The following is a 57,671-nucleotide window of genomic DNA, read 5'->3' as shown; positions in this document are numbered from 1 at the left end:
TGGATTAAAAAGGGTAAGATTACCGGTATTAAAAATAATGCTAAGGTAATCAGCCAAAGACCAGAACTGCCAACAGGTTGCGAGATGACCGCGGTAACGATGATGTTGAACTTTGCTGGTGTCAAGGTTTCTAAATTTACGGTTGCCAAGAAAACCCCGCGCAGTAGTAATCCAGATAAAGGCTTCATTGGTTCTCCTTATAAGGAATATCCAGGTGGCTATTGGGTAACACCGAAGGGCATTAAGGGTGTCGTTAAGCATTACTTGGGTAAAGCCAAGATCATGACTGGTGATAGTTTAGCGGCAGTTAAAAATAAATTGCTACATTCGCATTTGGTGGTTGCTTGGGTTAAGGATGTCGACGGCTTTTCTAATCATGCATTGGCACTGACTGGCTATCATAATGGGCAAATTTTTTACAATGATCCTTGGACAGGTAAAAAGGCCGCAATGAGTGAGAGTAGCTTTCTTAATCACTGGCGTGGAGATGGCTTAAGAGCATTAAGTTACTAAAATATTCAAATTAGTGTTTTCTTATTTTAAAATTAATGCTATTATTTTTTTAGTTAGTTTAAATTTTTATTTTGGAGGGAAAATGATGAAATATAGCCAACGGTTATTTGCTGGTGTTGCAGCAGTAATGTTATTAGGCGGTTTAACAACAGGAACAGTCGTTGAAGCTGATAGTGTTAGCTCAACTGGCGTAACAAGTAATTCGGGTCAAGACAGTACTAATAATACTCAACCTGCAACTACTCCAGCCGATAACAATAGTAGTGCTTCGCAACCTAGCAAAACAGTGACTGCTATTAGTGGGGTAAGTACTAAATATAAGTGGACTGCTGGAGATAAGATTGAAGACCAAATTTCTTTAAACAGTAAGGAAGTTCGGCCAGTATATTTACAAAAGTGGAACGGCAAGAAGTATGTTGATGAAAAGAAATTTACTACTACTGCCGATGGTAAAGTTACTGTAACTTATCCTGCAGTTTGGTATCACCACTCACATACAACTTGGCGTTTGTATGCTCCTGAAACTGATAATGCAACTTCAGCTAAGAGTGACAAGATCGGCATTTCAACAGTGCGTCGTTACCAAATTCCTAAGAAATATCGGCAATTGCACATGAAGAGTTTGCATTTAAAGGGCTACTATACTAGTCCATTTGATAAGAGTTTGACCTATGCATCAACTAGAAGTGACTATGTTAAGGCGTTTATCAAGCGCGGGTATCAATATAAAAATGCCGGCACTGCTTGGATTGACTTCACTTCTAAGAAGCCAGGAACTTCAGTTGACTGTTCTGGTTTAATTATGCAATGTATGTATGCAACTGGAATTGACCCAACACCGGCCAACCCAAAGTGGCATGCAACTCATGAATGGGGCTGCCGTTCATTTGTTCAAAGCAGTACTTTGCAAACAGTAAGTCTTAACCATTTGAAGCGTGGCGACATTATTTTCTATGGTCGACCAAAGCCAGATGTTTATCACGTTGGTATTTACTTAGGTAATAACAAGGTCTTGCATTCATGGCCTAATTGGGGTGTTACAGTAAGTAATGCTAACTTCCAACAATATTATTATGCTAAACGAATTTTCCCAGTGACTCATTCTAAGACAGTTCACGACAGAAATTAATAATCAACAAAAGTACTTCAAATTGAAGTGCTTTTTGCTTTTAAATAGCGCTAATTAACAGAGCGGTCAAGAAGTACTTGTTTTTAATTGACATATTGAAATCCTTTCTTAAAAATACGATACATAGTTAGTATTTTATACTATAATGAATTACATGAATTTGTTTTTTAAAATAAATATTAATAGATAGTCGTGAGATAGTCGTGGAGGAGGAATTTAATCTTGAAAACTAGGCGCTGCTCTTTTGGAATAGCTGTAATATTTTGTCTATTAATTTCCATAGTTATTCTTGTTAAGGCTACTAGTACAGGGTTAACTGATGAAAATAATCCACAACTATATAGTCATCATCAGGCTGCAACAGTTGGTCAAAGTGATGAGCAAATAACTGCTAAAAAACCGAAGACTAAAGCAAAGGCATATATTGTGCTTAATCGCAAAACCGGTGCGATTTTATTGCAAAAAAATGCCAATAAACAACAGTTAATCGCATCAACAGGAAAACTAATGACGATTTATTTAGCCAGACGTAAGTTGGCTAGCTACCCTCAAGATTGGAATCAGCGGCTGAGCTTTTCCAAGTCATTAATTAAAATGGGCGCTGACCCTGGTTTTAATGGCTTTCATGTCAAGAAAGGACGCAAATATACGGTCAAGCAGCTGCTTGAATCGGCGATTATTGACTCTGACGATAATTCAGCAATTCGCTTGGGGCAGTGGGTTGCTGGGTCAAACCGCAAATTTATCACGATGATGAACAAGCAGGCCAAGTTGTGGCAGATTAAGGCTCGCTTTGTCTCATCATCAGGGCTTGAAAATGATGACCTAGCTCGCTACGGTTATTACGTCAAGGGTGGCAAGACTTCGGGCAATTTGTTATCAGCTAAAAGTTTAGCAATTGTGGCTTACCACGTCGCTCATGATTATCCCAGTTTGATGAAGTATTTTGCTACTGGGTCGATGAAGGTTGCGGGTCAATGGCTGGTCAACGAGAACCGGATGTTGCCGGGGCACAAGTACTATCATAAATCTTTTAAGCTTGACGGAATGAAGACTGGCTGGACGCCACGTTCTGGCTACTGCTTTGTTGGCAGTTGTTGTAAAGGTGACGGCTTGATTACAGTCGTGCTAAATGATGAAAATGAATTTTCCGATACAGTTAAGTTAATGCGTTTTGCTTATCGGAATGTAAATAATTAGGAAAGAAAAATTCATGATTAAAAAAGTTTGGTTGCTAGGCGTCAGCTTGGTAATTGGCGGTCTTGCATTGAGTCGACCAGTACCAGTCACTGCTAGTGATGAGGTGCCACAAGCAGATATGCGCGAGTCGATTAGCTACACAAAATCATCTGAAGTTAAGCCATATCCCAAGCATTTAAGCGCCAAAAAGGACCGCATTATTGTGTCTCTTAAGAAACAGCGGGCATACTTGAAGCGAGGTAAAAAGACGCGCTATGAGTTTTATGTTTCTACTGGTGCGCATCACCAAACGCCGCGGGGCCATTACAAGATAAATACTTATCGTGCGCCGTGGTTTTATTCAGCTAGTGAAAGAATGGGCGCCAGATATGCGGTTGGCTGGCTGCAAGGCGGGTTGTACTTATTTCATGAGAACCCGCGCACTTTGCACCGCAAGACGATTAAGTCGGTTGCCAAAAGTCTAGGTAAAAAGCCAACGTCGCATGGCTGCATTCATTTAAGCACTAGTGACGCGCGGTGGTTTTATCACCATGCGCCAACGGGGATGCGCGTGATTATTAAGTAAATATTACTGCAAGGGATTGCCTAAATTACAAATTATAACTATGATATTTGTTATATTGTGTATTTAAAAAGGATGGAGAAAAATGAAAATTAATTATCGCAAAATTATGATTGCAACAGTTGCTCTTGGGTGTACTTGGGGAAGCTTGGCTCTGAGCAATGCTGCTGTGAATGCCGATACGGCAACCGCAAAAACCACATTGAACGTTCCAGCATTAACTAAGAAGGCTAAGCTCAAGAAAAATGCGCGCGTCTACAATAAAAAGGGTCATCGTGTTGGTAAAAAAGTTCTGAAAAAGGGCAAGAAAGTTACAATTTATGGCACGAAAAAGATCCGGGGGAAGAAGTATTATGCAATTGGTCACGGCAGATATGTCTTAATTAGTAAGGTTAAGTTGTTGAAAGCAAAGCCAGCAGCACCAGTTAATAATAATTCGACTAATTCAGGTTCAAGTACCTCATCAATTGAAAATTCTACTCCAACTAATATAACGAAGCCAGAACTTCCAAAGCCAGGTGAAACTAAGCCAGCTGGTGCAACAAAACCTGAACCAGCCAAGCCAAGTGAAACTAAACCAACTGATACAACAAAACCTGAACCAGTCAAGCCAGCAAAAAAGCCCAAGAAACATACAATTGATGATTTTTCAATTAGTGAATTCCGGGCAGAATTTTTAAAGGATCTGAATGCCGAACGTGCGAAGCGAAACCTATCACCAGTAACAGAAGATCCCCATTATGACGAAGTTGTACAGCAACGGTCTGCATTATTGCCAAGTAATTTTGACCATGTAGACGCAGCTGGTAACTTTATTTTGGAAAATTGCTTTGATAATGCAGGTATTAGCTATCATAGTATTGCCGAATGTATCGCAATGGACCCGTGGGGCTGGATTGTAAATCATAATAATAATGAGCTAGAACCATCACCAAATGGTGGTACGTCAGCAGAAATTGCCGATGTTGCAATCTATGAATACATTTATAATGATGCCGATTCTAACTGGGGTCACCGGGATATTTTGCTTAACGCAAATGACAAGACAATTGGTGTTGGTGCAGCAACTGAAGCCGATTATGTTTATTCATCTGTTGGGGTAACATATTAATTAAAATTACGACAGATTTAGTCTAGTAAATTAATACTATTAAGTTTGACCTAAGACTAGGACTAGTTTCCGATATTTAATCGGAAACTAGTCCTTTTTTACTTATTATTTGTATATAAAAGTAATAAGCATAAATGATTAATGATGTTCTTTTTTAGCTTAATTTATTCTAAAAATATAAGTCTATAATAAACTCAATGTATTGAAAGATATAAATTTGTTTGAAGGGAAACATAAAATGCTTATGCCATTAGAGTGGTGGACATGGTTTAAAAAAATATAAATATTTTTCTAAATTGGAAAGGGAGTGATTAATTATGAAGAAGACTGAAATGAAAAAAGTTTCGTTTAAGGTTATTAAAACAGAAGCGAAAGTTCCTGTAGTTAGACAGGCTATAAGCATACATATGCACCACCTAGAGTTCAATAAGGTATTGCAATATGATTCAATATGATTTGATTAAAAAGGGAGATAGGGTAACCAGATCTCTCTTTTTAATTGGGAGATTTATATAATGATTAATAAAGAAATAGTTGTTGTTCAAAAAGGAAAAAGACAATTGGTATGGAAAACGAAACCTTGCTATGAACAACTGCAAAAGAGATTTTTGAATACTTTAAAGTACATATCTTGCTTAATAATTTATTAAATAGAATTCTTCTTGAAAGTATTAGAGTGATTGATAATAAATCCCCGAATGAATTATTGAAAATAGCAAAAAAACTTGGACGCACCAATGATTCTTATTTAATTAATACATTAGGATATTTAGTTTATTTACCTGAAAAAGAAAATGCTTGCTTATATTGTATGTTAAAAAGACTATTTTTCTCGAAATTCAGAATATATAGTTATAGAGATTTATGGGATGCAAAACCTCTAAGTATTTATAAAAAATTTAATATCAAAAATGTATTGGACAAGCTGGAAACTAAAAAAGCCTCTAAATACATTTATATTATAAATAAAACAAATTTTTTGTTTGTAAAGAGTAATTTGATTTCATTTTCCGATTGTCCTATTTGTTATCCGAATCAGATACATAATACTAGTAATATAGCTTTAACTTCTAGGCCCTCTATAAAAAATGAAAATGGTACAAGATCTTTAGAATTGAATAGTTCATTGAACAAATTAAAAGAATTGGTTGGAGTGTTAAAACCGGTTATAAGTTTTGAATCAAAACAAAAAGTAGATTTTTTAAATTTGCCAGTCTATGAATCATGCATAAACATAGATCCTGTTGAAAATAGTTTGGAATATCGCTTTCATGGTGGCAAAGGACAAACTGATAAACAGGCTATATGTAGTGATATTGGAGAAGCAATAGAAAGATATAATGCTCAATATTTTAATAATGAAAAAAACAATAGTAAGTAGCTTTAATAAAATACAAAAGGGGAAAATACCGTGTCTAAGTCCTATGGATTTTTGTATGAATAAGAAGTCGTTTGCTTATTCTGAAGACATGGATATAGAAAAAATAAAATTAATTCCATGGGCAGCAAACAAACGTAATAAGTTCAATATGGAACTGTTACAACAACTTATTTTGAATGACACATTTAATATATCTGATTTTTATTATTTAATTGCGAGATTAGCTGAAGTAGTTGATAATAAGGCCTTTTTTCAAAATATTTAAGAAAAGAAAGTGCAATCAATGATCTCGAATTACTTTTGAAAGAATTGCAGAAAAAATGAAAAAATATGAAACAATCTACTATATAGTAAATTCTTTATATAATCTTGGAGTTGCGGTATGGAATGGTACAATTTACATTTTTATGCATTATGTTGGCTATTCATACGGTGAAATCAATCTATTTCTATCTATTTTTTGGTTGGTAACTTTTTTCTCTGAAATACCTTTTGGCTATATTGCAGATCATTTTGGCTATTTAAGAACTGTCCAAATTAGCGGAGCTATCAGAGCAGCTGGATTAATAATTTTAGCTTGTAGTTCCCAAAGTTTATTAACATTATTTGGAAGTGGTATTTTAACGGCATTAGGAGATTCATTAATGTCAGGTACTATGGATTCGTGGATTGCTAATAAAGCAAAAAAATATAAGCAAAAAAGTAATTTAGGTAAAATTTACTCTACATACAATTTTATTTATACGCCATTAAATATTTTAGCCGGTTTTATTGGTGCTAGTTATTTAGCGAACATAGATTTAAAGTTGCCTTTATTAGTTGGTGCTGTTTTTTTAACTGCTACTAGCCTATTGCTATTTCTTTTAATGAAATATGATAGTGTAAATGTAGTAACTCACAAAATAGAAAAAATTGATTTTATTAATGATATTAAAGTGACAGTAACGCAGGAGCTATCAACTTTTAAGTTAATGATTTTATTTTTGCCAATTGGTTTTATTACTTATGGACCTATTGATCAATGGCAACTTTACTTTCAACATGGTAAGCAGGTTAAAATTGGATCAATTTTAATAGCAATAAATTGTATTGGCATATTATCAGCATTACTATATCGAATATATAATAATAAAAAAGATAATCAATTGAGTTTGATTGTTATTAGTTCAATTTTATCTTGTTTTTCAATTCTAGCTACGGTTTTATTAAGCCATATCTGGCTTTTGTCTGTTATTCTATTTTTAATGCATACTTTATTTTGCCAAATAGGTCAAATGGCCCAGCAAACATTGTTGCAACAAAGTATTATGTCTGAATCAAGACGTGCAACAATTATTTCTGTTGGCAATGCCTTAGATGCTGTAATTTCTGTTATAATTTTGACAATTAATGGCTTTATTTCAGATCATATGGGTATAGGTTCCGCTTGGTTTATATTAGCTATTGTTGGAGGAGCATTACTAATTTTAACTTATACTGTTTATTTAAAAAGTGATTTTAAAAGTTAGCTTTAAAGTTTTCAATCTCACAATTCAGGCTATAACTAAGTTCGTCTTCTCCGATTTCTTTTAATAAATGTTTATAGTGTAGCGCACTAATTTTATCTCCCACGCAAATTGCATATCTGCCTTTTGCAAACAGTAATTTGTCATGCTGTGACGTTTCTTTACATAATTTGATTACATTATTGAGACTCTCTTTCGCAGCTATAAATTTTCTTTTTCTCATTTGCAAATAAGACTTGTTAATGAGAAAACTAGATTCCAGTCTTTTTAGAAAAGGATATTTTTCTTTAATTTCTTGAATTGCAATTTTGGTAATGTAATTCATCATCTCATCATTGAAGACAAAAAATATTGTATCTAAAACATATAAATCCAAAATTGACCAAGTTTCTATTTTAGATAAATAATTATTCCATATTGGTAAAATTATTTTTTTAGCTTTTTCAAGACCATTTGGGGTATTTAGAACTCTAAATGCAAGTAAGATATTATATATTAATTTTATATCTGGTTCATTTTTTATGGGCTCACATTGTTTAATTAAGATGTTAATTTTATCTTTTTGAAAATTAGAAGAAATATTTAGAAAATTATATATAATGCTGGATTTTAGCGATAGTGAGTAATTATTTGCTATATATTCAAATTCACTTAATGACATGCCAAAAGAATTACAAAAGAGTATAGCATCTTCATAAGCTAATTTTTGTTTAGAATTTTCTATTTTGGAAATAGCAGACCTGCTAATGCCATTGTTTGCTATGTCGCTTTGCCTAATTAAGCGAGAATTTCTAATTTTTTTAATAGTTTCACCTGTGTTTTTCATATGCTATATATTAACATAAAATTAAAGCTTGAATTAGTTTTTATTATTTAAAAAAGTAATTAATATAAAATGCTTCATAATTATTGACTTAACATCTAACAATTATGAAGCACTTTTTATAGTTTTAAGTAATATTTATTTTTGATAGCTAAAATATTGATAATGCTTGTTCTTTAAGGCTTTAGCCAATTCTGGTGTGCGGTATGCATGATGGTCGACCCAGATTTTAGCGCCGCTAGCACTAGTCAGCACGTCATTATCGTCAAAGGTGGCTACGTTATAGTATTCGCCGTCGCCCATTCCCTGATTCCAACCACGGATGTTAAGCCAAATGATACCATTCACGGTGAGCGTGTCGTCAGCGTATGTCCAGTGAGCCGTCTTTTTTAAGGTAGCTTTATCATTGGTATATGGGTCATGCTTGGTATAAGCGTGCAATTTGGTATAGCCGACCTTCTTTTTACCAACGTAAAACTTCGCGGTTTTTTTAGTGAAAACTTCCTTATCAAGCTTTTTCGTGTAAGTATCATAGTAATACCACGTGCCCCGCATATTTTTAGGATAAGATTTAATTTTCTTAGCTTTGACAGTGGTTGCTGCAGCAGGCTGTGGGGCAATTGCCGAGCTGGTGCCCAATGTAATCAAAGCCGTTACGATTAATAAAGTGTGTTTTAATTTCATTTTCTATCTCCAATATTCAGTTAACCCCATTATAAGCTCAACTTTTGTCACTGAAAAGAGATAAAATGGTAAAACACCTGTTTATCAGTTTTGTTAAACTTGAATAACAGGAACAAAAACATTATTGTTATCTGAGTATACGTTTGGCAATAAAAGTTTAAAAAGAATGGATTGGAATATTAACGAAGAACTGTGAAGAAGCAAAATATTTTTAAAATTGGCATAATTGGATTAGTGATGCTGTTTAATGCTGGCGTCTTGGGCTTTCAGCCAGTACAGCTAATTCAGGTGCAGGCGGCAACGTCTAAGAAGCAGGCACTGCGCAAGTTTGTTAGAAAAACAATGTCTAAGCACCATGTGCGCGGGTCAATTGTCGTGATTAAAGATGGCGTGCCCCAAAAGATTAGCTATGGCTATGCCTTGAGCAGTCGCAAAATTGGCAACGGCAACCGTAAAGTCGTGTATCCAACGGGTTCATTGCAAAAAGTGGTCACGGGTGCAATGATTGTGCAAATTATGGATGAGAAAAAGGAAACCAATCAGGAGTTTGACCAAAACACAAAAATTGACCGTTGGTTTCCTGATCTAAAGAATGCTCAGAAAATTTCGGTGGGCAATCTATTGACTCACACTTCGGGAATCAAACCGGCAAATACTGAAGTGTGGCGGCACCACAATTATTCCGAAAGTGCTGCAATTAAGATGACGATCGCAAACGCCAATCAATTTTCATTTGCGAAGGTTGGTAAATATCATTATAATAACGCGAATTATATCTTGCTGGCTGGAATTATCCGGCAGGAGACTGGGCAATCTTACCAAACAAATTTGCATAAGCGAATTGTTAAGCCGCTCGGCCTCACAAGTACATTTACGGCAGCATCTTTGCCTAAATCCAAGTTGATTGTGGGATCGTACTATTCTAATGGTGGTGCTAATTATCGCAGTCCTGTTTACTTGACGAAGGCATTCGCTTCACAAATGCTGGGTGCTGGCAATCTGTTAACGACGCCAATGGAATATTACCAAATTCAATGCGGTTTAACTGACGGCACGATTTTGACGCAGAAGCAGTTTCAATATTTAACTAATCTGGCCAGCAAGACAACGGCGTATTCCGGTGGCCTGCATATTAAAAAGTCTGGTAAGCTGAAGATTGCTTATGGTAATCTGCACGGCACACACTTTGGCATGTGGGTGCAATTAACTTCTGATAATCAAAATGGGATTGTCATGTTTTTGAACCAAACTAGCAATAGTGCAGCCAAAGAAAAGAAAGTTGGGTATACTATTTTGCAACATATTGCACCGGGGACATTTTTGCCAGAGTAACATTTTAACTATGGGTTTTATGGTAGTAAAATGATTAGTAAAGAGTTTAATTTAGAAATGAGCGAGTAATGGCTAACGAAAAAAATCAAATGTATTTTGCGGCTAATCCAACGGCCAAGCATGATGAGCATGTTGTTGACTATCATGTCGGCGGCGTGGATTTAAAGTTCAACACCGACGCCGGTGTTTTTTCAAAAATGCGGGTTGACTATGGGTCCGGTGTTTTAATTAAGGCAATGGCAGATGTGACCTTCCCAGCAAGCAATATTTTAGATGTTGGTGCAGGCTATGGTCCATTGGGCTTATTTGCGGCGAAATTTTGGCCAGAGCAAACCGTTGACCTAGTTGATGTTAACGAGCGTGGGTTAGAATTGGCCCGTAAAAATGCGGAGCTGAATCATATTAGCAATGTCACGATTTATCAGTCTGATATTTATCAAAATGTTCCTGACGAAAAGAAGTTCGGCCTTATTCTAACTAATCCGCCAATTCGTGCCGGTAAGAAGGTGGTTTCTGGCATTTTAGCTGGTGCTAAGGATCACTTGGTAGCTAATGGCGTCTTGCTGGTTGTTATTCAGAAGAAGCAGGGGGAGCCAAGTACCCGCAAGCTGCTCAATGCCACTTTTGGCAATTGCACCGTTGTAACGCGGGACAAGGGATACTATATTTTGCAGGCAGTGAACAGCTAATGGATTTTTCTAGTGAAGATAAGAAGAAGTATATGCAGCTGGCCTTTGACCAAGCGAAAAGGGCGCAAGCTTTAGGTGAAGTGCCGATTGGTGCAGTGGTAATTGATCCTGATGGTCAAGTGATTGGCGTTGGTTATAATCGGCGTGAACTTGACCAAGATGGCACGCAGCATGCTGAGATGATGGCGATTAGGCAGGCTTGTCAGAAGCTGAACAGCTGGCGGCTGATTGACTGCAGCCTGTTTGTGACCCTGGAGCCATGTTCAATGTGTGCCGGAGCAATCATCAACTCGCGCATTAAGAATGTGTTTTATGGTGCGCTTGATCCCAAGGCGGGTGCTGCAGGCAGTGTAGTTGATTTGTTTAGCGTAGAGAAGTTTAACCATCATCCGAATGTCGTGCGCGGCTTGTATCGCGAGGAGGCCAGCAGGATGCTGAAGGACTTTTTTCAAGAAATTCGGTGCCAGCAAAAATTAGCAAAAAATTCGGCAAAGTAGTGGAAAATTCACACTAAATACGGTATCATATCTATTGGGCAATGTTTGACTTCTGAAGCGTGTCAGGACCGGAAGGTAGCAGCACTAAGGTTGCTCAGGCATGTGCCTTTTATTAGATATCAATAAACTCTTAACTCTTTAAAAGAGTTAAGAGTTTTTTACTAGAGAAAGATGAACATGGCTTATCAAGCGTTATACCGCAAATGGCGGCCACGCACTTTTGATAGTGTTGTTGGCCAAGAAGATATTACGAATACTTTGAAAAATGCGATTAAGCGCGGTACGATTTCGCACGCTTTTTTGTTTGCCGGTCCCCGGGGAACTGGTAAAACTTCGTGTGCCAAAATTTTTGCCAAAGCTCTGAACTGTACTAATCTGCAAGACGGCGAGCCCTGCAATGAATGTGCTAATTGTTTAGCTGCCGATAAGGGTGCAATGCCCGACATTATGGAGATTGATGCCGCTTCGAATAACGGTGTCGATGAGATTCGTGAAATTCGCGATAAGGTTAAATATGCACCAACTCAAGGCAAGTACAAGGTCTACATTATCGACGAGGTTCATATGTTGTCGATGGGAGCGTTTAATGCTTTGCTTAAGACCTTGGAGGAACCGCCGGAGCATGTTGTCTTCATTTTAGCGACAACCGAATTGCAGAAGGTACCAGCCACAATTATTTCGCGGACGCAACGCTATAATTTTAAGCGAATTGCTCAAGCTGATCTTGAGCAGCGGATGAAGTATATTTTGGACCAAGAGCAGATTAAGTATGAGGACAAGGCATTAGCTGTCATTGCGCAGGTCGCTGACGGCGGGATGCGGGATGCGTTGAGCATTTTGGACCAACTGCTTAGCTATGAAAAAGATACCGTTAATTACGATGATGCACTGCAGATTACCGGTTTTGCTGCTAAAGAAAAAATCGAAGAGATTTTGCTAGCATTATTAGAAAAAGATGCGGCTAAGGCGCTGACTTTGGCTCAAGCAGAATTACAAAGTGGTGCCACTTCCAAAAACATTTTGGACGAACTGATTGATATGGCAACTAATGCCTTGCTAGTAGTCAAGGCTGATGGACAAAACAAGAGTAACTTTTTAAGTGCTGATTTTGCGCAAAAGATTGCGGCCATTCCTGCGCAGCGTTATTTTCAATTGATTGCGGCGGCGAATGATGCATTAAATGATTTGCGTTATACCAACCAGCAGCAGATTCCTTTGGAAGTGTTTTTGGTTGCAAGTACTAACGAGCAGCAGGCAAGTGCTGCTTTGCCGACTGCTTCAAGTCCTGCTGTAACTACTGGTAAGGATGCTGATTTACAGGCTGAAATTACTGCTTTAAAAAAGCAAGTGGTGGATTTAACCGAAAAATTTTCTAAATTATCTAATCAGCCGCGCAGCAACAATCGTGATCAGTTTTACCATATTGACTCGGCATCAGCACCCGTCAAGAAAGCAGCACAGGCTAATTCGACAGTTGACAAGCCTAAGAAAAAGCCACGCGTGCGGAATACTGAACGTGCTAATGAGCAAAATCGTAAGCAAGTGTATCATGTGCTAGAAAATGCCACTAAGCAGGACTTAATTGCGTTGAGAGATATTTGGCCGGACTTACAATCAGTCTTGTCAGTCTCTCAAAGGGCGTTACTTGATGTTTTGCAGCCAGTCGCAGCTAGTCCCGACCAAGTGGTGATGAAGTGCAAGTATACTTTGTGGTTTGAAAATGCGAGCGCGGATGATGACTTTTTGACCAAGTTAACCAGTGAAATTGCGAAGTTCACCAAGCATGACTATGAGATTGTCTTGGTACCAGATGAGGATTGGCTCAAGGTGCGCAAGGACTTTTTACAAACGCATGGTAAAGAGTTACTGGCTAAGAAAAAAGAGGGCGCGAGCCACGAGCCAGCTGACGGAAATGAAACTGCAAATGATGAAGTTGTTCAGAAGGCCAAAGACCTGTTTGGCGATGCAGTTAATATTAAAGATTAAATTAAGGAGAATAAGATGAGTAAGAGACCTAACTTTGGTGCAATGGGCGGCATGGGTGGAATGAACATGCAGCAAATGATGAAGCAAGCCAAGAAAATGCAAGAGCAGATGATGCAGGAACAACAAACAATTACTGCTCAAGAATTTGTGGGTAAGTCTGCCGATGACTTGGTTGTTGCAACTTTTAGCGGTGATCGCAAGTTAAAAGAAATTACAATTAATAAGGAAGCAATTGATCCTGATGATCCAGATATGTTGCAGGATTTAGTCATTGATGCTGTTAATAAGGGCTTGTCAGCAATTGACCAAGCCACCCAAGCGAGTTTAGGTAAGTACACGAAGGGCATGATTTAATTGCAATATCCAACACCGATTGCGCATTTGATTGATTCATATATGAAATTACCGGGTATTGGTGAAAAAACAGCAACTCGGTTGGCTTTTTATACTTTAGATATGCCAGATGATGATGTTTATGATTTTGGTGCAGCCCTGAAAGACGTCAAGGAAAAATTACGGCGTTGTTCAATCTGCGGCAATATTACTGAGCAAGATCCGTGCTCAATCTGTTCTAATTCCGAGCGTGACCAGTCAACAATTATGGTTGTTGAGCAGCCTAAAGATGTGATGGCTTTTGAAGAAATGGGCGAGTATAATGGCCTTTATCACGTGCTGCATGGTGTCTTGTCGCCAATGGATGGAATTGGCCCAGAAGAAGTTAATATTAAGTCGCTAATTGTCCGCTTGCAAAAGCAGGATAGTGTTAAAGAAGTAATTTTAGCATTAAACTCAACTCCAGAAGGTGAGTCAACGGCGATGTACATTAGCAAGTTGATTAAACCAGCGGGGATTAAGGTAACACGGCTAGCAGCTGGATTGGCAGTCGGCAGCGACATTGAGTACGCTAATTCAATTACCTTAAAACGAGCAGTCCAAGGGAGAACATCAATCTAATGGCACGAACTAAAGTTAAACAAATGGGCGACGATAAGTTAGTTGACGTGATTGAAAAGTTGCAGGATGAAATGGCCGTGCAGAAAAGCTTGGATCCGACAACGCTTGATATGTCGGACGACAATATTATTGCTAACAAAATTTTGCAGGCTAAGTATTCCTTTTTGTATAATGAGGCACGCCACAGACATACAAGATTTAGTGGTTACACGAATGCCATTTCTGAATAAAAAGTCTACCAGTGTAGGCTTTTTTATTTTTGTGAAAATTAAAAGTACGTTGGGGTGTTAATATAGGAAGAACTTCTGTAAAATAGAGACATGGAGAGTTTTATGAAAAGTTTTTTTATTAGTTTTGAGGGGCCAGATGGGTCCGGAAAAAGTACCGTTTTAGAACAAGTTGTTGGGCAAATCGTTCCTAAGCTAGCGGCACAATATCTTGTGACTCGTGAACCCGGTGGATCGAAAATAGCGGAACAAATTCGCCAGTTTATTTTGGATCCGGCCAATACCGCGATGAGCGCCAAGACTGAAGCCTTACTTTATGCAGCTTCACGAAGTCAACATATGGCAGAAACAATTATCCCTGCGTTAAAAAGGGGCGAGGTTGTCTTTTCTGATCGTTTTGTTGATAGTTCATTAGCTTATCAAGGTGTCGGACGAGATTTGGGAATTGCAGCTGTTAAGGCAATTAATGATTTTGCAACGAGCGGCATTGAACCCGACCTGACAATTTTCTTAGATGTGAAGCCTGAGGTGGGCTTAGCGCGAATTGCCAAAGACCACGGCGGACAAGAAGACCGCTTGGAACAAGAAAAACTAACTTTTCACCAAAAAGTTTATCAGGGTTATCAGTGGGTTAATGAGCAGTATTCTGACCGAATTACGGTTGTTAATGCTGATAGACCTCTTAGTCAAGTAGTATCAGATTGTGTTAAAATTATTGCAAACCGTTTACCAAAAGAATTGCTAAAGGACTGATTTTGATGAAGTTAATAATCGCAATTGTGCAAAAAGAAGATGCTAATCGACTGCAGCACACTTTTGTTAAAGAAAATATCCGTGCGACTAAATTAGCTACAACTGGTGGCTTTTTAAGCCAAGGAAATACCACGTTCCTTATTGGGATTGATGATGACCATGTAAAAGAAGTTTTGCAGATCATTAAAGAAGAATCCAAGGCACGCGAGGAATATATGAACTCCAATATGGTAGTGACTGGCTTTGACATGAACAGCCAGCCAATTAAGATTACTGTTGGCGGCGCAACCTGTTTCGTTTTGCCAGTAGAAGCGTTTAAGCAGTTTTAATGGTTATTGATCTTACCCAGAAGGGTGCTAGCGAGGCAGCCTTTTTAAGACGCGCCTTTGAGCAGAAGCAGTTAGCGCATAGTTATTTGTTTGTTGACCGTGATGAAGATGAGGCCGTAAATACGGCATATTGGCTTGCTTGCTTGTTTAATTGTACTGGCCAAAGTGAACAGCGACCTGATGGAACTTGCCAAAATTGCCGGCAGATTATTTCGGGGAACCATCCTGATGTCTTGCTGGTAACAACGGCTGGTAAGCAAAGTTTAGGCATTGACCAAATCCGGCCATTAAAGGAAGAATTAGCCAAAAGTCCGGTTCAGAGTAGTCGCCGCTTTTTCATTATTAATGAAGCGCAAAAATTAACGCTGCCAGCGGCCAATGCTTTGCTTAATCTGTTGGAAGAACCAATTGCTCCCGTTGTGACGATTTTGGTTACCAATAATGTGGACCAGATTTTGCCAACGGTGCGTTCCAGAACGCAAATTATTAATTTTGTGTCTGACGAACAAGCTGATGGTAAAACCGCATTTTTAGTTCAGAATGGCTTTACTAAAGACCAAATTCTTGAGCTTGGCGATACGCGCAAGTTGGACCAAGCAATTAAATATTTTTATCAGGAAATGCTAGAATACGATCTCTTATCAATCATTAGTGCGCACCAATTGGCAGACTTGGCTAAAAGTAAAATTGCTCAGGATTATGTCTGGCTAATGTTGAAGCAGATGGCGCAGACAGAGTTAAATAGTAAAGATCAGCAGGCAGGGGCAGCAATGCTCAAAAATTTATTAGAAATTGACAAAATGCGTTATAGTAATGTTAATTTTCGCAACTTATTGGATTATCTGGCTTTGCAGTGGAAACGGTAGGTGGTTTGATGGTGGATTCTTATTCAAAGTTACAACAGCTTCACGATTCGATGATGAATATGACCAAGACAATCGAGAGCCTGGAAAATGATATTTTAGATACACTCAAGGAAAATACCGAGTTAAAGGTTGAAAATCAGCTTTTACGCGAGAAAATGGACAAAATGACAAACGCGAATGCGCATAATGGCACCATTAAGACGCAAAGCGGCTTGGAATCTTTACGGCAGATTTATAACTCGGGTTATCATATTTGCAACATGTATTACGGCTCACATCGCGATCCGAGCTCTGACTGCATGTTTTGTTTAGATATTCTTGATAATTTTGGCGAAAAGAAGAAAAAGAAAGTACGTTAAAGGACGGATATAATGCAGCGGCAAAGTAGTTATGCAGATGATAAAGGTAAGCTTTACTTGGTACCAACACCGATTGGTAACCTGGAAGATATTACAATTCGGGCTAAAAAAGTATTAACAGATGCGGACTATATTGCGGCAGAAGATACGAGGACTAGTGGCATTTTATTAGAAAAAATTGGTGTGCACAATCACATGTTGTCCTTTCATAAATATAATTCCAAGCAGCGCGCCCCTGAATTAGTTCAATTAATGCAAAATGGGGCGGTAATTGCGGAAATTAGTGATGCGGGGATGCCCGTCATTTCTGATCCCGGCTACATTTTGGTCCAAGAATGTATCAAAAATAATATTCCGGTCGTCCCGTTGCCAGGACCATCGGCGTTTACAACAGCGCTAATTGCATCTGGGTTTGATGCCCAACCATTCACCTATTACGGCTTTTTGCCACGCAAGGCTGGAGAACAAAAACCATATTTTGAGGAAATGGCTGCAGCCCATGCGACTTCAATTTTTTATGAAGCACCACATCGGCTTGTTAAAACGTTGAAAAACATGGCGACGGTGTTTGCACCCGATAGGCAGATTGTGGCTGCCCGTGAATTAACCAAAATTCACGAAGAATTTGTTCGGGGGACGGTTGCTGAACTAAATGAGTACTTTGCTGAAAATGCACCTCGGGGCGAATTTGTCATGCTGGTATCACCAAGTACAGCTAAAACTAAAAAACTGACGTGGCCAGAGTTAATTAAGCTGGTCGATGAGCAAGTGATGCAGGGTGAAAGCAAAAAGTCTGCCATTAAAAAAGTGGCTCAGCTGAATAATGTTTCGAAAAATGAACTTTATGATCAATATCACCAAAATAGAGGCAATTAATGAAATATAGTGAACAAAAACGAATTGAATTTTATGAATGTGATGAAAATAAGCATTTAAAGCTGCAAGCAATGGTTGACTTGATGATGAGTGTTTCCGAGCACCAGCTGAGTAGTGGCGAGGCAAGCACCAATTCTCTGACTGAACGTGGTTTAGGCTGGGTTGTTACCCAATACCATATTGATGTTCAATTTTTGCCGCAACCTAATGATAAGATTACGGTAACTACTGATGCTGTTGGTTATAATCGCTTTTTGGAGTATCGGGACTTTAATTTTGTTGATGAGCAAGGTAATGTGCTCATTACCGTCAAGAGTGAGTGGGTCTTGTTTGACTTGAAAAAGCGCAAAATGGTGTCAACGGATGAACAAATGATGGTCGATTTGGGTATTCCGTTATTGAAGAAGCTGCCTCGCTTCCCGCGCTTGCGACCACAGATTGAATATCAAACTAAACGCCAGTACCGTGTTCGCTACGACGACTTAGATACCAACCACCACATGACCAATGGCCATTACTTTAGCTGGTTTATTGATACTTTAGATCGGGACTTTTTACAAAAACATCTCGTTCAGAGTATTGACATCAAGTTCAATCAGGAAGTAACGTACGGTCAGGAAGCATTTGCCTTAGTCAAGGTGGAGGACGATGGTCAAGATGTTAAGTCTTATCATGTAATCGAGGATGAGGAAAACAAACCTAGAGCCGTTTGTGAACTAACTTGGCGCAAAATATAATATAATTATTGAGCATGACTGGTCGTCATGCTTTTTTAATGAGGGGAAGTGTTGGCTATGATTTCAAAAAATGCCCTGAAACTAGAACTGCGTGATTTAATCTTGCTTGGTGTCGTAATTGCAATCAAAATAATTTTGCATCGCTTTAGTATTGGTACAGCAGTTGTTCACGTCAGTCTAGATTTTATCGGCAGCGTGATGCTCGGCTTTATTTTTGGCCCCATATGGGGAAGTGTTGGCGGCGCGATTGGTGATTTGGCTTCTTCTGCGATTTTTGGTAATCAAGGTGGCTTTTTCATTGGTTTTACAATCAGCGCAATGGTCGGGCCACTAATTTACGGACTACTTTTTTATCATCGACCAGTTAAAATTTGGCGGATTATTTTAGCCACTCTGCTAGTTACGATCATTGTTAATCTTGGCTTAAATACGCTGTGGGTACACATTTTGTATAGTCTAAACTTTAATGCGGCACTAGTTCAAAGGCTACCTAAAGAGTTAATCACTCCTTGGGTGCAAATGTTTGTTATCTACTTTGTTTTGCAGGCCCTTTCTCGTGTTAAAATAAAAAGGTAGATTTTTTAAAAAGGGAAAAGTAATTTGAAATGAAAATTTTAAGTGTATCAACGGCCACCAATCACTTGAGTGTAGCCTTAAATGACGGCCAATCAGTTATTATTGAAAAAAGTGAGCAGGATGAGCGCAATCATAGTGAGCATCTTGATCCGTTAATTAATGAAATTTTGCAAGAAAACAATTTGCAATTAAAAGATATTGATCGCTTTGCTGTTGCGATTGGACCGGGTTCTTATACGGGATTGCGGATTGGCATTACCACGGTTAAGATGTTTGCTAGCATTTTAAATAAAGATGTTGTTGGCATTTCGACTTTGCAGGCTTTAGCTGCCAGTGTTAATGATAAAGATACGTTGATTGTCGCAGGAATTGATGCCCGCAACGATAATTACTTTGCCGGTGGTTATGTTAATGAAGGCGGTCAACCAGTTAATGTACTGGCTGACGGTCACTATCATATTTCGGCTTTGCTTGAAGCAGTTAAGGATTATTTGGCTGTTAAGCCGCTTAATAAAATTATTTTTGTTGGGTCTGGCTTTACTAAGCAAGAAGAGTTAATTAAGGCACTGGGTGTACCATTTAGTTACGGTACTGATGACCAAAATGTCATTCACGCTGGCTTGATTGGTAAGTTAGCAGTAGCAGCAACACTAACAGATCCCGACCAATTACTGCCAAATTATTTGCGGCGGACGCAGGCAGAGGTCGATTGGCATAAGAAGACGGGCAAACCGTTTGAGCCAGACAGTAATTATGTGGAAGAAGTTTAAGCAGCATAATTATTTTTCTCATTTTAAAAAACAGCCACTTAAGGTAGAATTTCAGCCATTTGTGTTTGTCGTTGCTGGTCAGACTGTTCAAGTTATGCGAGCAAAGCCTGATGATATTTCTAATATGCTGCTGCTTGAAACTCAGGCTTATGATGGGGAAACGCCGTGGAATGCGGAGGTGTTTCAATCAGAATTGGCCAAGCCCAACCTGCTATATTTAGTCGTTTATCAATCTTCAACCTTGATCGCTTATGCCGGTGTGCGCATTAACAAGCTTGAAGGACACATAACTAACTTGGCGGTTGCGCCTAATTGGCAGGGTCAGGGCTTAGGCACACGTTTAATGCAGATAATGATTGAATTGGCACAAAAGTGGGGCTGCGAATATGTCAGTCTCGAAGTTCGGGTAGATAACTTGGTAGCGCAAAAGCTGTACTGCCAGTTAGGCTTCAGTACAACTTTTGTACGACCAAATTATTATCAAGAAACGCAGACAGATGGCTTAAATATGGTGCTGAAATTAACACAAAAACAAGATAAGAAAGGGATTAAGTTTTGAGCAAACAAAAAGATATTCGAATTTTAGCTTATGAGAGTTCCTGTGATGAAACTTCGACGGCGGTTATCAAAAACGGTCGTAAAATTGAGAGTTTGATTGTGGCAACGCAAATTAAGAGTCATCAACGTTTCGGTGGGGTAGTTCCCGAGGTTGCCAGTCGCCATCATATTGAGGTGATTAGCCAAATTACCAAAGAGGCATTGGCGCAGGCGAATGCAAGTTGGAATGATATTGATGCCATTGCTGTAACTTATGGTCCCGGACTTGTTGGCGCACTCTTAATCGGTGTTAGTGCGGCTAAGGCAGCATCAATGGCGACGGGAATTCCCTTAATCGGTGTTGATCATATCATGGGTCATATTATGGCAGCTCAATTAACGGATGAGATTGAATATCCTGCTCTTGCCTTGCAAGTTTCTGGTGGGCATACCGAAATTGTTTTATTGAAGGATCCAACTCATTTTGAAATTGTGGGTGATACTCGTGATGATGCTGCAGGAGAAGCCTATGACAAGATTGGTCGGGTTCTCGGCGTGCAATATCCGGCTGGTAAAACCATTGATGATTGGGCACATCAGGGTCAGGACACATTCAATTTCCCACGGGCAATGATGGAAGATACCGATTATGACTTTTCATTTTCTGGCCTAAAGAGTGCCTTTATTAATACCTGTCATCATGCTGACCAGATTCACCAAGAATTGAACAAGTATGATTTAGCGGCCAGCTTCCAAGCTGCTGTTGTTGATGTGTTGGCACACAAAACTATTAGGGCAATTAAAGAGTATCAACCAAAGACCTTTATTATGGGCGGCGGGGTTGCTGCCAATCACGGATTACGTGATCGCATGAGTCAAGAGATTGCAGTATTGTCAGAAAATATGCGGCCTAAGGTAATTTTACCTGACCTGAAGTTATGCGGCGATAATGCGGCAATGATTGGTGCAGCAGCTTATAATTTGTATAACGAAGGCAAGTTTGCTGATATGACACTCAATGCTGATCCGTCGCTAGAATTACCGTATGCAAAGAGTATGCTAGAATGATATAGTCAAAAAAGACAAGGAAGTAATTATGAAGTGTAACAGAAAAGTTAGACATTTTTAAATTTATATCGTTGTTAATATACGATTCCGGTATTATGATCTGAACCCTAAAATTAGGCAATGTCATTAAGTTAAGCCAAAAAGCTCAGTTAGTTAACTATAACTGGGCTTTTTGCTTGCATCAGTTTTACTATTTAAGTAATCATAATTCTAATAATTTATCAAAATAAGTTGGGCTTATTTTGATAAATTATTAGAATTAATAAAAGGGATGGCTATCAACTGAACTTTAACCAGCATCATCTAAAAAAGAACTACAACCTAAAAAATTGTAGTTCTTAAATAAAGAGTATTGCTTAACTTAATGACATTGCTGAAATCAGATTGTCCTAATTTCGAGGTTTAAATTATAATTAATTTTCCATTATTCAAAATTATCTAATTCGGTTAATGCTTGCTCCCAATTTTCATTAGCCTTGTCTAATTCGGACTGAGTAGCAGTGAGGTCCTCTTGCAGGGGGCCTAATTTACCAAAGTCAGAAGCAATATCGGGATTGACCATTTGCGTTTGGATTTCTTGCGCTTTTTGTTCTAATTTTTCAATTTTGGTTTCAATATCTTCTACCTGCCGTTGCAACTTGCGCTTTTGTGAGTCGTGCTGCTTTTGTTCTTGGTATGACAATTTAGTAGAATTGGCAGCAGTTGCTTCTGGCGCAGTATCCTGATCCTGACTAGCGGCAGTTACTGCACTAGCTGATGCTGCGGTTTGTTTAGCCTTTTCGTCTAAGTAGTAGGAATAGTCACCCTCGTAAATTTGGGCATAACCATCTTGAACGGCAACAATCTTATTAGCTAACTGATTGATAAAGTACCGGTCATGGGAGACGAAGAGCAGGGTGCCGTCAAACTTTTGCAAAGCTTGCTCCAGCACCTCTTTGGCTTCAATATCCAAGTGGTTGGTTGGCTCGTCCATCAGTAAGAAGTTGTTATGCTCAAGTGATAAAACGGTTAGGGTCAGACGCGCCTTTTGACCGCCGGACAATTGACCAACAGTCTTGTCAATATCTTTGGCAGTGAATAGAAAACTGGCCAAGATTGACCGCACATCACGCTCGGGCATTGTTTTATGACGATCCCAAATTGTATCAAGCACGGTTTTGCCTGGGTCAAGTTGTTGCAATTCCTGATCATAGTAGCCAATATCAAGAGACGCGCCGTACTTGATTGAACCATTCTTGGGAGTTAAATCCTTCATGATTGTCTTCAAGAGAGTGGATTTACCAATCCCGTTAGGTCCAATAACTGCAACTCGGTCCCCCTTATTAACTTGAAAAGAAATGTCCTGCACCATTGTTTTGGTTGGATAACCAATTGACAAGTGACTGAGAATCAGCACTTCTTTACCAGATGGTCGCTCACTCTTGAAGGTGATGCGCACCTTGTTTTTATGTTTAGGTGGCTTAATTCGCTCAATTTTTTCGAGTTGCTTGCGCCGGCTCTGTGCTCGCTTAGTAGTAGTGGCCCGAACGATGTTCTTTTGGATAAATTCCTCGTCTTTTTTGATTTTATCCTGCTGCTTTTCATAAGCTTCTTCTTGCTGGCGGTCGCGCAGTTCTCGTTGGGCAACATAATCGGAGTAGTTACCTTTGAATGCAGTCAGTTTACCAAATTGTAATTCAAAAATTTGGTTGGCAAGATGATCCAAAAAGTACTGGTCGTGGGAAACAACCAAAATAGCGCCAGCATAACCTTTAAGAAAGTTTTCGAGCCAGTCCAATGTGTCTAAGTCGAGGTAGTTGGTCGGCTCATCGAGCAGTAGTAGTGGCGGCTTTTGTAGTAGTAATTTAACAAAGGCCAAGCGCGTTTTTTCACCACCAGAAAGACTGCCAATTACCTTGGACCACGTATCTTCGGGGAATTTAAAACCATTTAAGATGCTCTTAATATCTGATTGATATGTGTAGCCGCCTTGCTGCTCAAAGTTAAATTGCATTTGATCGTATTGCTTGAGCAAGGTTTCATCTTCGGGATGGTTAGCAATTTTTTCCTGCATTGTCTGGATGGTTTCACTCATTTTAATTAATGAAGCAAAGACTCCAAGCATTTCGTTCCAAATAGTTTTGGTTTCATCAAGGCTGTTTTCCTGAGCGATGTAGCCGACAGCGATCCCCTTGTTAATTGTAAATTCGCCATGAGTTGCGTCTTCTTCGTCTGTCATAATTTTAAGCAGTGTCGTCTTGCCGACCCCATTAGGACCAACGAGACCGATACGTGCGTTTGCGTCAATTGAAAAGTTTACATTTTTAAATAAAGTATTGGCACCGAATTGTTTTTCTAAATCGTGCCCTTGTGCAATTATCATATTTTTCACCTAGAAACCATTTTAGCATAATAACTTTACTTGTTGGGGCTATATTATAGGAAAAAACAGGATAGCATTTTTGCTATCCTGTTTGTGAGTGTTACTTCTTTTGGTTTCTTTGTGCTAGTTTTTGGTTGATTCGCTTGACCGATAAGTGCTGGTACGTGAACAAAGTTAGCCAAATAAAGAGATAAAGTCCAATAACTGATATCCACTCAAAAGGCGAATGGCTAAAGGTCGCTAACCAACCGTTGTATGCCGTCATGGCAAGCACTAAGATTACTGTGCTACAGAAGTGAACTAATAAGGTTAAAATAGACATCCCATAAAAATCGAAGATTTCGGTCAAAGTCCCAATCAAAAAGCTCATCAGCCAAACACTAATAATATTTCGCGCTGTTGGGAGTGTTGGTTGCCATTTAAATAAAAGGAAGACTAGGTATGAAAATGAGCCAAAGCCGATACCAATAATTCCTTCTGTGATAATGTTGGCGAATGTTTTTTTCATGATATCCTCCTAGATGCCCAAGAAAGTCATTAAACTTTTGACATATTTACGACTAATGCTAGTTTTAATATCGTTTGTTAATTTTGCCGTTAAATTTCCAGAGAAGCTGTCCTCAAGCGTCAATAAATGGTCAACATTGATAATTGCATGCCTTGAAATTTGCAAAAAATGATCATGATTGAGCTTCTCGCCAAAGTGACTCAGAGTTTCTTTGGTCTGCAGAACACTGTTAGTTGTATAGATTAGCAGGGGGTTGTCGACAATATCCACCAAAATAATACTTTTGCTTTTAACCATGACAATTTGGTCAATTGCCTTGATTGGAATAATGTCTGTTTTATTGTTTTCTGCAAAGTGCTCAAGGTATTGCAAAATATCAAGTGTCTGCGCCTGCTTACTTGCTGCTTTTACAATCACCGTGGGATTCTCTGGACTAACGGATGAATCTTCTTGGAACTTAATTTGCACATTATGCCTCCCTAGGATTAAGTTTTTGTGTTAGATAATCAATTATAATAACTGCTAATAAAATTGTAAATGTGATTGATAGTGTTTCTGGCATTGTCAATAAATGGTTGTGCCATTCTAATTTGATGCCCATATCTTTGACAAAGCGCGTCCGTAAATTAGTGGGGACAGTATTACCGACGAACAAGCTGCGATAAAGTGAGGCGACATAAGTTGTCGGAGTTAACTTCATTACTAGTTGTGCAGCCTTGGGTGCGACTCCTAATGGAATGTACGATCCAACAAGGAAGCCGCTGGCTGTACCAATAATTAAATTAACTTGGGTAAGGGTGGCAAAGGTCTTAATGAAGTTGACTAACAAATCGTTGCAGACGGCACCTAGTAAGGAACTAACGAGAATGATTATCAAGATAATCGGCAAGTTAGACCAAGTGAATGAAAGATTGTCGGTTTTGATAAAGTAGGCCAGCATAAATATTAGCAAAATAATTTGTAATAAGCTGCCAACAATTACGCTACTAATCAGATAGCTTAACCTAATTTGCCACTTGCTGCGCTCGGTCAGGGAGAGGTCTTGCAAGATATTATTTTCACGATCCGAAACAACAGCCGATAGTCCAGTCAAAGTGGTAGTGATACTTGCCACGGCTAAAGTTCCGCCCATTTGCCAATTATCTAAAATCTGCTGGATATTGTTAATGGGTGGTAGTGAACCTTTTAGCGTTTGCTTTAAAAAAACGATATATAGGGCAAAGGTGATTAAGGCACCTAAAAGTGAAAAGAAGGCGCGAGCACGATTCCGGGAAAATAAGGTCAGATTTCTTTTGACTAGATAATACATTAGGCTACCTCCCAACCAGTGATGTTCATGAATGCCGTTGAAATATCTCCGGGAGAATATGAAAATTCTGCTAAATAGGGCTTAACTACTTCCAAAATTTGTAGTGCTTGCTTTGTTGTCGCTGGTTTAATTAAGAAATTGCACTTTTCTTGTTCAAAAGAAACTGTTAGTTGGGTCAGTAGGGTAATTAATTGCTCTGGTGACTTGGTTTGCAAATGAAGCTGATTTTCCGCATGTTGCTTAATAATCTCTTGGGTAGTACCAGCGGCAATGATTTGGCCATGCGCTAAAACGTAACAATAATCGGATTCGTTAGCTTCTTCAAGGTAATGGGTTGTCAGCAAGATTGTTAATTGTTGTTTCTTTTGCAATTTAAGGATTAATTTCCAAATTGCTGTGCGTGTTTGCACATCTAGTCCTGTTGTTGGTTCGTCTAAAAATAAAATATCCGGATTGTTTAATAATGCACGAGCAATATCAACGCGTCGTTTTTGACCTCCTGAAAGAGTCCCGTATCGCTGGTTAACAAAGTTGCGTAAACCTAGTTGACTTTCTAATTCGTTAATTCTACTTAAAAGACAGCTCTTGTATTGGTGTGCACGGACAACCAAGTTTTCATGAACTGTCAATTCGGGATCTAAAACACTATTTTGAAAGACAACTCCAATTTTGGTATTAGCCCCAGTGATAATCTCACCTGAAGTTGGCTGCTTTAGGCCAACAAGCATGTTAATTAGGGTGGACTTGCCAGCCCCATTGGTCCCAAGTAACGTGACGAAGCTGCCACGTCTTAGTTCAAGATTAACTTTATTAACCGCTAACTTGTTTTTGTACTTTTTTGATAAGTCTTTAGTTTTAAGTAACATGTTTTGCTCCTTTGTGTAAATTACTGGATTAGTTTATGAATTTACAATGTTTTTGTCAGTCAAAACTCTCTAAATGGTAAAATATGCGCGGCAAGAAGTTGATTCTACTGGTTAAGTGGTGGCAAAAATAGGCGTGAAAAGGCACTGCTTGCATAATACAAGTTTTTATTTATTGGTTATCGGACTTTCCTATGGTAGAATTTACAAGATTGTGAAAAAAATATTTGCATTAGACGTAATTTTACGGGTAGAATAGTACTGATTAGTGCTTAATTCACAAATAAAAAGTTGGAGGCTTTTTGAAAAATGGAAAAGATTAAAATTCCTACAGCGACAGCAAAGAGACTGCCGCTTTACTATCGATATCTAATTATTTTAAATGAGAGTGGCAAAGAAAAAGTTTCTTCAACCGAATTATCAGAAGCAGTTCAAGTTGATAGTGCTTCGATACGACGTGATTTTTCTTACTTTGGTGCGTTGGGCAAACGTGGCTATGGCTACGATGTTAAGAGCCTCTTATCATTTTTTAAGAAAATATTAAATCAGGATACGTTGACTAATGTTGCCTTAGTTGGTGTTGGTAATTTAGGGCATGCCTTGCTCAATTACAACTTTAAGCGCAGTAACAACATTCGTATTTCTTGTGCATTTGATATTAATGAAGCAATCACTGGTAAAATTTTGAGTGGTGTGCCAGTTTACAGTATGAAAGAATTGAAGCAGCAATTGAGCGATCAACAGATTTCGATTGCAATTTTGACGGTTCCAGCTGAAACTGCTCAAGCAACTACTGATGAAATGATTGAATCGGGGATTAGAGGAATAATGAACTTTACGCCAATTAGACTTTCAGCTCCGACTGGTGTTCGGATTCAGAACGTTGATTTGGCAACAGAATTACAAACTTTGATTTACTTTTTAGACTCTGATAAAGATAGTAGTAAAAATATTTAAGTTAAAAAGTCATTTACATTCGTGTAGATGGCTTTTTAGTTTGTATAATATAGGTATAGTTATTTTTGGGGGTGGCTACAATCAAGGTTATGACTGTAATCGATGCAGAAGTAGAAGCTGTATTGTTTTGATAAAAAATAATACAGCTTTTATGGATAATCGAGGAAAATGAAAAATAAAAATTTAAATGATAAGCGAAAACTATTGTTAGGGTATGCAGTATCAGGACTTGGCGACCAATTTTACACGTTTGCGGTACCACTGTTAATGCTGACAATTAATCGTTCATCAGTAATAATGGGCCTACTTAGTGCAATGGAATATTTACCAACTGCATTGTTTGGCTTGGTAATTGGCTCGCTTTTTGATGTTTATCGCAAAAAAGATGTGATGCTGGCTGCATTAGTAATGCAAATGTTTTTGGCATTGCTTGTTCCAATCATGATTAACAAGCAATTGCCTTTGTGGAGTATTTTGGCAGTAATTTTTGTCTTTGGCTTTTTTGATTTATTGTCTTGGGTTGGTTATCAAACGCTGATTGCCCAAAATCTATCTCCGCAAGATTTAGCCCAAGTATCAGGTAGTGTTGGATTGATTTCTTCAATTCAGCGTATGTTTGGTCCTGGGATTGCATCCCTAATAATTAATTTAGTTGGCTATTTGACTGGCTTTTTGTTAGATAGTGGTAGCTTCTTTTATTTGGCAATAATAATTAAGGATGTTCCAGAAGAAGTGTCGTCAGCTAAGACAAAAAATGTTGCTAATAAAACCATTGCAGGGTTGAAATTTATTTGGCATGATGTTCGCTTAAAATGGTTAATTGCGAGCTTTTTAGCAGCAAATTTAGGCTTTCAAGTTGTGGTGCCAATGTTAACGTTCATTTTAAAACAAACGCTGAAGGGGTCAGTCACTGAGATTAGCATCTTTTACACAATGGCTTCGGTAGCTGGGATAGTTGCCAATTTTATTTATTTGCGGTTTAACCAAAAAATCGCGGTTGGCCAACAATTGTTAATTAGCGGGTTAATTATTCTGACCGGTTTTAGTGTGATGTTATTACTGCGTTCGTTTTGGCTAGTGACTAGTGGATATGTTATGGTCTCTATTGGAAGTGTGTGGTCACAGGCGAATTTTTTCACAATTGTGCAGGCTTTGACTAAAAAGCAATTTCGAGGAATAGTCACGTCGGCCTCAACAACATTAACAAGAATTATGGGACCAATAATGTCGCTGATTAGTGGCTTTTTGGTGAAGATGGATGCTCATTTAATTTTTGTAATAGCGATTGGTGCAATGATTATTTCCATTTACATTATGTTTCAAAAAAGGTTGCTTAAGTTGATACTACCATAAAAAGCTCTTGTAAAAAATATATTGACAGTAGTAAAATATTGCTATAGTGAAGTTGGAATAACTAAATTATTTATATATAGGGTGAATGTATGAACAAAAAATCAAAGGTATTAGCAATATTGACCGCTATTTTGATGAGTGGGTCAATTAGTTTAACTAATATTAGTAATTATGTTAGTCAACCAGTCTCAGCTGCCGTTAGCAAGAGTAAAGCTAAATCGCATCACAAGAAGCAAGTTAAGGATAAGCGTGGAGGCAGTGGTAACCTGCTTAAGCCTAAGCTTGGTATGCGGCCACAGGATAATTTGTATTTGGCGGTGAATTCTAAATGGTTAAAGAAAGCCAAAATACCAGTCGATGGTGTCAGTGCTGGTGCGGCTGATAATCTTACAGTTAAAGTTACTAACGAATTAAGTCAGGATATGGCAGCTTTTGCTAATGGTAAAAAGTCGTTGCCGAATATCCCTAATTTTGCCAAAGCCGTTGATTTATATAAGCAAGCAGTAGATATGGATCAACGTAATCGCGATGGTGCTGAGCCAATTAAAAAGGATTTGGCAACACTGGAAGGGATTAAGGACTTTGCTGATTTTAATACCAAGGCAGCTAAACTGTTTAATGAAAATATGCCACTGCCAATTGGTTGGGATGTAGAACCTGATTTGAAAAATGCCAGAAAGAATGCCCTTTACTTCGGCAGCGCTGGGACAATTTTACCTGATACTACTAGCTATCAGAATCCTAATTCAAAGCAATTACTCGACATTTTTAAGAAGCAATCGATTAAATTATTGGAGCTAGCTGGTGTGTCTGAGGATGAAGCGACTACTTATGCAGAAAATGCCATTAAGTTCGATAGTAAAATGGCGCAGAACTCTAAGTCAGCTGAAGACACCGCCGAAGTAACTAGCACTTATCATCCAATGAGTGTCAATGATTTTAAAGCAAAATTTGGCGACTTTGATATGGCCGGCTTTTTACAAGGAACAATTGGTAAAGATCCTGACCAGATTGTTGTCACTAATCCGGACTTTTTGAATAATGTTAACGGGCTACTTAATAAAGAAAATTTTGCTGAACTTAAGGGTTGGTTGATTGTTTTCTTCATTAATAATGCTGCAGGAGATTTGTCACAGCAATTCGTTGAAGCCAGTGCACCTTTTGCGCTAGCAGAATCTGGTCAAAAAGAGTTGCCTTCAGTTGCAACACAGGCATATGCAATTACTGATAGTGATTATGATGATCTAATTGGTGAATATTATGGCCAAACTTATTTTGGCGCTGCTGCTAAAAAAGACGTCACCAAGATGGTTAAGCAAATTTTGAAGATTTACGAGCAACGTTTACAGAAGAATAAGTGGCTATCCAAGACAACTAGACAAAAGGCGATTGCTAAATTAAAAGCAATGAAGGTTAAGGTTGGTTATCCAAGTGATGTGACAGACTTTTATGATGATGTAAAAGTTGTCCCAACAAGCCAAGGTGGTAGTTTATACGCTAATCGAAAAGCAATGGCGATTCAGGACATTAAAGAAACCATTTCAGAGTTAGATGAGCCGGTAGATCGTGATGATTGGGGCATTTCTGGTGATGAAGTTAATGCTTTTTATAATCCTAGTTTAAATGATATCAATATTCCTGCCGGTATCTTGCAAGCACCGTTTTATAGCAAGAAGCAGAGTAAAGCTGCTAACTTGGGTGGTATTGGCACAGTTATTGGTCATGAAATCTCTCATGCCTTTGACAATAATGGTTCTAAGTTTGATGAATATGGTAGTTTGAATGATTGGTGGACTAAGAAGGATTACGCCGCATTTAATAAACGTGTCAAGGCAGAAACCAAATTATTCGACGGTATCAAATATGACGGCAAAAAGGTTAGCGGTAAGCTGACAGTATCGGAAAATATTGCCGATCAAGGTGGATTATCCGTAGCGATTGCCGCTGGTAAGAAAGATCACGTCAATTTACGTGAACTCTTTAATAATTACGCCAGAATTTGGCGATTAAAATTGACTCCGCAAGCGACAGCGGCTAGGCTAGCTATTGATGTTCACTCACCAAATGCTTTGCGAGCAAACGTTCAGGTGCAGTGTCAGCCAGACTTCTATAAAGTCTTTAAAGTTAAGAAGACTGATGGTATGTGGCTGTCACCAAAAAAGAGAGTACTAATTTGGTAATACCTTATTTATAAGTTGTAGCAAAATAAAACCCCGAAATTGAGCTGAATTAATTTTGGGGTTTTACTATGCCTAAAATAATATTTGTTAACGATAACATTAAAAAAGTAATTGTAAAATGGCAAGAAAGGTTATTTAATTATTTACGCTGTAATGTAGGTCAAGAACTTATTGAGCATAATAAGAAGGGGTCTGCAAAAACACGAACAGAAAACTATTTTATTAGAAAAGAGGTTAATTATGAAAATTACAGAGGAACAGTTTATTGCCAGAAAGAATTATGTCAAAGGCATGTTCTCATTAGGCGGCTTAAGTGAGTGTGGCAAGTCAGCCGCAGGTCTTTATCTTGATAGTATTGGGATTAAGAGGATGAAAATTATTCAGATTGAAAAGGACATGATGCGCGAACGTGGTTATGATTTTGTAGATCATCCTTCAGAAGAAGACTTCCAAAATCTTTATGCCGATAATCAACAAGAAATTTTCAGAGAATTTTTTTACCGTCTTGTAGGTGAAATGGAAAAAGCTAACATTCATTATGCTTCAATTGAAAGTCTTTATCGTGCAGAACTTGGCGTTTATTTAAAACAACTATTGGGTTCAAAGATGATGAACATCTATATTGAGGCTCCTCTTAAGGTTCGCGCTACTCGTGAATTTAAAAAGCAAACCATTGATAATGGCAAAGAGTTTACATTTGAAGAAATCGTCGCTCGAACTAAGAAAAAAGACCAATTTAAGATAAAGCATGGCGCTAAAGAAGTTAAGAAAATTGCCGATATTATTATTAATAATGATTCATTTGTGGAAAATGAAACGCAATATCACAACATTATTGCTGGAATTGCCTCTATCATAAAAAAGTAAGTGTTAAAGTCAGCTTGGTTTAAAGCTGGCTTGTTTATTACTCTGTTAATGAGTGCGGTTTTCCTTCTTGCTTTAGCACGCGCTGTACCGCTGGGCGCAAACGCGTTGGCAAACCAGTTCTTTAGATATTGCAGTGTTGGGCAGCTAATTTTCTTTTCTGCATGGTGAAATGAAATTCTTGTGTAGTTTCTGTGGCAATATAATTGAGCCAAGTTCACCGCTGCCAATATTCAGCAGTGGCATAGCTTGCAATTATGCTAGTGCAATAGAAAATTAATTAGCACTTTAAATGAAAAAGTGCTAACTTTTTCTTGTATTTTTTAGTAAAAGAGGTTATTATAATACATGTAAGTTAGCACTTGGCTAATAAGAGTGCTAACTGATTAATTGCAAACAAAGATTTATCAAATTTAATTTTAGGAGGCAGTCATGTTACAACCAATTGGTGATCGCGTGATCGTAAAAGTTAAAGAAGAAGAAGAAAAGACTGTTGGCGGTATCGTTCTTGCATCAAATGCTAAGGAAAAGCCAACTGAAGGTGAAATTGTTGCTGTTGGTGAGGGTGCTTATGCAGAAAACGGAAGTAAGATTCCAATGACAGTTAAAAAGGGCGACGTTGTTTTATATGATAAGTATTCTGGCACTAATGTTAAATACGAAGGTGAAAAATACTTAGTCCTTCACGAAAAAGATATTTTAGCAATCGTTAAGTAATTAAGGAGCGAATGAAGATGGCAAAAGATATTAAATTTTCAGAAAATGCAAGACGTTCCCTATTAAAGGGTGTTGATAAGCTAGCTGATACTGTTAAGACAACCATTGGCCCTAAGGGTCGCAACGTTGTCTTGGAACAATCATACGGCAATCCAGAAATTACTAACGATGGTGTTACAATTGCTAAAGCAATCGAATTAAAAGACCATTATGAAAACATGGGTGCTAAGTTAGTTGCTGAAGCAGCACAAAAGACAAATGATATTGCTGGTGACGGTACTACTACTGCTGTTGTTTTAACTCAAGCAATCATCCGTGAAGGAATGAAGAATGTGACTGCTGGTGCTAACCCAGTTGGTGTTCGCCGCGGGATTGAAAAGGCTACTAAGGCTGTAACTGATGAATTACACAAGATTAGCCACACCGTTTCTTCAAAAGACCAAATTGCTCAAGTTGCCGCTGTTTCAAGTGCTTCTAAAGAAGTTGGTAATTTAATTGCCGATGCAATGGAAAAGGTTGGTAATGATGGTGTAATTACCATTGAAGATTCTCGTGGTATTGAAACTGAATTATCAGTTGTTGAAGGGATGCAATTTGATCGTGGCTACCTGTCACAATACATGGTAACTGACAACGACAAGATGGAAGCTGACCTCGATAACCCATACATTTTGATTACTGACAAGAAGATTTCTAATATTCAAGACATTTTGCCATTATTGCAAGAAATCGTGCAACAAGGTAAGTCATTATTAATCATCGCTGACGATGTTTCTGGTGAAGCTTTGCCAACACTTGTTTTGAACAAGATTCGTGGTACTTTCAACGTTGTTGCTGTTAAGGCTCCTGGCTTTGGCGACCGGCGTAAGGAACAATTACAAGATATTGCTGCTTTAACTGGTGGTACTGTAATTACTGAAGACTTGGGCCTTGAATTGAAGGACACAACAATTGACCAATTAGGTCAAGCACGTCGGATTACAATTACTAAGGACTCAACAACCATTGTTGATGGTGCTGGTTCTGACGATGCAATCAAGGAACGTGAAGACTCAATCAGAAAGCAAATCGACGAAACAACTTCTGACTTTGACAAGAAGAAGTTGCAAGAACGTTTGGCTAAATTAACTGGTGGGGTTGCAGTTATCCACGTTGGTGCTGCTACTGAAACTGAATTGAAAGAGCGTCGTTATCGTATTGAAGATGCTTTGAACTCAACTCGTGCTGCTGTTGACGAAGGTTACGTTGCTGGTGGTGGTACTGCTTTAGTTGATGTTGAATCAGCAGTTAAGAGTTTGAAGGGTGACACCCCTGATGAACAAACTGGAATCAACATTGTATTGCGTGCTTTGAGTGCTCCAGTTCGCCAAATTGCTGAAAACGCTGGTGAAGATGGTTCAGTTATCTTGAATGAGCTTGAGAAGCAAGACAACGAAATTGGTTACAACGCTGCTAATGGCAAGTGGGAGAACATGGTTGACTCAGGTATTATTGACCCAACCAAGGTTACAAGAACTGCTTTGCAAAACGCTGCTTCAATTGCTGCTTTGCTCTTAACAACTGAAGCTGTTGTTGCAGAAATTCCAGAAGACAAGCCTGCTGCTGATCCAAATGCAGCTGCTGGTGCCGGTGCTCCCGGAATGATGTAATAATTAAATAAATCAATCCTTAAAAAAAGCCGCTCATATGAGCGGCTTTTTTGCGTGGTAAAAATTAATTAAAGAGATAAGAAAATTGTTTAATCTGCATTTTTAATAGGTGTGCTAAGTCGGTAGCACCAATTTCGTTTAGTAGGTTGGCATAATAAGTTGCTTGTTGTTGGTCTTGATTACAAATTGCAAATTCAGATTTACAAAGGAGTAACTTATCATACTGATTGTTATTTTGGGCTAAATTAGCAGCTTGAGTTAAAGCATCTTTAGCTGCATTAAAATCGTGTTGCTCTAGTGACAAACTTGCTTGATTAATTAAGACGTTGCACTCTAAGCTGGTTAAAAAAGGATAATAATTATTAATTGTATTAAGAATTTTAGTGATAATTTGTTGGTTAGTATCATCGTCAAACGCATAGGCAATCATGTTTAACAAGGCAAGATCAATAATTGTTAATATTTTAATGTTAGCTAAATGATCATACCAAATAGGTTGAACTAGCTTTTTGGCTCTATCTAAGTCATCTGGATTACCTAATAATAACTGTGCTTGCAAAATTTTTTTGATGCGTTTGATATCATTGTCATCTCTGATACTGTTGCATTGTTTAATAAGTAAATTTATTTTTTGGGTTTCAGTATTAAATTCAATATTGAAAAATTGATATAAAATTTGATCTTTTTTGGATGCTGAATAGTCATGCTGGATATATTCAAATTCCTTAGGTGTAAGACTCAAACGAGAAATTAATTGACTAGCAACTTGTTGAGAAGGATAGGCATTACCACTTTCTATTCTTGATAAACGGCTACGATTAAAAATGCCTATAGCTAATTCCTCTTGACTAATAGAGCGGGAAACACGTAGTTGATGAATTGTTTGACCAAAGTCCGACATTTGAAACACCTCTTTAATTAAATTTTACATTATAGAGGGATAAATTAGCAATATAAAATTTAATTGTGCGTAAAACGCACAGAAATTGCTTTTAGAAAGCGCTATGATAAACATAAGAACATTTGACAAGGAGCTCTTTAAGATTATGTTCTGTTGTTTATATTATTTAAATTGAAAGAAGTAATAATATGGATTATTTATGGAAAAAGCTTTTATGGGCGTGTTTAAAAGCAATTAAAGAAAATTAATTAGGAGGTATAAAATTATGCTATCATTAAAGAATCATTTTGGGGTAAGTAAATATTAGCAGCTGGAACTATTTTGGCACTAAGTGGTGCTATGGTGGTTGGTGCAGCTACAGGAAAATGGAGTGTTAGTCAAGAAACTGTCAGTGCACATGGAAAATGGAGTACGTATGGATCTCCAAATGAGAAAAGAAATAATTCTGAAGTGGCCTCATTTAATGGTGATGCAATTCCTAATAGTTTAGGTTACACTGTACATTTGATTAATAATAAGGCTAAAACGATGTCTGGTAATGCAGGATTGTATAAAGACTATACGACTTATGGTGATAATAATTCAGGGATGGTTGGTAGAAATTATTATGCGGATGTTAGGTCGAAAGCTTTAGAACCTAATCAAAGTACTGTTAGACTTCATTTTAGTGCTGATCGCAAATAATCTTAGTCTTTTATAGGAGGATAAAATCCTCCTTTTTTAGTCTATATTTAATAGTCAGGAGTTAAAGATGTTAAAAAAATCTAAAAAGATTATATTAGCAATTTTATCACTATATTTGATCATATTGACTTTGTATATTTTTACCGTCATTAACGAATATTCAGGGTTAAACAAGCAAGGTAATATTTCCATTAATTTGTTCTTTAGTATTCAGGACAGTGGTGCTGATGATAATATTGTAATTATAATTGTTAGAATGCTTTTATTTACATTTTTAGGTTCAGGTTTGTTTATTTATTTAAAAAATAGTAGTTTTGTTCATCAACGAACTGGTTATCTTGTATTTTTACAAAAGGGTATGATTAATAGTTTTTTGGGTGGAGCTGTAATATCAATATTAACAAATTTGTATGAAATGTTTTTAATAAATTGGTTCTATTTTCCCTTTATATATAAGTCTCACGATTATGAGATGCTTTCAGGAATGCGTCCGGGGTATTTTACAACTAATGATTTGCTAGAAATTATTTTGTTCATTATATTAGCTGCTATAGGTTGGGGCATATTTTCTATATTAGTTTTTAGTGTAGGTCTTTTTGTGCAAAAAAATGCTCTTTATATTGCTGTAGGACCAATTTTGGGGTTGATTTTAATTCTGCTACCAATTTTAGGTAATATGAATAATATTGTTTGGCGTACATTTTCCTTTTCATGGTTTTTATATACTTTGGTTGCCCCAGGGCAGACTACTTTTATGAGTCAAAGACCACCAATCAATTCATTAGTAGCATTTTTATTAGCAGGAGTAATTTACTTGGCAGTTGCACTATTATTAATTAATCTTTGGTATCGAAGAAAGCAGCATGAGGGGTAATTAATGTCAGTTAAAAAAATAAATCAACGCATATGTCTAATAGGAGTAATGATTACTTTACTCGGCTTGGGGTGTGGTCTGGAACTGATTACTAATAATCCATCTCAAACTATGGAATTAATTAATGCTTACATTGACTCCAATTTATTATCGCTTTATGTTCAGCCAATGATTTTAGTACTAATGTACACTCAAATTTTACGCTTTCGCAATGTACGTTTATTAGTTGGTGTTCGTGGTCAAACCAACCAAATGATTAAGAGACTGTTGATATTAGTGACAGTGTATTGCCTAGTCTTCTGTTTAGGCCTGATAGTGCCTTACTTATTTACCAGCTTTCCATTATTTCGTAATGGTAGTCCAATTTTGGGTACTGCAATAATATTGTTACATCTTGGCATATTGCTATTTTTAGCTTGGCTCTTAGTTGGTGCTTATAATTTAGATCATCCATATTTTTTGTTATTCATTGTTCTTATTTTAGAAGTGGCATATCATTTTTATTTTGAAAAACAAATTTTGATTAAGTATAGTCCTTTATACGATCCGCTATATCGGGCAGTACATCATATTTATGGCGGATATTAGGAGAGAATTATTATGTTGCAATTAACTCACATTAAAAAATCTTTTAAGCAAAAGCAGGTTTTACGAGATGTAACAATGACAGCTAACGCTGGCGAATTAGTGCATATTTCAGGGATTAATGGTTCAGGAAAGTCGACAATTTTTAAAGTCATAACAGGCTTATTAAAGGCTGATGGCGGTAATGTCACAATTGACGAAGATGATTTAATTGGTGCATTGATTGAGAATCCAGTATTTTTGGAATATGAATCAGCAATGACAAATTTACATTTTTTGGCTAATTTGAATCATCGGTTTAATGAAGAAAGAGTGCGGGCATTACTCAAATATTTTGAACTTGATCCAGATGACGAACAAGCTATTGCTAAGTATTCTGTTGGCATGCGACAGAAAGTTGGTATTATTCAAGCCGTAATGGAAGAACAAAATATCATTTTACTTGATGAGCCAACTAGAGGAATTGACCAAGATGGTATTGGTCAATTTGTAGCCTTACTTGCAAAGTTAAAACACAAAAATAAGACAGTGATTGTAGCTAGTCATGATCAAATTTCAGAAATTAAATATGATAGATATTTAAAATTACAAAATGGTGTAATTAGTGATGAATAAAAAATCATCTTTTTTAATTTATGCGGTTGCGACAGGCTTATTAATTTTTTTAGCTCGTGAGAATTGGACTGCATATTTATCTTCTAAAAAGCTTTGGCAAATTAATTTTACCTGGGTCGGTAAACCATTGATCTTTTCGTTGTTGTCAGCCAATATATTACTTTTTGATTACCTATCTATCTGGTTACCACGGAGCAATTTGAATTCAATTAGTAACTTAGTGATGATCCGACAGCCAAATTTAAAGAATTTCGTAGTTAATGTTGTACCTTATGTTTGGCAATATTTATTGATCTTTGTGTTAGTGCATATTATCGCTTTTAATATCAGTAATATAATTGATTCAATAATAATGTTGGCGATAATGATTTTTATTTGGCTAATTATTACCTTTTGGCCAAATTATCAGCATTCTCTTAGTGTACAAGGAATAGTAATTTTTACGCTTTTGTTAGGAATAAGATTATTTGTTAATTGCCTTGTTTAAGAAAGTAATTTTAAATAAGTCAAACTTAAGCCTCCTATGTTAATTAATCTTTTAATATAACTGTAACCACAAATAATGTATATGATTTATATTGTAATAGAGTATAATAAAATTTAAGCACGAGAGGTTGCTCTTCTCGTGCTTAGATTTTAAAAGATAGTTTTTGTTTAGAAAGATTAAAAAGATATGCATGCTAATTTCTTAAAACAGCAGACTTTATTAAATCGAGCGTATTTAAAACAATACATATTGTGCAGCTTGATAACGTTGTTAATTGCATTATCCACGTATGCTAATTTACAACTAAATGGCTATTCAGATTATGGCTTATTAAATGCAGTTTTGGCACGCTTTACAATTTGTATTGCGCTAGTACCGACATTACTAATTTCGGTGTTAGCGACAACGAATTTGCGCATCAATGATGCTTTACGGTGTCAAACAAGAAAAATATTGTTTATGCAGATAATTTATCGGGTTACACTAATTTGGCTACTAATGATTTTATTTTGGCTGATTGGTAATATCTTAGTTGTTGGGTTAACTAATACTTTTGGTTTATTAAGTCATCTTTTGGTAACCTTACTTTTCCGTAGTGTTTACTTGTGGTTAAGTTGCTATGTCTTCGGACTACTGGTAATTACGTTATATCTTTATTTTAAAAACAAAATAGTCGCGTTTTTTATTGTGTTCATAATTAATGGGGCTTCGTTTAGTCTTAATACATCTAGCCATGTTTCTTTATTTTATGATTTTATTGCGCCCAATTTTGCAAAAATTGCTTTTGCCGGGATACCAATAATGCTTGGTATTTTGTGTATTTTAATGGCTCTATTAATGGTAGTCATTGAAAAGAGGGACTTTTAATGATACGTCTGTTTTGGAGTCAGTTGCTTTATTTTTGGCAAATAATTCGCTATCGCTGTTTAACTTGGTTAGCATTCATTAGCTTGGCAATTGTCATGATTAGTATGCAGCTGGTAGGTAATCCACATGAATCTGCTTTTACTGCTTTCTTTCAAGGAGTTTCATTTATCCAAGTATTTCAACATCAAGTTCAACTGCCCGTGATGTGGTTCTCGTATTTTATAATTCCGTCCTTAATTTTATTGAATGGCTTACAGGAATTATGGCAATCGCGAACACTGCATTTACGAGGATTACAATTTGCGCCGCGAAAATTTGTTCAAATAAATTTTGTGTTGTTAGCACTCCTTGCAATAATTTATAGTGGCGTTACTATATTAGTTTTAGCAATGAGTGCACAATTATTATCACTTCCCAAATTAAGGATTGGTAATTATGTTGGTATTCAGTCAGTATTGTTATTATTTTTGATTAATTGCTTGGGTATCTACTTTTTATTGTTACTACAAGCAGCAATTAATAATTTTAATTCAGCATTAGGTGTAATGGTGCCACTTTGTCTCTTAATTATTACCGCCTACACGGCTTGGCAAAATAATCCGTTAAATAGCTTGATGCTTGTTCGCATGAATAGTTCAAATTTATTTGAATTAATATTATTAATTTTGGTCACTGGTATTATCTATTGGCTTAGTAACCGTGTTACTAGATTGAGTTAAGGAGAATTAGATGAGTTACATTAAACTAGAGCAAGTTGGCAAAGAGGTCAAGAAAAGGCCGCTTTTGCACGATGTTAATGCCGATATTGCACAAAATAGTATTACTGTCTTTGAGGGCATTAATGGCTCAGGTAAGACCTTAGTTTTAAAGGCAATCTTAGGTTTAATTAGGACTACTGGCCAAATATTTGTTAATGATCAGCAAATAAAAGTTGAAGATCCATACCCAGTTAAGGCTGGGATTTTAATTGAAAATCCGAGCTTGATTGAAAATTTTACTGCTTATCAAAATATGGATTTACTTGCTAAATTAGATAAAAATATTCAAGATGAAGAGATTATTGAATTATTGAGCTACTTTGATTTAGATAAGTTTCCTAAACAAAAGGTAAAGAAGTTTTCTTTAGGGATGAAACAAAAGCTGGGTATTGCTGAAGCTCTTCTTGGCAAGTATCCATTAATTGTTTTAGATGAGCCAACAAATGCTTTAGATGAAAAAAGCGTTACTAAGTTGATTGACATTATTAAAAAGTATAATTTGACAGGATCGACTTTTATTATTGCTTCGCACGATCGAGATTTTATTGAGCAGGTGGCAACTAAGCAGCTGATTATTAAAGAAGGAACGATTATCAATGAAAAGCAGGAAAATTAAATGTAGTTTAACCGTTCTATGTATAATTATCGTTGGCTTAATCGGATATTTTCGCTATCAGCAGATTAATGCCCATCCAGTAGAGCGAGGAGTGACACAAGAACGATTTTTTAAGCAGAATGAATTAGTCCGTGCTCACGCTGTTGAATTTGTTGTTCATCATGCAAAGTTGACGCAGACGAAAAATGAGGTTAGTGCCCAAATTAACTTAACGCTTAAGCAAACAGGGACAGCTAATTATGGTCAGAAACATTATGATCCAGATTTTCGGGATAATATGTATTTAAATGTTCCGTATGGTATCAGTAATCCGTGTGTTTATTTGCTAAATCAAAATGGCAAGCGTGTTGGTTATAATTATTTGCAAAAGCATCTTCAGGAAAAGCAGCAGTATACCCTATATTTTTCAGTACCGAGAGAAACTTATGATCAACGTTCTGCAAAAATGCGCTTTAGCTTTTTAATCCCAGTTCAGGATCATTATGTTAAATATTCACTATTACTAGAATGAGGTAAGTAGAATGAAATTTTTATATTCGCGTTTGAATAAACGCTGGTTACTGCTGGCCTTGACTATCGGGCTGTTAGTCTGCATAGCACAGTTTTTATTACAGGGACAAATTCCAGTTGAAGATACGCCGTATACACGCTGGCTGGGGATTGATCCGTTTAGTTTTACTTCAACTATCTTTTTTATTTTATTGCCGCTAATTGCAAGTCTACCGGCAGGAATAATGTTAAAAGAGGATCAGGACAGTGGGTTACTGGCTAAATTTAAATTAAATAATACTTTGCAAAATGTGTTAAGCAAATATATGTTTATTGCTTTTATTTCTGGCTTTGTAGTAATCGCATTGCCTTTACTTGTAAATTTAACTTTGTGGTTGCTGCGCCTGCCAAATATTAAGCCAGATAACTTGTTAAATGGAAGAGCATTAATTATTAACATTAATACATTTTTTGTTTCGTTATACTATACTCATCCGTTTGTCCATTCAGTGCTAGCGATTTTATTTGCCGGCATTTGGGGTGGATTATTTGCTGTTTTTGTGATGGTTACGTCAATTTGGATTAATAACCGTTTTGTAGCTCTATGTTCAAGCCTGATATTGCAAATTGCCATTTTCGTGTTAAATTCATTTATCAAGTTGCCGAATAATATAAGTTATTCACCAGCAGACTTTTTGCATAATGGTCCAGTTACTAATGTTAGTTTGGCAGTTACTGGAATTGTGACATTATTAATGATTGTTTATTGCTTCGTAATGCTTTTTTTGGCCAGGAAGCGACTTGTTCAATAGTAATTTTTGATGTAAAAAAACATTATTTAAATAAATTGTTTTTTACAGAAACGACCTAATAACAAGGGTACTATTGTAGATAGCAAATGAGCAGTAGATAATTTAAAAAAGTTACTTGCAATTGGATTAATTTTATTATATATTAACTATATTGTTTATAAAATATAGTAAATGTATAGTGCTTTGTAGTAATATTTTGAAGCTAATATTGTCCGGAAATATTAGCTTTCTGGTATTTACTGATCGGTATAGACTTCAATTATTTTGCTGTATAAAGTGTTTTCAGGCGATTGTAAAAATCTTGGTCTAAGATTTGCGTATGATTTTTAGTTGCAGTTTGACTAAATTGGTAGTTACTTGAAGACATTAAGTTTGAATAACCACCAGTATGTCCTAGACCTAATGCATGTCCAAATTCATGAATAATGATTGATTCATTACGATAGTCTAGACGCCATTTAAGATTACTGTTTAGGCTATTGCTTAAGTTATTTTCGTCTTTATTAACATAAATATTAACGTGAATAAAAGTTTCTGGGGCGTATTTATTAGCCGTCAACCAGACATTACCGTAAATAGTCAGACCTAAAGCTGAAATATGTGGATCATGATTAGGATCAGTATTAAAGCTGTTAATTTTTTCTTGACTAACATAATGGACGGTAATATCTGGATTATTTGTTGTAGGTGTTAATTTAACAACATTCATGCTATTAATACGTCGTATAGAATCATCTGTAAGAGCTGCTTGGCGTGCAGTACCATCTGTAGTATAGGTGATATTGTTTTTGTCAGGCCAACTGTAACCTAAGAGATTATTGCGTTGTGGTGTAAAAGCTGCTGCGTTATAAGCTTCTCTTCCATGTAAATTGTATTTGAATTTTTTGGTTTCCTTGATGTTGTAATAGTCTTGCTTAATTAGATCTGAGCCGTTATATGTATACTTTCTAGCTTTAGCAGCGGAAACTGGGGAACTAATTTCAAAAAGTAATAAAAATATTGTTATTGCAGATAAGTTGTTCTTTAATAACTTCACTAGGTCGCACTCCTTAATTTGGGTATAGTGTTTTTAGACGATTAAGAAAAATCTTGATCGATGATTTGTGTATAATTTAAAAAGCAAATAAAAAATCGTTTCGTGTACTGTTTATGAGAAACGATTTTTTAATTTGCTTTTATGCCAGCATGTAAGTTATGGTAGTATAAGCACTGCTTTAATTCACAAATATTAATTATATTGGAATAGAGTAGTCAAGACAATGAAAATGCTCAATTCAATTTATAAATTAGTGATTGTAGTTATTTAATAATTATCAAAATACGCTTACATGTATTTATATATTCTTTTTGAGTACTGGTGAAATGTGCGGCATAATTTTGCTTAAAAGCTAGTAGTTACATGGCCTCACAGTTTGACCAATAAATTTGCCAAAAAGTTTAGGCAAAAACTAATTTAAAAAATCCAATTGATGAGATGATCTCCGAAATTGAAGCAACTAATTTCGGGGTTTTGGCGTAGCCAAATTAGTTAACAGGATTAAAGACAAATAGAAGTCAGTTTATAATATTGTTATCATTATCAAATTATCGAGATTTGATCTGTTGTAAACTGTAAAATATTTAAAGAAAGTAAGGTGTAAATATGACACGTAAAAGAGCCAGGAATACTAAAAGCAACAAGGAAAGAGTAAATCGAAACTTAATTTGGGTAATTGCAATATTACTAGTCCTATTACTTACATTAGTGAATTTTGATAAAAACAAATTATTTGCGCAGCAATTTTTATGGTTAACTTGTACTGTAATCATCATGATTATTTTGATTTTTGTGATAGTTCACAATTTAAATAGTATTTCGGACGAAAGGGATCACAGCATGTTTCAAGATAATAAGCTGTTGTCACATCTTGATATTGCTTTAAAACATAATGTTGACCTTAACCTGAAATTTTCTTCAACTTGGGAGCTTTACGAATTATTCTTTAACTTAGCGAGTTTGTATCAAAGAATTAAGTCTGTTAATAAAGACGATAGCTGGTCTTCTGCTGATTGGCAGGATTTTAAAATGGCAAAAGAAATTCTGCGCGAATATATTGCTTGGGTCTTTATTTCAACAGAATTTTTCAATTTAGCAGTACACGATAAGCAAGTAATAAGTCCTTTTTGTTATTTTAAAGAGCAAACATTATTACAGATTTTAAGTACTGGTATGGTTAAGACGAGCAAAACCAAGGGCTATGGGACTGCTAATTTTGAAAACTTTTATAAACGACTAAGAAGACATTATCCAGAATTCTGTAAATTACTAGATTGTAACGATCAGTTTGACTTAGCCCAATTACTTAAAACAGATGAAATCTTTAAAGTTCGTGAAGCAAAGAAAATAAAGGTAGCTAAAGCCTTAATAAGTGAAAAAGTTGAGGATCTTAGAAGTTATCTTGATGCAATTGATAAAAAAGCTTCTGAGAATGAATAACTTTTAGCAAATCTGATTAATTCTACTTACATTAAATTCTTTATTATACTAAAGATAATTCAATTAACTAGCGGACTTTTTTCTTTTGCCCTTAGAGATAGCGTATAATATAGCAGTAATAGCAAAGAAGAAGAGGAATAAATGGCAAAAGCAAGTACAACTCCGATGATGGAGCAATATTACGAAATTAAAAAGCAATATCCCGATGCCTTCCTTTTTTATCGCGTCGGTGATTTTTATGAATTATTCGAAGATGATGCGGTTAAGGGTGCACAAATTTTGGAATTGACCTTAACTCACCGGTCAAATAAAAGTGAAAATCCAATTCCAATGGCAGGTGTGCCACACGTTGCCGTTGATTCTTACGTTGACACTTTGGTGGAGAAGGGTTACAAGGTTGCTTTATGTGAGCAGCTGGAAAATCCTAAGGATGCCAAAGGAATGGTTAAGCGTGGGATTATCCAATTAGTAACGCCGGGTACGCGCATGAATGACAAACCTAGCGAAGCCAAGGATGCCAATTATTTAACGTCGGTGGTGACAACCAAGAGCGGCTTTGGCCTAGCTTATAGTGATTTGTCAACCGGTGAAATTTTTGCGACCCATTTAAAGACGTTCGCGGCAGTGGCTAATGAATTGTTGTCATTGCGCACGCGTGAGGTCGTATATAATGGACATTTAAGTAATGACAATAGCGAATTTTTTAATAAAGCTAACATTACGGTTTCGGCACCAGTTGAACTGACCGAAAAGCATGCAGAAGTTTCTTTCGTTGAACAAAAGCTGACTAATCATGTCGAAAAAGCGGCCGTGCAACAACTGGTAGGCTACCTATTAACCACGCAAAAGCGCAGCTTGGCTCACTTGCAAGTTGCTCAAAGTTATGAAGTCAGCCAATATTTGCAAATGTCGCACACAGTGCAGAACAATCTGGAGTTAACAGCTTCTGCTAAGACCGGCAAAAAGATGGGATCTCTGTTCTGGGTTCTTGATAAGACGCACACAGCAATGGGTGGCCGTTTGCTCAAACAATGGTTAGCACGACCATTATTATCAATTGAAAAGTTAACTGCGCGCCAGGAAATGGTCCAAGCCTTACTTGACGGGTATTTTACGCGGGAAAATATTATTGATGCACTCAAGGGCGTTTATGATTTGGAACGTTTAACGGGACGAATCGCCTTTGGCAATGTTAATGCCCGTGAATTATTACAATTAGCTCATTCTTTGCAGGCTGTACCGACAATTTTAACAGCATCACAAGATGCAGATAGTTCGGTTTTACAAAATTTTGCCGCTAAGATTGATCCGTTAAAAGGTGTAGCGGAATTAATTACGTCAACAATTGTTGACCAACCACCGGTTGTTACTACTGATGGTGGGCTAATTCGGCCAGGAGTTGATAGCCAGCTTGACCGTTATCGTGACGCAATGAATAACGGTAAAAAGTGGTTGGCAGAAATGGAAGTTTCTGAACGCCAAAAGACAGGAATTGATAACCTCAAAGTCGGTTACAACAAGGTTTTTGGTTACTACATTCAGGTGACTAATTCCAACAAGAATAAAGTGCCAACTGAGCGTTACACTCGCAAGCAGACGTTGACTAATGCCGAGCGTTATATCACACCGGAGTTAAAGGAGCACGAGAATTTAATCTTGGAAGCACAGACCAAGTCAACGGATTTGGAATATGACTTGTTTGTTAAATTACGTGAAGAGGTCAAAAAGTACATCGCTGCTTTGCAAAAATTAGCCGCACAATTAGCCAGTCTTGATGTCTTTTGTTCGTTTGCTCAAGTTGCAGAAGAAAACAATTATTGCCGGCCGGCTTTTCATTCCGCTAATCAAGATGTCAAGGTAGTGGCAGGACGCCATCCCGTAGTTGAGAAGGTAATGAAGGCAGGAGCATACATCCCTAACGATGTTAAGCTCGACGAAGATACCAATATTTTCCTAATTACTGGTCCTAACATGTCTGGTAAAAGTACCTACATGCGGCAAATGGCGCTTATCGCAGTGATGGCGCAAGTTGGTTCCTTTGTTCCGGCAGACAGTGCTGATTTGCCAATTTTTGACCAAATTTTTACCAGAATTGGGGCCGCTGATGACCTGATTTCAGGGCAGAGTACCTTTATGGTAGAAATGACAGAAGCCAATGCTGCATTGCAGTCGGCAACGAAGCGCAGTCTGGTATTATTTGATGAAATTGGTCGTGGTACGGCAACTTATGATGGTATGGCTTTGGCCGGTGCAATTGTGCAGTATTTGCACGATGAAGTTGGCGCCAAAGTCTTATTTGCGACGCACTTCCATGAATTAACAGCGATGGAGCAGAAGTTGCCACATCTTAAGAACATTCATGTTGGCGCAACTGAAGAAAATGGTAAGCTAATTTTCTTACATAAAATTTTACCGGGCCCAGCTGATCAAAGTTATGGTATCCACGTAGCGCAATTGGCGGGATTGCCGCGTAAAGTTTTGCGCGAAGCAACCAAATTATTGAAACGACTTGAAGCTCAAGGCAGCAATTTGGGCCCAGCAGCTACTCAACTGGATTTATTTAGTACCAATGAAGTCATTGCTGACGAGCAACTTGAAGAACCAGTAGAAGATGAAGTTACAGGCAAGGAAAAAGACATTCTTGATGAAATTTCGAATCTTTATTTAGCGGATAAAACGCCGCTTGAGGTAATGCAGCTGGTTGCAAACTGGCAGGAAGACTTGAAGGATGAGCAGTAATCATGGCGCAAATTCATGAATTATCAGAAAACTTAACTAACCAAATTGCGGCTGGGGAAGTAATCGAGCGGCCAGCAAGTGTAGTTAAGGAATTAGTGGAGAACGCGATTGACGCTGGCAGCAGCCGAATTCGAATTGATTTTATTGATGCGGGGCTAAAGGAAATTGTCGTTCAAGATAACGGTTCGGGAATTGCTAGTGATCAAATTGACCTTGCTTTTACCCGGCACGCAACGAGTAAAATCACCAATGAGCGTGACTTGTTCAATGTGGGGACTTTAGGCTTTCGTGGCGAAGCTCTGGCTTCGATTGCGGCAGTTAGTCATGTAGAAATTTTAACTAATGTTAACGAAGCTGCAGGAACGCGGGCGGAATTTACTGGCGGCGTCAAAACGCTGCAGGAAGATGCGGCGGCTAAAAAAGGCACGCAGATAACGGTCAAAGACCTGTTTTATAACACGCCAGCTCGATTAAAGTACTTACGCAGTCCCCGCACCGAAATCATGAAAATTGTTGACATTGTGAACCGAATTGCTCTGGGCTACCCAGATTTAGCTTTAACATTGGCAAATGAGGGGCGCGTTTTATTAAGGACTGCGGGCAATGGCAACTTGCAGCAGACCGTCTCTAGTGTCTATGGCCGTCACATTGCAGAAAAAATGCTGCCTTTTGAGAGTAGCAATAGTGATTTTACGGTTACTGGTTTAATGTCCAAGCCTGAACTAACTCGTTCGACGCGTAATTTTATTTCAATTCTACTAAATGGTCGTTATATCAGAAATTATCAGTTAGCAGCTGCGGTGATGGATGGCTATGGCACGCATTTAGCTAGTAAGCATTATCCAATTGCGATTGTTAAGATTGAGGTTGACCCGCTGCTAGTCGATGTTAATGTTCACCCAACAAAGCAGGAAGTGCGTTTGTCTAAAGAGCGTGAGGTCAGTCGCTTGATTACGAATGCGATTAGCAGCACCTTGTTGTCGCTAAATAATCATAGTGATGGGCTAGCTAATTTAACAACGGCTAAGCAAGAGACTTTGGTAGACCAACTCAAATTTAATTTGAATAAAAATGTTGTTGATACCAAGCGGGTTGTGCCAGCTAATGAGGTTCATGAAAGCTCTGCTCCCAAGATTACAACACCCAAGCACACGCAATATGTTGATTTAACAATTCCGCGCGATGATGACCGCTACGTGATTACGAAAACTTGGCGTGACAATGTTACTCGGCAAAAGCAGTTGACCCCATTTGTGAATAGCTCAAGTAATTCGGCAGTTGTGTCGACTGGGGATGAAGTTCTGGCTAATAACCTACCAGAATTAACCTTGGTTGGCCAGACAAGAACTTACTTGGTAGCTGCAAGTGGTGAAGATTTATACTTAGTTGACCAAGTTGCTGCAAGACGATTGCTGCGGTTTATTACGATTGAACAAGCAATTTTAGAGCAAAAAATCAGCCAGCAAGGCTTGTTGACGCCGTTGACACTTTCTTTTGGCAATTTGGATTTTCTTCAAATTAAGGATAATCTGGCAGCAATTAATAAGCTTGGCTTATTCTTGGAAGAATTTGGCACCGACACTTTTATTTTACGGTCTTATCCAACGTGGATTAAGGGCGATCCTGAACTGGCAATTCGGGCAATTTTGGATAACTTTTTGAATGTTGACCAGACTGATACTGCGAATTTGGTTAAGCGAATTGCGGCGCGGCAGGCTGATCAAGAAATTACGGGCCGAACCAAGTTAACAAATGCGGAAGCCAGTGAACTTTTGACTAAATTACGGCAGACTGCTGACCCTTATCATGATGCTCGCGGCAACTTGGTGCTGGTGCGTTTGCGGCAGATTGAATTGAATAAAATGTTTAAAAAGGATAAATAATTAATGTATGAATATTTAAATGGCATCATTACCAAAATTATGCCAAACTATGTAGTGCTGGATGTTAATGGTGTGGGCTATAAAGTTTTTAGTCCCACTCCATTTACGTATCATCAGGACGAACAAGCCAAGGTTTATATTGAGCAAATTGTGCGTGATACTGGTGTTACTCTATATGGTTTTCAAAGCGAAGAAGATAAAGGATTGTTTTTAAAATTGCTTAGTGTTAGTGGGATTGGACCCAAGTCGGCCTTGGCGATTATGGCGGCTGAAGATAGTAATTCGTTAGCCGAAGCCATTGAGCAAGGCGAAGTTAAGTACCTAACTCGCTTTCCGGGTGTTGGCAAAAAGACTGCGTCGCAGATTGTACTTGACCTAAAGGGAAAACTGGGAGACTTTGTTCAGCGCGTTGATCAGATTGCCGATCAAGAAATTACGCCAGAGCTTAACGATGCCCTGTTAGCATTATTGGCACTTGGCTATACGCAAAAGGAAGTCGATCGGGTAGCACCAAAACTGGCAAAAGAAGATGCGACAACTGCCGATCAATATATTAAAAAGGGATTGGCCCTTCTCTTAAAGAAGTAAATCTTGTTATAATAAAGAGTGACGTGTTCAAAGGAAGTGAAACTGGTGACAGATAATGATGACTCAATTGTTTCTGGCGAAAGTCAGGGACCCAATGAAGAACAGACTGAATTTTCATTAAGACCACAGCGTCTGGCTGATTATTTGGGGCAAAATAGGGTAAAAAAAGAATTGGCAGTTTACATCAAGGCTGCTAAGCAGCGTGATGAAGCGCTTGACCACGTTTTGCTCTACGGACCACCGGGCTTAGGTAAAACAACTTTGGCATTTGTGATTGCAAATGAATTAGGTGTGAATTTAAAGAGTACTAGTGGGCCAGCGATTGAAAAAGCGGGCGACCTAGTGGCATTATTGACTGACCTTAATCCGGGGGATGTCCTATTTATTGACGAAATCCATCGCTTGGCTAAGCCGATTGAAGAAGTGCTTTATTCTGCAATGGAAGATTACTATATCGATATTGTGATTGGTGAAGGGCAGACAACTCATGCGGTTCATGTGCCGCTGCCGCCGTTTACTTTAGTTGGGGCGACAACGTTAGCAGGGCAATTGTCCGCGCCTTTACGTGACCGGTTTGGGATTGTCGAGCATTTGCAATACTATCAAGTTGATGAGTTGGAACAAATTATTCAGCGTTCAAGTAATGTTTTTAACATCGAGATCGCGCCAGAAGCCGCTCACGAATTAGCTAGGAGGTCACGTGGTACGCCGCGAGTGGCCAATAGATTACTTCGCCGCGTGCGTGATTTTGCGGAAGTGAAGGGTGAAAAGGTTATTTCCTTTGCAACAACGGCTAGTTCGCTCAAGCAATTACAGGTTGACGGTGAGGGGTTGGATCAGACCGACCGCAAGATTTTACGGGTAATGATTGAAAATTATCACGGCGGCCCTGTGGGTGTGCGTACTCTAGCAGCTAATAGCGGTGAAGATGTTGAAACTATCGAATCGCTTTACGAACCATATCTATTGCAACGCGGCTTTATTTTAATGACGCCGCGAGGTCGCATGGTCACAGAAAAAGCCTATGCGCAATTGGGCTTACCAATTCCCAATGAGTAGTGCAAACCGCTGTAAAATTATGTATAATTAAGAAGTTAAAATATTTTTGAAATTGATGAGGTGTAAAAGTGAATACTCTATTTTTAGCTGCAGCTGGTGGTAATAGCAGCTACGTGATGATTATTATTTTTATTGTTTTGATTGCTTTCATGTACTTTACAGCGATTAAGCCGCAAAAGAAGCAGCAACAAAAGAAAATGGAAATGATGAACCAATTGAAGAAAGGCGACAACGTTATTTTAATTGACGGTTTGCACGCTAAGATTGATTCTGTTGATGCTAAAGACAAGACAGTTGTTGTTGATGCTGATGGGATTTATCTTACTTTCAGTCGCATGGCTGTTCAACAAATTTTGCCAGCTGCCAAAGCTGAAGTTGCTGAAGCAAAACCTGCTGAAAGTGAACCTGCAAAGGAAGAAAAACCAGCAGAACCCGCTGATAAGCCTGACGAAGTAACGCCAAACTCAGAAGATAATTCAACTTCAGACGATAACTCAACTGAAGAATAAAAATTCAAACTAAAGAAAGCTCATTGCAATCTGCAATGAGCTTCTTTTGTTAGCTGCTGATACTTTCAGTAGCTTGATTTTTGAGAAAATAGTTGCGGGCTATTGATCATTTGATATTATTATATTATATGTTACTAATGCGACTAGTTCAATTATTGAAAGAGGCAGTAGGGTAACGCAAATTTATCTAAATTGTGGTTGATAATCTGCCCCAAGTCCGAATCTTGGCCCGTGAATTGTTTACTAATCAGCAATTTCAAGAGCAGATTAAGTTCGCATTCGTTGAGTTATTTAACAGTCAGTTAATCGATGTCTTTGATTATTATAAAAAACAGGGTCAGCTGGTTGATTGGCCCGATGAGCGCATTATTCGTTATATTGCCGGCACGATAGCCAGTTACCTAATTCCGGAGATTTTATTGCTAGAAATTAAAATTGATGTGGCCCAGGTCAGCGATGAGGCAACTGAATTTTTAATTAAAGGTTTAACGCCGCAAAAATAATAATAAATCACCATTGTTTTTAACTAAGCTTTGGTGATTTTTCTTTAAAAATCTAGGTTAGACCGACTTAAAACTAATGTTTGGTTACAAAATAGTATAAAATGGAATTAACTTAAGTTTAGTTTTAGGAAAGGGTACCCTTATGAACAATATTCCAGTTGTAATGATTATTTTTGGCGGTAGTGGTGACTTGGCTCACCGTAAATTGTATCCGGCATTATTTAATTTATACGAGCAAGGTTTGATTCATGATAATTTTGCCGTTATCGGCACGGCGCGGCGGCCGTGGACGCACGACTATCTGCGTGAACAGGTTAGTGACGCAATTCATGAAACTCATAAAGAAGTTAACGAAAACGATGTTCAAGCTTTTGCCAGCCATTTTTATTATCAATCCCATGATGTAACGAATGTCGAACATTACCAAACGCTTAAAAAACTGGCGCAAGAACTTGATGAGTTTTACAGTGCTCAAGGCAATCGCATTTTCTACATGGCGATGGCACCACGCTTCTTTGGTACGATTGCAACGCATATTAATGATCAAAACTTAACTAGTACCGGCTTTAACAGAATAGTTGTCGAAAAGCCGTTTGGCCGTGATCTTGCTACTGCAGAAAGGTTGAATAAGCAGATTACTGCATCTTTTGCGGAAGATGATATTTTTCGAATTGATCATTATTTGGGCAAAGAAATGGTTCAGAATATTTTGCCGTTGCGGTTTACTAACCCGTTGATTAAAAATGTGTGGAATAGTACCAATATTAAAAATATCCAGGTTACTTTGGCGGAACAGCTTGGCGTTGAAGCTCGTGGGGGATATTACGAAACTTCTGGGGCTTTACGTGACATGGTGCAGAACCATATTTTCCAAATTATCACGCTGCTAGCAATGCCAGAACCCAAAGAATTGGCATCAAAGAGTATCCACCAAGCTAAACAAGAACTGCTCGATAGCTTGATGATGCCTAACAAAGCAGAGATTGACCAACACTTTGTCCGCGGGCAATATCTGGGCAGTGACACGACATTTGGTTATAAACAGGAGCCCAATGTTGCGGAAGACTCAACAACAGAAACTTATGCAGCTGGAGAAATCAAATTCCAAAAAGGCCCTGTTGCTGGTGTGCCAATTTACTTTAGGACGGGTAAGGAATTTAAGGAGAAGGAAAGCCGAATCGATATTGTGTTGAAGCACATGTCTAACCCTTATGGACAGGCTCATTCGAACAACATTACCATTGTCATCGACCCGCAAATGGAAATTTTCATTACAATTAATGGTAAGAAAATTTCCACCAGTGGTATTCGCCGTGAAAACTTAGATTATACATTTTCTAAATCTGAATTAGCTGAGGTGCCGGATGGGTATGAGCGGCTATTGCATGATGTTTTTGTTAATGATTCGACTAATTTTACTCATTGGAGCGAACTGAAAAATTACTGGAAATTTATTGATTTGATTGAAGATGCCTGGGAGCAGGATAATCAGGCTGGTAAGAAGCCTGAGGAATATTTGCCTTACCGCATGGGGCCAAAAGCTGCCGACCACATTTTTGAATCAGCAACTGAACACTGGATCTATGACTAGCCCAAGTGATGGCTTGCTGCCGGTTAATGATACCCACCGGCGCATTATCCATGTTGATATGGACGCTTTTTATGCTTCCGTTGAAATGCGCGACAATCCAACTTTGAAAAATAAGGCACTGGTTATTGGCCAAGATGCACGAAAAAATCATGGTCATGGTGTGGTGGCAACAGCTAATTACGTTGCGCGTAAGTATGGCGTGCACTCAGCAATGCCGTCGATTAAGGCAATCAGGTTAGTACCGGCAGACAAATTAGTCTTTTTGCGCCCCGATTTTACTAAATATCGGGCGGTTTCGGCAGAAATTCATGAAATGATGCATGAAATCACGGATTCTGTTCAGTCGATTGCGCTTGATGAAGCTTATTTGGATGTAACTGAGAATAAACTAGGCTCGACTTCAGCGGTCGAACTAGCGATTGGTCTGCAAACGCGAATTCGCGAAGAAGAAGGACTGAATTGTTCTTTTGGCGCTACTTATAATAAATTTTTAGCTAAAATGGGGTCGGAATACGCTAAGCCATTTGGTCGGACGGTAATTCTGCCTGAAGAAGCCCGTGCTTTTTTAGCAAGACAAAAAATCAAAAAATTTCATGGTATTGGCCCGAAAACCCAGGAACGTCTTCACCAGATGGGGATTTATACTGGTCGTGGGTTGCAGCGGATTCATGTGCGGGAGCTGATTAAGCATTTTAACCGGATGGGTTATTTAATGGCTGAACATGCTAATGGTATCGATCTCTCGCGGGTTGTTCCTGATGATGAGCATAATCGCAAGTCGATTGGCATTGAGCGCACTTATGAGCCGTGCATTTATAATGAACAGACTGCGTTGACTAATCTGCGCAATTACGCCGCTAGTTTGGAAGAAAAGCTGCAAGAGCGTAACTTTTTTGCCAATACGGTCGTTTTAAAAATTCGCAATAATGATTTTGTGACGGTCACTAAACGGCGAAAATTGCCGCATGCAACACACAACGCAACAGAAATTTATCAAGCAGCGCGCGAATTATTTGGGCCGCTGGCGAATAGCTTTCTCAACGATGGCATTCGCCTGTTAGGAGTGACCGCAACTGATTTTTCAGAGGCTGATTTTGAAGATGTTGGCCTGGACTTATTTTCAGATTGACGGCTTTTTCTGGTAAACTAAAGGATAAACAATTAATAAGATGAAGGAGTAATTATGAGCACTTTCGCGGAAATATATCAAAAAATTGAACAATATTCGACAATTATTTTGCATCGACATACTAGCCCAGACCCAGATGCTTTGGGCTCACAAGCTGGTCTAGCGCGGTCATTAAAACTGCAGTTTCCTGACAAACGGATTTTGTGTGCGGGTGAAAATGATGAGGGTGACCTTGCTTGGATTAACCGTATGGACCCGGTAACTAAGGAAGACTACAAGGGTGCATTGGTTATTACAACCGATACTGGCAATACTGCCCGGATTTCGAACAAATTATACGATCAGGGCGATTTTTTAATTAAAATTGACCACCACCCAGATGTTGAACCATATGCAGGTATGAGTTACGTTGATGACCAAGCACCAGCTGCCTCACAGATTATCGCGGACTTTTTAGCAGCTGAAAAAATGCCGATTACGGCAGAAGTTGCTTATCCGCTATATGCTGGGATTGTTGGCGACACCGGTCGGTTTATGTATCCTGAAACAACGGAGCATACATTTAATGTTGTTGCTAAGCTTGCAAGCACGGGAATTAATATTACTGAAATTGCCCGCAACATTAGCGACGTTACTTTTGTCCAAGCAAAATTGCAGGCAGACGTTCTCGATTACATGAAGGTTGACCCTAGTGGTGCAGCCTACGCAATTTTATCGCAAGCAGCATTGGAAAAATTAGGGGTGGACTCTAACCAAGCTTCCTGCACGGTTTCAACACCGGGCCGGATTAAGGACATTATTGCTTGGAATGTTTTTGTCGAAAAGCCGGATGGTACCTACCGTGTGCATTACCGCTCAAAAGGTCCAGTCATTAACGAATTAGCAGCTAAGCATGATGGTGGTGGTCACGCTTTAGCTAGTGGTGCCAATGCTCAAGATTTAGCTGAAGTTAAGCAAATTTTTGCCGAATTGGTACAAGTAACTAAGGAATATCAAAAAACACATGAATAATATTTTTAAAGACGCTAAACTTAAACCGGAATTACAAGCTGGGTTAAGCAAGATTAATTTTACGCAGCCAACTAAGGTTCAGGAAGAAGTTATTCCTGTTTTGTTAGCACACAAGAATGCTGTAGTTCAGGCTGTTACTGGTTCGGGGAAGACCCACGCCTTTTTAGTACCTGTATTTAATGACATTGACCCAGAATTGGCATATACACAGGCGATTATTACTGCGCCGAGCCGCGAGTTATCTGAGCAGCTTTATCAAGTTGCAAGGCAGTTGCGGGATGCATCGGGACTAGAAATTTCGATTGCTCACTTGGCAGGGGGCACAGACCGTGAACGCCAATTAAAGAAGATTACGGCTAATAAGCCGCAACTTGTGATCGCAACACCAGGTCGGCTGCATGATTTTGTGCAAAAGAAACTGCTCTTTTTAGATTACGTCAAGGACTTTATTATTGATGAAGCCGACATGACTCTAGACATGGGCTTTTTGAGCGATATTGATTTTATTACCCAAAGAATGCCTAAAGACCTTTTGTTTGCTGCATTCTCAGCGACAATTCCAGTCCAGTTAAGTAACTTTTTGCGAAAATATATGGCGAAGCCTGAGCAAATTGTGATTGATAATCCAACCGTGATTTCAACAACAATTAAGAATGATTTATTAGATGTTGGTGCTAAAAGCCGCAAAAAGATTTTGTACCAAATATTAACGATGGGTCAGCCATATTTGGCACTTGTGTTTGCTAACACCAAGCAAAAAGTCGATGACTTGACCGAATATTTGCAGTCTCAGGGGCTAAAAGTTGCTAAAATTCATGGTGGAATTACTGAACGCGAACGTAAACGTGCATTGCGCGAAGTAGAAGCTGGGCAATATCAGTATGTTGTTGCAACTGATTTGGCGGCGCGTGGACTCGACATTGATGGTGTCAGTTTAGTCATTAACTATGAAATTCCGCGTGATTTGGACTTTGTTGTTCATCGGATTGGTCGGACGGGCCGTAATGGCTTGTCTGGGCATGCTGTTACCCTAATTCGCGAAGAAGAAATGAACCGGATTGCGGGATTAGAGAAGATGGGTGTCCATTTTGATTTTGTCGAAATTAAAAATGGCGAATTGGTTCCTCGTAAGCATTACCATCGTCGCACCGATCGCAATGCTGCTAACCGCAAGATTGATAATAGGTTGAACGGTTTGGTTAAAAAAGCAAAGAAGAAGCGTAAACCGGGTTATAAGAAGAAGATCAAGCAAGCCATCCAAAAGGATAAGGCGCAAAAACGCAAGATTGAGCAACGTCATGAAGTGCGTAAGGCTAAACGTCAGCGTAAACAGCGCCGCGAAAATAATCGTTAAATTAAAAGCAAAGTTGTGATGCAACTGTGCTTTTTTGTTTGGATAATACAATTATTGCTATGACAGTGTTTTAACGATTAACTTTAAATAAAAAGTTATTGCATGTTAGCGCTTTTATTGATATATTTATTACAATAAAATTTAATAGGAGAATTAGAACATGGCTATACCATACTCTGAAAAGATCCTTAAAAAGGACTTGAGCAAAAATATTTGTGACAAATATACCGTAACGGAATTCTGTAAGAAAGCGCAGATTGATCGCGGGATGTTCTACAATCATTACGGCAACATGGCGAACATGTTTATCTCAGTGGTTGCTTTACAGGTACAAAGAACACTGCGCAGTTTTAATGGTGAAACGATAAACCGAATGTTTTACAGAATGTTAATGCAAATTAAGGAAAATCATATTTTCTACTATAATTTGCTGTTAATTGGAAAAGATACCAGAAATTTTTGTATTACCTTAACTAAGGAATTGGCAATTGCAATTGAAAATTACATGCGACCACGAGGTGCATTTTCAGTTAGACAAGTCAATTTAGTTGCGAGCGGCGTTTACGCAATTATTTATAATTGGGTCATTCATGAATGCAAAACTGACATAAGAGACATTTATCAGTGCATTAATTTGCTATTATCACATATAGAAAAACCGTTGAAAAATTAGGCTTTTTAAGGGATGCTAGAAATAACATTCCATTTTTTTGTAAAAAAAGCTTGCAAAAGAGGAGACAAGTTGGTAATATTAATAACTGTCGTCGGGCAAGACAAGTCAAGGCTTGCAAGACCGGGCGGCGAAAAGAAATTAAACATAGGTCTTGACAATAAGAGTTATGTTTAGTAAGATAATAAACGCTGCTGAGGAAAGCGAAACTTCTTCAGCAGGGGGCAGAAAAAAGTTCTTGACAA

General features: G+C 37.9%; 63 protein-coding genes and 1 other RNA gene (1 of these 64 running past the window's edge). 55 read left to right on the top strand and 9 right to left on the bottom strand.

Annotated elements, in window-relative coordinates:
• The 9 genes from PT287_RS00320 to PT287_RS00280 form a co-directional block, all read left to right on the top strand.
• Positions 1-513 carry the 3' portion of a C39 family peptidase gene (locus PT287_RS00320; protein ID WP_277131711.1) on the top strand. Its footprint begins 423 nt before the window's first position, so 513 of the gene's 936 nt are visible here — the last part of the coding sequence; its start codon lies off the left edge, out of view; its stop codon occupies positions 511-513.
• An 82-nt stretch (positions 514-595) separates the two neighbouring features.
• Positions 596-1,642, top strand: coding sequence for an NlpC/P60 family protein (locus tag PT287_RS00315; RefSeq protein WP_277131709.1), 1,047 nt, complete (start codon positions 596-598; stop codon positions 1,640-1,642).
• A gap of 222 nt (positions 1,643-1,864) precedes the next feature.
• Positions 1,865-2,842, top strand: coding sequence for a serine hydrolase (locus PT287_RS00310; RefSeq protein ID WP_277131708.1), 978 nt, complete (start codon positions 1,865-1,867; stop codon positions 2,840-2,842).
• A gap of 13 nt (positions 2,843-2,855) precedes the next feature.
• On the top strand, positions 2,856-3,407 hold the full coding sequence (locus PT287_RS00305) for a L,D-transpeptidase (RefSeq protein ID WP_277131706.1): 552 nt from the start codon (positions 2,856-2,858) through the stop codon (positions 3,405-3,407).
• An 82-nt stretch (positions 3,408-3,489) separates the two neighbouring features.
• The gene (locus PT287_RS00300; protein ID WP_277131704.1) at positions 3,490-4,515 is read left to right on the top strand and encodes an SLAP domain-containing protein; all 1,026 of its coding nucleotides are present in this window, start codon (positions 3,490-3,492) and stop codon (positions 4,513-4,515) included.
• A gap of 317 nt (positions 4,516-4,832) precedes the next feature.
• Positions 4,833-4,970, top strand: coding sequence for a hypothetical protein (locus PT287_RS00295; protein ID WP_277131702.1), 138 nt, complete (start codon positions 4,833-4,835; stop codon positions 4,968-4,970).
• A gap of 221 nt (positions 4,971-5,191) precedes the next feature.
• The gene (locus tag PT287_RS00290) at positions 5,192-5,896 is read left to right on the top strand and encodes a hypothetical protein (protein WP_277131700.1); all 705 of its coding nucleotides are present in this window, start codon (positions 5,192-5,194) and stop codon (positions 5,894-5,896) included.
• Between the two features lie 55 nt (positions 5,897-5,951).
• The gene (locus tag PT287_RS00285; RefSeq protein ID WP_277131698.1) at positions 5,952-6,161 is read left to right on the top strand and encodes a hypothetical protein; all 210 of its coding nucleotides are present in this window, start codon (positions 5,952-5,954) and stop codon (positions 6,159-6,161) included.
• Positions 6,162-6,216: 55 nt separating this feature from the next.
• A complete protein-coding gene (locus PT287_RS00280; protein WP_277131696.1) occupies positions 6,217-7,404 on the top strand; it encodes an MFS transporter in 1,188 nt (395 codons plus the stop codon).
• Here the strand turns inward: PT287_RS00280 and PT287_RS00275 are convergent.
• Both PT287_RS00275 and PT287_RS00270 read right to left on the bottom strand, forming a co-directional pair.
• Positions 7,394-8,227, bottom strand: coding sequence for a helix-turn-helix transcriptional regulator (locus PT287_RS00275; protein ID WP_277131694.1), 834 nt, complete (start codon positions 8,225-8,227; stop codon positions 7,394-7,396). The genes PT287_RS00280 and PT287_RS00275 overlap by 11 nt on opposite strands.
• A gap of 135 nt (positions 8,228-8,362) precedes the next feature.
• Complete coding sequence (locus tag PT287_RS00270; protein ID WP_277131692.1) at positions 8,363-8,908, bottom strand: hypothetical protein; 546 nt, start codon at positions 8,906-8,908, stop codon at positions 8,363-8,365.
• Between the two features lie 192 nt (positions 8,909-9,100).
• Here PT287_RS00270 and PT287_RS00265 point away from each other — a divergent pair, with 192 nt between their 5' ends.
• From PT287_RS00265 to tsaD, 18 genes are all read left to right on the top strand, one after another.
• On the top strand, positions 9,101-10,240 hold the full coding sequence (locus PT287_RS00265) for a serine hydrolase domain-containing protein (protein WP_277131690.1): 1,140 nt from the start codon (positions 9,101-9,103) through the stop codon (positions 10,238-10,240).
• Positions 10,241-10,308: 68 nt separating this feature from the next.
• Positions 10,309-10,929, top strand: a complete 621-nt coding sequence (locus PT287_RS00260) for a class I SAM-dependent methyltransferase (RefSeq protein WP_277131689.1) — start codon at positions 10,309-10,311, stop codon at positions 10,927-10,929.
• Positions 10,929-11,426: a tRNA adenosine(34) deaminase TadA gene (gene tadA / locus PT287_RS00255; protein ID WP_277131687.1), complete on the top strand. Its 498-nt coding sequence runs from the start codon at positions 10,929-10,931 to the stop codon at positions 11,424-11,426. The genes PT287_RS00260 and tadA overlap by 1 nt, the downstream gene beginning before the upstream one ends.
• Positions 11,427-11,451: 25 nt before the next feature.
• An RNA gene (gene ffs, locus PT287_RS00250) (signal recognition particle sRNA small type) lies at positions 11,452-11,551 on the top strand.
• A 52-nt stretch (positions 11,552-11,603) separates the two neighbouring features.
• Entirely contained in the window at positions 11,604-13,412 is a 1,809-nt protein-coding gene (gene dnaX, locus PT287_RS00245; protein ID WP_277131685.1) for a DNA polymerase III subunit gamma/tau, read from the top strand.
• Positions 13,413-13,427: 15 nt separating this feature from the next.
• Complete coding sequence (locus tag PT287_RS00240) at positions 13,428-13,766, top strand: YbaB/EbfC family nucleoid-associated protein (RefSeq protein ID WP_277131683.1); 339 nt, start codon at positions 13,428-13,430, stop codon at positions 13,764-13,766.
• The gene (recR, locus tag PT287_RS00235) at positions 13,767-14,366 is read left to right on the top strand and encodes a recombination mediator RecR (RefSeq protein ID WP_277131681.1); all 600 of its coding nucleotides are present in this window, start codon (positions 13,767-13,769) and stop codon (positions 14,364-14,366) included.
• The gene (locus PT287_RS00230) at positions 14,366-14,596 is read left to right on the top strand and encodes a YaaL family protein (RefSeq protein ID WP_277131679.1); all 231 of its coding nucleotides are present in this window, start codon (positions 14,366-14,368) and stop codon (positions 14,594-14,596) included. The genes recR and PT287_RS00230 overlap by 1 nt, the downstream gene beginning before the upstream one ends.
• Before the next feature lie 102 nt (positions 14,597-14,698).
• Complete coding sequence (gene tmk, locus PT287_RS00225) at positions 14,699-15,346, top strand: dTMP kinase (RefSeq protein ID WP_277131677.1); 648 nt, start codon at positions 14,699-14,701, stop codon at positions 15,344-15,346.
• A 5-nt stretch (positions 15,347-15,351) separates the two neighbouring features.
• Entirely contained in the window at positions 15,352-15,675 is a 324-nt protein-coding gene (locus tag PT287_RS00220; RefSeq protein ID WP_277131676.1) for a cyclic-di-AMP receptor, read from the top strand.
• A complete protein-coding gene (locus tag PT287_RS00215) occupies positions 15,675-16,541 on the top strand; it encodes a DNA polymerase III subunit (protein ID WP_277131675.1) in 867 nt (288 codons plus the stop codon). Before PT287_RS00220 ends, PT287_RS00215 begins: the two co-directional genes overlap by 1 nt.
• 11 nt (positions 16,542-16,552) lie before the next feature.
• Entirely contained in the window at positions 16,553-16,900 is a 348-nt protein-coding gene (gene yabA / locus PT287_RS00210) for a DNA replication initiation control protein YabA (protein WP_277131673.1), read from the top strand.
• Positions 16,901-16,912: 12 nt separating this feature from the next.
• Positions 16,913-17,776: a 16S rRNA (cytidine(1402)-2'-O)-methyltransferase gene (gene rsmI, locus PT287_RS00205; protein WP_277131671.1), complete on the top strand. Its 864-nt coding sequence runs from the start codon at positions 16,913-16,915 to the stop codon at positions 17,774-17,776.
• The gene (locus tag PT287_RS00200; RefSeq protein ID WP_277131669.1) at positions 17,776-18,513 is read left to right on the top strand and encodes an acyl-ACP thioesterase domain-containing protein; all 738 of its coding nucleotides are present in this window, start codon (positions 17,776-17,778) and stop codon (positions 18,511-18,513) included. Before rsmI ends, PT287_RS00200 begins: the two co-directional genes overlap by 1 nt.
• 57 nt (positions 18,514-18,570) lie before the next feature.
• Positions 18,571-19,089: a folate family ECF transporter S component gene (locus PT287_RS00195; RefSeq protein WP_277131668.1), complete on the top strand. Its 519-nt coding sequence runs from the start codon at positions 18,571-18,573 to the stop codon at positions 19,087-19,089.
• Positions 19,090-19,118: 29 nt separating this feature from the next.
• A complete protein-coding gene (tsaB, locus tag PT287_RS00190; RefSeq protein ID WP_277131667.1) occupies positions 19,119-19,859 on the top strand; it encodes a tRNA (adenosine(37)-N6)-threonylcarbamoyltransferase complex dimerization subunit type 1 TsaB in 741 nt (246 codons plus the stop codon).
• Positions 19,825-20,418 carry a ribosomal protein S18-alanine N-acetyltransferase gene (gene rimI / locus PT287_RS00185; protein WP_348635262.1) on the top strand — a complete coding sequence of 198 codons (594 nt, stop codon included), beginning with the start codon at positions 19,825-19,827 and terminating at the stop codon, positions 20,416-20,418. The genes tsaB and rimI overlap by 35 nt, the downstream gene beginning before the upstream one ends.
• Positions 20,415-21,464, top strand: coding sequence for a tRNA (adenosine(37)-N6)-threonylcarbamoyltransferase complex transferase subunit TsaD (tsaD, locus tag PT287_RS00180; protein ID WP_277131665.1), 1,050 nt, complete (start codon positions 20,415-20,417; stop codon positions 21,462-21,464). The genes rimI and tsaD overlap by 4 nt, the downstream gene beginning before the upstream one ends.
• 424 nt (positions 21,465-21,888) lie before the next feature.
• On the opposite strand, the gene PT287_RS00175 is transcribed toward tsaD, so the two are convergent.
• The 5 genes from PT287_RS00175 to PT287_RS00155 all read right to left on the bottom strand — a co-directional run bounded on the left by PT287_RS00175 (position 21,889) and on the right by PT287_RS00155 (position 26,509).
• Positions 21,889-23,826, bottom strand: a complete 1,938-nt coding sequence (locus PT287_RS00175) for an ABC-F family ATP-binding cassette domain-containing protein (RefSeq protein WP_277131663.1) — start codon at positions 23,824-23,826, stop codon at positions 21,889-21,891.
• Between the two features lie 100 nt (positions 23,827-23,926).
• Entirely contained in the window at positions 23,927-24,334 is a 408-nt protein-coding gene (locus tag PT287_RS00170) for a DUF3021 family protein (protein ID WP_277131662.1), read from the bottom strand.
• A gap of 9 nt (positions 24,335-24,343) precedes the next feature.
• Positions 24,344-24,802, bottom strand: coding sequence for a LytTR family DNA-binding domain-containing protein (locus PT287_RS10075; protein ID WP_277131660.1), 459 nt, complete (start codon positions 24,800-24,802; stop codon positions 24,344-24,346).
• A 1-nt stretch (position 24,803) separates the two neighbouring features.
• On the bottom strand, positions 24,804-25,643 hold the full coding sequence (locus PT287_RS00160) for an ABC transporter permease (protein ID WP_277131658.1): 840 nt from the start codon (positions 25,641-25,643) through the stop codon (positions 24,804-24,806).
• Positions 25,643-26,509, bottom strand: coding sequence for an ABC transporter ATP-binding protein (locus PT287_RS00155; RefSeq protein WP_277131656.1), 867 nt, complete (start codon positions 26,507-26,509; stop codon positions 25,643-25,645). The genes PT287_RS00160 and PT287_RS00155 overlap by 1 nt, the downstream gene beginning before the upstream one ends.
• A gap of 306 nt (positions 26,510-26,815) precedes the next feature.
• Between PT287_RS00155 and PT287_RS00150 the strand changes: the two genes are divergently transcribed.
• From PT287_RS00150 to groL, 6 genes are all read left to right on the top strand, one after another.
• Complete coding sequence (locus PT287_RS00150; protein WP_277131654.1) at positions 26,816-27,463, top strand: redox-sensing transcriptional repressor Rex; 648 nt, start codon at positions 26,816-26,818, stop codon at positions 27,461-27,463.
• A 168-nt stretch (positions 27,464-27,631) separates the two neighbouring features.
• A complete protein-coding gene (locus PT287_RS00145; RefSeq protein ID WP_277131652.1) occupies positions 27,632-28,816 on the top strand; it encodes an MFS transporter in 1,185 nt (394 codons plus the stop codon).
• Positions 28,817-29,103: 287 nt separating this feature from the next.
• Entirely contained in the window at positions 29,104-30,996 is a 1,893-nt protein-coding gene (locus tag PT287_RS00140; RefSeq protein WP_277132443.1) for a M13 family metallopeptidase, read from the top strand.
• Between the two features lie 240 nt (positions 30,997-31,236).
• Positions 31,237-31,863, top strand: a complete 627-nt coding sequence (locus PT287_RS00135; protein ID WP_277131650.1) for a hypothetical protein — start codon at positions 31,237-31,239, stop codon at positions 31,861-31,863.
• A 429-nt stretch (positions 31,864-32,292) separates the two neighbouring features.
• The gene (groES, locus tag PT287_RS00130; RefSeq protein ID WP_277131648.1) at positions 32,293-32,577 is read left to right on the top strand and encodes a co-chaperone GroES; all 285 of its coding nucleotides are present in this window, start codon (positions 32,293-32,295) and stop codon (positions 32,575-32,577) included.
• 17 nt (positions 32,578-32,594) lie between these two features.
• Positions 32,595-34,226, top strand: coding sequence for a chaperonin GroEL (gene groL, locus PT287_RS00125; RefSeq protein WP_277131646.1), 1,632 nt, complete (start codon positions 32,595-32,597; stop codon positions 34,224-34,226).
• Between the two features lie 64 nt (positions 34,227-34,290).
• Here the strand turns inward: groL and PT287_RS00120 are convergent, their stop codons facing one another.
• On the bottom strand, positions 34,291-35,127 hold the full coding sequence (locus PT287_RS00120; protein ID WP_277131644.1) for a helix-turn-helix transcriptional regulator: 837 nt from the start codon (positions 35,125-35,127) through the stop codon (positions 34,291-34,293).
• Positions 35,128-35,448: 321 nt separating this feature from the next.
• Here PT287_RS00120 and PT287_RS00115 point away from each other — a divergent pair, with 321 nt between their 5' ends.
• The 10 genes from PT287_RS00115 to PT287_RS00070 all read left to right on the top strand — a co-directional run bounded on the left by PT287_RS00115 (position 35,449) and on the right by PT287_RS00070 (position 41,914).
• On the top strand, positions 35,449-35,811 hold the full coding sequence (locus tag PT287_RS00115; RefSeq protein ID WP_277131642.1) for a choline-binding protein: 363 nt from the start codon (positions 35,449-35,451) through the stop codon (positions 35,809-35,811).
• 67 nt (positions 35,812-35,878) lie between these two features.
• Complete coding sequence (locus tag PT287_RS00110; protein WP_277131640.1) at positions 35,879-36,685, top strand: hypothetical protein; 807 nt, start codon at positions 35,879-35,881, stop codon at positions 36,683-36,685.
• Positions 36,686-36,733: 48 nt separating this feature from the next.
• The gene (locus tag PT287_RS00105) at positions 36,734-37,273 is read left to right on the top strand and encodes a hypothetical protein (RefSeq protein WP_277131638.1); all 540 of its coding nucleotides are present in this window, start codon (positions 36,734-36,736) and stop codon (positions 37,271-37,273) included.
• Between the two features lie 12 nt (positions 37,274-37,285).
• Positions 37,286-37,885, top strand: coding sequence for an ABC transporter ATP-binding protein (locus PT287_RS00100; RefSeq protein WP_277131636.1), 600 nt, complete (start codon positions 37,286-37,288; stop codon positions 37,883-37,885).
• Positions 37,878-38,372: a hypothetical protein gene (locus tag PT287_RS00095; protein ID WP_277131634.1), complete on the top strand. Its 495-nt coding sequence runs from the start codon at positions 37,878-37,880 to the stop codon at positions 38,370-38,372. Before PT287_RS00100 ends, PT287_RS00095 begins: the two co-directional genes overlap by 8 nt.
• Positions 38,373-38,639: 267 nt before the next feature.
• Positions 38,640-39,239: a hypothetical protein gene (locus PT287_RS00090; protein ID WP_277131632.1), complete on the top strand. Its 600-nt coding sequence runs from the start codon at positions 38,640-38,642 to the stop codon at positions 39,237-39,239.
• Positions 39,239-39,958 carry a rhodopsin gene (locus PT287_RS00085; protein ID WP_277131630.1) on the top strand — a complete coding sequence of 240 codons (720 nt, stop codon included), beginning with the start codon at positions 39,239-39,241 and terminating at the stop codon, positions 39,956-39,958. Before PT287_RS00090 ends, PT287_RS00085 begins: the two co-directional genes overlap by 1 nt.
• 10 nt (positions 39,959-39,968) lie before the next feature.
• Positions 39,969-40,613 (top strand): ATP-binding cassette domain-containing protein, encoded by a 645-nt coding sequence (locus PT287_RS00080; protein ID WP_277131628.1) that lies wholly within the window; start codon positions 39,969-39,971, stop codon positions 40,611-40,613.
• Complete coding sequence (locus tag PT287_RS00075) at positions 40,594-41,124, top strand: hypothetical protein (protein ID WP_277131626.1); 531 nt, start codon at positions 40,594-40,596, stop codon at positions 41,122-41,124. Before PT287_RS00080 ends, PT287_RS00075 begins: the two co-directional genes overlap by 20 nt.
• A gap of 10 nt (positions 41,125-41,134) precedes the next feature.
• Positions 41,135-41,914, top strand: coding sequence for a hypothetical protein (locus tag PT287_RS00070; RefSeq protein ID WP_277131624.1), 780 nt, complete (start codon positions 41,135-41,137; stop codon positions 41,912-41,914).
• Between the two features lie 259 nt (positions 41,915-42,173).
• On the opposite strand, the gene PT287_RS00065 is transcribed toward PT287_RS00070, so the two are convergent.
• The gene (locus PT287_RS00065) at positions 42,174-42,950 is read right to left on the bottom strand and encodes a matrixin family metalloprotease (protein WP_277131623.1); all 777 of its coding nucleotides are present in this window, start codon (positions 42,948-42,950) and stop codon (positions 42,174-42,176) included.
• Positions 42,951-43,556: 606 nt separating this feature from the next.
• Between PT287_RS00065 and PT287_RS00060 the strand changes: the two genes are divergently transcribed.
• The 12 genes from PT287_RS00060 (at position 43,557) to PT287_RS00005 (ending at position 57,429) form a co-directional block, all read left to right on the top strand.
• Positions 43,557-44,390 carry a hypothetical protein gene (locus PT287_RS00060; protein WP_277131621.1) on the top strand — a complete coding sequence of 278 codons (834 nt, stop codon included), beginning with the start codon at positions 43,557-43,559 and terminating at the stop codon, positions 44,388-44,390.
• 165 nt (positions 44,391-44,555) lie between these two features.
• The gene (gene mutS, locus PT287_RS00055) at positions 44,556-47,129 is read left to right on the top strand and encodes a DNA mismatch repair protein MutS (protein ID WP_277132442.1); all 2,574 of its coding nucleotides are present in this window, start codon (positions 44,556-44,558) and stop codon (positions 47,127-47,129) included.
• Positions 47,130-47,131: 2 nt separating this feature from the next.
• Positions 47,132-49,012, top strand: a complete 1,881-nt coding sequence (mutL, locus tag PT287_RS00050) for a DNA mismatch repair endonuclease MutL (protein ID WP_277131620.1) — start codon at positions 47,132-47,134, stop codon at positions 49,010-49,012.
• A gap of 3 nt (positions 49,013-49,015) precedes the next feature.
• A complete protein-coding gene (gene ruvA / locus PT287_RS00045; RefSeq protein WP_277131619.1) occupies positions 49,016-49,600 on the top strand; it encodes a Holliday junction branch migration protein RuvA in 585 nt (194 codons plus the stop codon).
• Between the two features lie 45 nt (positions 49,601-49,645).
• Positions 49,646-50,659, top strand: coding sequence for a Holliday junction branch migration DNA helicase RuvB (gene ruvB / locus PT287_RS00040; protein ID WP_277131617.1), 1,014 nt, complete (start codon positions 49,646-49,648; stop codon positions 50,657-50,659).
• 68 nt (positions 50,660-50,727) lie between these two features.
• Positions 50,728-51,168 (top strand): preprotein translocase subunit YajC, encoded by a 441-nt coding sequence (gene yajC, locus PT287_RS00035; RefSeq protein WP_277131615.1) that lies wholly within the window; start codon positions 50,728-50,730, stop codon positions 51,166-51,168.
• Positions 51,169-51,362: 194 nt separating this feature from the next.
• Positions 51,363-51,671 carry a hypothetical protein gene (locus PT287_RS00030; RefSeq protein WP_277131613.1) on the top strand — a complete coding sequence of 103 codons (309 nt, stop codon included), beginning with the start codon at positions 51,363-51,365 and terminating at the stop codon, positions 51,669-51,671.
• 142 nt (positions 51,672-51,813) lie between these two features.
• Positions 51,814-53,262, top strand: coding sequence for a glucose-6-phosphate dehydrogenase (gene zwf, locus PT287_RS00025; protein WP_277131611.1), 1,449 nt, complete (start codon positions 51,814-51,816; stop codon positions 53,260-53,262).
• A complete protein-coding gene (gene dinB, locus PT287_RS00020; RefSeq protein ID WP_277131610.1) occupies positions 53,255-54,391 on the top strand; it encodes a DNA polymerase IV in 1,137 nt (378 codons plus the stop codon). Before zwf ends, dinB begins: the two co-directional genes overlap by 8 nt.
• Before the next feature lie 54 nt (positions 54,392-54,445).
• A complete protein-coding gene (locus PT287_RS00015) occupies positions 54,446-55,402 on the top strand; it encodes a bifunctional oligoribonuclease/PAP phosphatase NrnA (RefSeq protein WP_277131608.1) in 957 nt (318 codons plus the stop codon).
• A complete protein-coding gene (locus tag PT287_RS00010; RefSeq protein WP_277131607.1) occupies positions 55,395-56,756 on the top strand; it encodes a DEAD/DEAH box helicase in 1,362 nt (453 codons plus the stop codon). Before PT287_RS00015 ends, PT287_RS00010 begins: the two co-directional genes overlap by 8 nt.
• Before the next feature lie 160 nt (positions 56,757-56,916).
• Entirely contained in the window at positions 56,917-57,429 is a 513-nt protein-coding gene (locus PT287_RS00005; protein WP_277131605.1) for a hypothetical protein, read from the top strand.
• Positions 57,430-57,671: the final 242 nt, after the last annotated feature.

The organism is Lactobacillus sp. ESL0679 (assembly GCF_029433515.1).
GTDB lineage: Bacteria > Bacillota > Bacilli > Lactobacillales > Lactobacillaceae > Lactobacillus.
The sequence above is the reverse complement of the archived record's forward strand: the minus strand, read 5'-3'. Positions and strand labels throughout refer to the sequence as shown.

Excerpts from the sequence above, each read along its gene's own strand:
- PT287_RS00315 (WP_277131709.1), top strand. The coding sequence starts at position 596 with ATGATGAAATATAGCCAACGGTTATTTGCTGGTGTTGCAGCAGTAATG.
- PT287_RS00305 (WP_277131706.1), top strand. The coding sequence starts at position 2,856 with ATGATTAAAAAAGTTTGGTTGCTAGGCGTCAGCTTGGTAATTGGCGGT.
- PT287_RS00300 (WP_277131704.1), top strand. The coding sequence starts at position 3,490 with ATGAAAATTAATTATCGCAAAATTATGATTGCAACAGTTGCTCTTGGG.
- PT287_RS00295 (WP_277131702.1), top strand. The coding sequence starts at position 4,833 with ATGAAGAAGACTGAAATGAAAAAAGTTTCGTTTAAGGTTATTAAAACA.
- PT287_RS00285 (WP_277131698.1), top strand. The coding sequence starts at position 5,952 with ATGAATAAGAAGTCGTTTGCTTATTCTGAAGACATGGATATAGAAAAA.
- PT287_RS00280 (WP_277131696.1), top strand. The coding sequence starts at position 6,217 with ATGAAAAAATATGAAACAATCTACTATATAGTAAATTCTTTATATAAT.
- PT287_RS00275 (WP_277131694.1), bottom strand. The coding sequence starts at position 8,227 with ATGAAAAACACAGGTGAAACTATTAAAAAAATTAGAAATTCTCGCTTA.
- PT287_RS00270 (WP_277131692.1), bottom strand. The coding sequence starts at position 8,908 with ATGAAATTAAAACACACTTTATTAATCGTAACGGCTTTGATTACATTG.
- PT287_RS00260 (WP_277131689.1), top strand. The coding sequence starts at position 10,309 with ATGGCTAACGAAAAAAATCAAATGTATTTTGCGGCTAATCCAACGGCC.
- tadA (WP_277131687.1), top strand. The coding sequence starts at position 10,929 with ATGGATTTTTCTAGTGAAGATAAGAAGAAGTATATGCAGCTGGCCTTT.
- dnaX (WP_277131685.1), top strand. The coding sequence starts at position 11,604 with ATGGCTTATCAAGCGTTATACCGCAAATGGCGGCCACGCACTTTTGAT.
- PT287_RS00240 (WP_277131683.1), top strand. The coding sequence starts at position 13,428 with ATGAGTAAGAGACCTAACTTTGGTGCAATGGGCGGCATGGGTGGAATG.
- PT287_RS00230 (WP_277131679.1), top strand. The coding sequence starts at position 14,366 with ATGGCACGAACTAAAGTTAAACAAATGGGCGACGATAAGTTAGTTGAC.
- tmk (WP_277131677.1), top strand. The coding sequence starts at position 14,699 with ATGAAAAGTTTTTTTATTAGTTTTGAGGGGCCAGATGGGTCCGGAAAA.
- PT287_RS00220 (WP_277131676.1), top strand. The coding sequence starts at position 15,352 with ATGAAGTTAATAATCGCAATTGTGCAAAAAGAAGATGCTAATCGACTG.
- PT287_RS00215 (WP_277131675.1), top strand. The coding sequence starts at position 15,675 with ATGGTTATTGATCTTACCCAGAAGGGTGCTAGCGAGGCAGCCTTTTTA.
- rsmI (WP_277131671.1), top strand. The coding sequence starts at position 16,913 with ATGCAGCGGCAAAGTAGTTATGCAGATGATAAAGGTAAGCTTTACTTG.
- PT287_RS00200 (WP_277131669.1), top strand. The coding sequence starts at position 17,776 with ATGAAATATAGTGAACAAAAACGAATTGAATTTTATGAATGTGATGAA.
- PT287_RS00195 (WP_277131668.1), top strand. The coding sequence starts at position 18,571 with ATGATTTCAAAAAATGCCCTGAAACTAGAACTGCGTGATTTAATCTTG.
- tsaB (WP_277131667.1), top strand. The coding sequence starts at position 19,119 with ATGAAAATTTTAAGTGTATCAACGGCCACCAATCACTTGAGTGTAGCC.
- PT287_RS00175 (WP_277131663.1), bottom strand. The coding sequence starts at position 23,826 with ATGATAATTGCACAAGGGCACGATTTAGAAAAACAATTCGGTGCCAAT.
- PT287_RS00170 (WP_277131662.1), bottom strand. The coding sequence starts at position 24,334 with ATGAAAAAAACATTCGCCAACATTATCACAGAAGGAATTATTGGTATC.
- PT287_RS00160 (WP_277131658.1), bottom strand. The coding sequence starts at position 25,643 with ATGTATTATCTAGTCAAAAGAAATCTGACCTTATTTTCCCGGAATCGT.
- PT287_RS00155 (WP_277131656.1), bottom strand. The coding sequence starts at position 26,509 with ATGTTACTTAAAACTAAAGACTTATCAAAAAAGTACAAAAACAAGTTA.
- PT287_RS00150 (WP_277131654.1), top strand. The coding sequence starts at position 26,816 with ATGGAAAAGATTAAAATTCCTACAGCGACAGCAAAGAGACTGCCGCTT.
- PT287_RS00145 (WP_277131652.1), top strand. The coding sequence starts at position 27,632 with ATGAAAAATAAAAATTTAAATGATAAGCGAAAACTATTGTTAGGGTAT.
- PT287_RS00140 (WP_277132443.1), top strand. The coding sequence starts at position 29,104 with ATGCGGCCACAGGATAATTTGTATTTGGCGGTGAATTCTAAATGGTTA.
- PT287_RS00135 (WP_277131650.1), top strand. The coding sequence starts at position 31,237 with ATGAAAATTACAGAGGAACAGTTTATTGCCAGAAAGAATTATGTCAAA.
- groES (WP_277131648.1), top strand. The coding sequence starts at position 32,293 with ATGTTACAACCAATTGGTGATCGCGTGATCGTAAAAGTTAAAGAAGAA.
- groL (WP_277131646.1), top strand. The coding sequence starts at position 32,595 with ATGGCAAAAGATATTAAATTTTCAGAAAATGCAAGACGTTCCCTATTA.
- PT287_RS00120 (WP_277131644.1), bottom strand. The coding sequence starts at position 35,127 with ATGTCGGACTTTGGTCAAACAATTCATCAACTACGTGTTTCCCGCTCT.
- PT287_RS00110 (WP_277131640.1), top strand. The coding sequence starts at position 35,879 with ATGTTAAAAAAATCTAAAAAGATTATATTAGCAATTTTATCACTATAT.
- PT287_RS00105 (WP_277131638.1), top strand. The coding sequence starts at position 36,734 with ATGATTACTTTACTCGGCTTGGGGTGTGGTCTGGAACTGATTACTAAT.
- PT287_RS00100 (WP_277131636.1), top strand. The coding sequence starts at position 37,286 with ATGTTGCAATTAACTCACATTAAAAAATCTTTTAAGCAAAAGCAGGTT.
- PT287_RS00095 (WP_277131634.1), top strand. The coding sequence starts at position 37,878 with ATGAATAAAAAATCATCTTTTTTAATTTATGCGGTTGCGACAGGCTTA.
- PT287_RS00085 (WP_277131630.1), top strand. The coding sequence starts at position 39,239 with ATGATACGTCTGTTTTGGAGTCAGTTGCTTTATTTTTGGCAAATAATT.
- PT287_RS00080 (WP_277131628.1), top strand. The coding sequence starts at position 39,969 with ATGAGTTACATTAAACTAGAGCAAGTTGGCAAAGAGGTCAAGAAAAGG.
- PT287_RS00075 (WP_277131626.1), top strand. The coding sequence starts at position 40,594 with ATGAAAAGCAGGAAAATTAAATGTAGTTTAACCGTTCTATGTATAATT.
- PT287_RS00070 (WP_277131624.1), top strand. The coding sequence starts at position 41,135 with ATGAAATTTTTATATTCGCGTTTGAATAAACGCTGGTTACTGCTGGCC.
- PT287_RS00060 (WP_277131621.1), top strand. The coding sequence starts at position 43,557 with ATGACACGTAAAAGAGCCAGGAATACTAAAAGCAACAAGGAAAGAGTA.
- mutS (WP_277132442.1), top strand. The coding sequence starts at position 44,556 with ATGATGGAGCAATATTACGAAATTAAAAAGCAATATCCCGATGCCTTC.
- mutL (WP_277131620.1), top strand. The coding sequence starts at position 47,132 with ATGGCGCAAATTCATGAATTATCAGAAAACTTAACTAACCAAATTGCG.
- ruvA (WP_277131619.1), top strand. The coding sequence starts at position 49,016 with ATGTATGAATATTTAAATGGCATCATTACCAAAATTATGCCAAACTAT.
- zwf (WP_277131611.1), top strand. The coding sequence starts at position 51,814 with ATGAACAATATTCCAGTTGTAATGATTATTTTTGGCGGTAGTGGTGAC.
- dinB (WP_277131610.1), top strand. The coding sequence starts at position 53,255 with ATGACTAGCCCAAGTGATGGCTTGCTGCCGGTTAATGATACCCACCGG.
- PT287_RS00015 (WP_277131608.1), top strand. The coding sequence starts at position 54,446 with ATGAGCACTTTCGCGGAAATATATCAAAAAATTGAACAATATTCGACA.
- PT287_RS00010 (WP_277131607.1), top strand. The coding sequence starts at position 55,395 with ATGAATAATATTTTTAAAGACGCTAAACTTAAACCGGAATTACAAGCT.
- PT287_RS00005 (WP_277131605.1), top strand. The coding sequence starts at position 56,917 with ATGGCTATACCATACTCTGAAAAGATCCTTAAAAAGGACTTGAGCAAA.